This is a genomic window from Sediminibacterium goheungense, from assembly GCF_004361915.1.
Classification (GTDB): domain Bacteria; phylum Bacteroidota; class Bacteroidia; order Chitinophagales; family Chitinophagaceae; genus Sediminibacterium; species Sediminibacterium goheungense.
Genome location: NZ_SNWP01000010.1, coordinates 1,615,240 through 1,672,910 on the forward strand (window position 1 = coordinate 1,615,240; position 57,671 = coordinate 1,672,910).

The 57,671-nt window shown below is 41.4% G+C and carries 44 protein-coding genes (1 of these 44 running past the window's edge); 17 read left to right on the forward strand and 27 right to left on the reverse strand.

The window, feature by feature from the left end:
* Positions 1–1,301, reverse strand: the 5' portion of a protein-coding gene (locus tag BC659_RS06920; protein ID WP_133473941.1) for an ATP-binding protein. Its footprint begins 1,075 nt before the window's first position; only the first 1,301 of its 2,376 coding nucleotides appear in the window; its start codon is at positions 1,299–1,301; its stop codon lies beyond the left edge, outside the window.
* A 238-nt stretch (positions 1,302–1,539) separates the two neighbouring features.
* On the opposite strand from BC659_RS06920, the gene BC659_RS06925 reads away from it, so the two are divergent.
* Entirely contained in the window at positions 1,540–2,226 is a 687-nt protein-coding gene (locus BC659_RS06925) for a hemerythrin domain-containing protein (protein ID WP_162847371.1), read from the forward strand.
* Between the two features lie 90 nt (positions 2,227–2,316).
* On the opposite strand, the gene BC659_RS06930 is transcribed toward BC659_RS06925, so the two are convergent.
* The 4 genes from BC659_RS06930 to uvrB form a co-directional block, all read right to left on the reverse strand.
* Positions 2,317–3,228, reverse strand: coding sequence for an OmpA family protein (locus BC659_RS06930; protein WP_133473943.1), 912 nt, complete (start codon positions 3,226–3,228; stop codon positions 2,317–2,319).
* 98 nt (positions 3,229–3,326) lie between these two features.
* A complete protein-coding gene (locus tag BC659_RS06935) occupies positions 3,327–4,967 on the reverse strand; it encodes an AMP-binding protein (RefSeq protein ID WP_162847372.1) in 1,641 nt (546 codons plus the stop codon).
* A 10-nt stretch (positions 4,968–4,977) separates the two neighbouring features.
* A complete protein-coding gene (locus BC659_RS06940) occupies positions 4,978–5,547 on the reverse strand; it encodes a 1-acyl-sn-glycerol-3-phosphate acyltransferase (protein ID WP_133473945.1) in 570 nt (189 codons plus the stop codon).
* An 87-nt stretch (positions 5,548–5,634) separates the two neighbouring features.
* Positions 5,635–7,674: an excinuclease ABC subunit UvrB gene (uvrB, locus tag BC659_RS06945; protein ID WP_133473946.1), complete on the reverse strand. Its 2,040-nt coding sequence runs from the start codon at positions 7,672–7,674 to the stop codon at positions 5,635–5,637.
* A 128-nt stretch (positions 7,675–7,802) separates the two neighbouring features.
* Between uvrB and BC659_RS06950 the strand changes: the two genes are divergently transcribed.
* The 5 genes from BC659_RS06950 to BC659_RS06970 all read left to right on the forward strand — a co-directional run bounded on the left by BC659_RS06950 (position 7,803) and on the right by BC659_RS06970 (position 12,759).
* On the forward strand, positions 7,803–8,897 hold the full coding sequence (locus BC659_RS06950) for a sensor histidine kinase (protein ID WP_133473947.1): 1,095 nt from the start codon (positions 7,803–7,805) through the stop codon (positions 8,895–8,897).
* A complete protein-coding gene (locus tag BC659_RS06955) occupies positions 8,884–9,735 on the forward strand; it encodes an energy transducer TonB (RefSeq protein ID WP_133473948.1) in 852 nt (283 codons plus the stop codon). Before BC659_RS06950 ends, BC659_RS06955 begins: the two co-directional genes overlap by 14 nt.
* 92 nt (positions 9,736–9,827) lie before the next feature.
* On the forward strand, positions 9,828–11,030 hold the full coding sequence (locus BC659_RS06960) for a hypothetical protein (RefSeq protein ID WP_211340719.1): 1,203 nt from the start codon (positions 9,828–9,830) through the stop codon (positions 11,028–11,030).
* A 128-nt stretch (positions 11,031–11,158) separates the two neighbouring features.
* A complete protein-coding gene (locus tag BC659_RS06965) occupies positions 11,159–11,497 on the forward strand; it encodes a YciI family protein (RefSeq protein ID WP_133473949.1) in 339 nt (112 codons plus the stop codon).
* Complete coding sequence (locus BC659_RS06970) at positions 11,494–12,759, forward strand: RNA polymerase sigma factor (RefSeq protein WP_133473950.1); 1,266 nt, start codon at positions 11,494–11,496, stop codon at positions 12,757–12,759. Before BC659_RS06965 ends, BC659_RS06970 begins: the two co-directional genes overlap by 4 nt.
* 99 nt (positions 12,760–12,858) lie before the next feature.
* Here BC659_RS06970 and BC659_RS06975 read toward each other — a convergent pair whose 3' ends face one another.
* The 6 genes from BC659_RS06975 to BC659_RS07000 all read right to left on the reverse strand — a co-directional run bounded on the left by BC659_RS06975 (position 12,859) and on the right by BC659_RS07000 (position 21,265).
* Positions 12,859–13,440, reverse strand: coding sequence for a DUF4136 domain-containing protein (locus BC659_RS06975; RefSeq protein WP_133473951.1), 582 nt, complete (start codon positions 13,438–13,440; stop codon positions 12,859–12,861).
* Positions 13,441–13,855: 415 nt separating this feature from the next.
* Positions 13,856–14,812: a 3-keto-disaccharide hydrolase gene (locus BC659_RS06980; protein ID WP_133473952.1), complete on the reverse strand. Its 957-nt coding sequence runs from the start codon at positions 14,810–14,812 to the stop codon at positions 13,856–13,858.
* Between the two features lie 78 nt (positions 14,813–14,890).
* Entirely contained in the window at positions 14,891–15,745 is an 855-nt protein-coding gene (locus BC659_RS06985; protein WP_133473953.1) for a class I SAM-dependent methyltransferase, read from the reverse strand.
* Positions 15,746–15,846: 101 nt separating this feature from the next.
* The gene (locus BC659_RS06990; RefSeq protein ID WP_133473954.1) at positions 15,847–16,308 is read right to left on the reverse strand and encodes a LytR/AlgR family response regulator transcription factor; all 462 of its coding nucleotides are present in this window, start codon (positions 16,306–16,308) and stop codon (positions 15,847–15,849) included.
* A gap of 483 nt (positions 16,309–16,791) precedes the next feature.
* Positions 16,792–18,207, reverse strand: a complete 1,416-nt coding sequence (locus tag BC659_RS06995) for a RagB/SusD family nutrient uptake outer membrane protein (protein WP_133473955.1) — start codon at positions 18,205–18,207, stop codon at positions 16,792–16,794.
* A gap of 16 nt (positions 18,208–18,223) precedes the next feature.
* Positions 18,224–21,265, reverse strand: a complete 3,042-nt coding sequence (locus BC659_RS07000; RefSeq protein WP_133473956.1) for a SusC/RagA family TonB-linked outer membrane protein — start codon at positions 21,263–21,265, stop codon at positions 18,224–18,226.
* A gap of 396 nt (positions 21,266–21,661) precedes the next feature.
* Between BC659_RS07000 and BC659_RS07005 the strand changes: the two genes are divergently transcribed.
* Positions 21,662–22,474 carry an aminotransferase class IV gene (locus BC659_RS07005; protein WP_133473957.1) on the forward strand — a complete coding sequence of 271 codons (813 nt, stop codon included), beginning with the start codon at positions 21,662–21,664 and terminating at the stop codon, positions 22,472–22,474.
* Positions 22,475–22,703: 229 nt separating this feature from the next.
* Here BC659_RS07005 and BC659_RS07010 read toward each other — a convergent pair whose 3' ends face one another.
* Positions 22,704–23,225 (reverse strand): hypothetical protein, encoded by a 522-nt coding sequence (locus BC659_RS07010; RefSeq protein ID WP_133473958.1) that lies wholly within the window; start codon positions 23,223–23,225, stop codon positions 22,704–22,706.
* Positions 23,226–23,595: 370 nt separating this feature from the next.
* Here BC659_RS07010 and BC659_RS07015 point away from each other — a divergent pair, with 370 nt between their 5' ends.
* Together BC659_RS07015 and BC659_RS07020 are read left to right on the forward strand one after the other, a co-directional pair.
* Positions 23,596–26,622: a sensor histidine kinase gene (locus tag BC659_RS07015; protein WP_133473959.1), complete on the forward strand. Its 3,027-nt coding sequence runs from the start codon at positions 23,596–23,598 to the stop codon at positions 26,620–26,622.
* Between the two features lie 116 nt (positions 26,623–26,738).
* Positions 26,739–27,362 carry a class I SAM-dependent methyltransferase gene (locus BC659_RS07020; RefSeq protein ID WP_162847373.1) on the forward strand — a complete coding sequence of 208 codons (624 nt, stop codon included), beginning with the start codon at positions 26,739–26,741 and terminating at the stop codon, positions 27,360–27,362.
* A 219-nt stretch (positions 27,363–27,581) separates the two neighbouring features.
* Here BC659_RS07020 and BC659_RS07025 read toward each other — a convergent pair whose 3' ends face one another.
* On the reverse strand, positions 27,582–28,580 hold the full coding sequence (locus BC659_RS07025; RefSeq protein ID WP_133473961.1) for a PorP/SprF family type IX secretion system membrane protein: 999 nt from the start codon (positions 28,578–28,580) through the stop codon (positions 27,582–27,584).
* Between the two features lie 82 nt (positions 28,581–28,662).
* A complete protein-coding gene (locus BC659_RS07030) occupies positions 28,663–33,078 on the reverse strand; it encodes a PKD domain-containing protein (protein ID WP_162847374.1) in 4,416 nt (1,471 codons plus the stop codon).
* Positions 33,079–33,704: 626 nt separating this feature from the next.
* Here BC659_RS07030 and BC659_RS07035 point away from each other — a divergent pair.
* Positions 33,705–35,135 (forward strand): MATE family efflux transporter, encoded by a 1,431-nt coding sequence (locus BC659_RS07035; RefSeq protein WP_133473963.1) that lies wholly within the window; start codon positions 33,705–33,707, stop codon positions 35,133–35,135.
* Positions 35,136–35,355: 220 nt separating this feature from the next.
* Here BC659_RS07035 and BC659_RS07040 read toward each other — a convergent pair whose 3' ends face one another.
* The 13 genes from BC659_RS07040 to BC659_RS07105 form a co-directional block, all read right to left on the reverse strand.
* Entirely contained in the window at positions 35,356–37,767 is a 2,412-nt protein-coding gene (locus BC659_RS07040) for a TonB-dependent receptor (RefSeq protein WP_133473964.1), read from the reverse strand.
* 216 nt (positions 37,768–37,983) lie between these two features.
* Positions 37,984–39,081 carry a magnesium/cobalt transporter CorA gene (corA, locus tag BC659_RS07045; protein ID WP_133473965.1) on the reverse strand — a complete coding sequence of 366 codons (1,098 nt, stop codon included), beginning with the start codon at positions 39,079–39,081 and terminating at the stop codon, positions 37,984–37,986.
* A gap of 108 nt (positions 39,082–39,189) precedes the next feature.
* Positions 39,190–39,630, reverse strand: coding sequence for a hypothetical protein (locus tag BC659_RS07050; protein ID WP_133473966.1), 441 nt, complete (start codon positions 39,628–39,630; stop codon positions 39,190–39,192).
* A 47-nt stretch (positions 39,631–39,677) separates the two neighbouring features.
* On the reverse strand, positions 39,678–41,414 hold the full coding sequence (locus tag BC659_RS07055) for a HAMP domain-containing sensor histidine kinase (protein ID WP_133473967.1): 1,737 nt from the start codon (positions 41,412–41,414) through the stop codon (positions 39,678–39,680).
* Entirely contained in the window at positions 41,414–42,538 is a 1,125-nt protein-coding gene (locus BC659_RS07060) for a sensor protein KdpD (RefSeq protein WP_133473968.1), read from the reverse strand. Before BC659_RS07060 ends, BC659_RS07055 begins: the two co-directional genes overlap by 1 nt.
* A complete protein-coding gene (locus BC659_RS07065; protein WP_211340720.1) occupies positions 42,538–43,617 on the reverse strand; it encodes a porin in 1,080 nt (359 codons plus the stop codon). Before BC659_RS07065 ends, BC659_RS07060 begins: the two co-directional genes overlap by 1 nt.
* Before the next feature lie 7 nt (positions 43,618–43,624).
* Entirely contained in the window at positions 43,625–44,176 is a 552-nt protein-coding gene (locus tag BC659_RS07070; RefSeq protein WP_133473970.1) for a K(+)-transporting ATPase subunit C, read from the reverse strand.
* A 113-nt stretch (positions 44,177–44,289) separates the two neighbouring features.
* Entirely contained in the window at positions 44,290–46,332 is a 2,043-nt protein-coding gene (gene kdpB, locus BC659_RS07075; RefSeq protein WP_133473971.1) for a potassium-transporting ATPase subunit KdpB, read from the reverse strand.
* A 10-nt stretch (positions 46,333–46,342) separates the two neighbouring features.
* Positions 46,343–48,043 carry a potassium-transporting ATPase subunit KdpA gene (gene kdpA / locus BC659_RS07080; protein WP_133473972.1) on the reverse strand — a complete coding sequence of 567 codons (1,701 nt, stop codon included), beginning with the start codon at positions 48,041–48,043 and terminating at the stop codon, positions 46,343–46,345.
* Between the two features lie 481 nt (positions 48,044–48,524).
* On the reverse strand, positions 48,525–49,265 hold the full coding sequence (locus BC659_RS07090) for a hypothetical protein (RefSeq protein ID WP_133473973.1): 741 nt from the start codon (positions 49,263–49,265) through the stop codon (positions 48,525–48,527).
* The gene (locus BC659_RS07095; protein ID WP_133473974.1) at positions 49,246–50,586 is read right to left on the reverse strand and encodes a sigma-54-dependent transcriptional regulator; all 1,341 of its coding nucleotides are present in this window, start codon (positions 50,584–50,586) and stop codon (positions 49,246–49,248) included. Before BC659_RS07095 ends, BC659_RS07090 begins: the two co-directional genes overlap by 20 nt.
* 148 nt (positions 50,587–50,734) lie before the next feature.
* A complete protein-coding gene (locus BC659_RS07100; RefSeq protein ID WP_133473975.1) occupies positions 50,735–53,089 on the reverse strand; it encodes an ATP-dependent helicase in 2,355 nt (784 codons plus the stop codon).
* A 59-nt stretch (positions 53,090–53,148) separates the two neighbouring features.
* On the reverse strand, positions 53,149–53,385 hold the full coding sequence (locus BC659_RS07105; RefSeq protein ID WP_133473976.1) for a hypothetical protein: 237 nt from the start codon (positions 53,383–53,385) through the stop codon (positions 53,149–53,151).
* A 40-nt stretch (positions 53,386–53,425) separates the two neighbouring features.
* On the opposite strand from BC659_RS07105, the gene BC659_RS07110 reads away from it, so the two are divergent.
* From BC659_RS07110 to BC659_RS07140, 7 genes are all read left to right on the forward strand, one after another.
* On the forward strand, positions 53,426–53,656 hold the full coding sequence (locus BC659_RS07110; protein WP_133473977.1) for a helix-turn-helix domain-containing protein: 231 nt from the start codon (positions 53,426–53,428) through the stop codon (positions 53,654–53,656).
* Between the two features lie 117 nt (positions 53,657–53,773).
* A complete protein-coding gene (locus tag BC659_RS07115) occupies positions 53,774–54,430 on the forward strand; it encodes a response regulator (RefSeq protein ID WP_133473978.1) in 657 nt (218 codons plus the stop codon).
* Positions 54,431–54,642: 212 nt separating this feature from the next.
* On the forward strand, positions 54,643–55,122 hold the full coding sequence (locus BC659_RS07120; RefSeq protein ID WP_162847375.1) for an RNA polymerase sigma factor: 480 nt from the start codon (positions 54,643–54,645) through the stop codon (positions 55,120–55,122).
* Between the two features lie 3 nt (positions 55,123–55,125).
* Entirely contained in the window at positions 55,126–55,731 is a 606-nt protein-coding gene (locus tag BC659_RS07125) for a hypothetical protein (RefSeq protein ID WP_133473980.1), read from the forward strand.
* A gap of 139 nt (positions 55,732–55,870) precedes the next feature.
* The gene (locus BC659_RS07130; RefSeq protein WP_133473981.1) at positions 55,871–56,134 is read left to right on the forward strand and encodes a hypothetical protein; all 264 of its coding nucleotides are present in this window, start codon (positions 55,871–55,873) and stop codon (positions 56,132–56,134) included.
* 102 nt (positions 56,135–56,236) lie between these two features.
* Positions 56,237–56,527, forward strand: a complete 291-nt coding sequence (locus tag BC659_RS07135) for an isoamylase early set domain-containing protein (RefSeq protein WP_133473982.1) — start codon at positions 56,237–56,239, stop codon at positions 56,525–56,527.
* A 140-nt stretch (positions 56,528–56,667) separates the two neighbouring features.
* Complete coding sequence (locus BC659_RS07140) at positions 56,668–57,627, forward strand: L-threonylcarbamoyladenylate synthase (RefSeq protein ID WP_133473983.1); 960 nt, start codon at positions 56,668–56,670, stop codon at positions 57,625–57,627.
* Positions 57,628–57,671: the final 44 nt, after the last annotated feature.

Genomic DNA, 57,671 nt, shown 5'->3' on the forward strand with positions numbered 1-57,671 from the left:
ATTTCATGTGACATGTTTGACAGAAAATCACTTTTTGCGACCAATCCCTGTTCTGCTTCTTTCTTGGCTTTATTCAACAGAAAAGAATAACGGTAAGAAAGAATCAGTGATTGAAGGAAAAAGAAGGATATATAACCAATAAACAATAATTCCTTCTGCGGAGCCACAAAACCGAAGTATTGCAGGTTGATAATAATGAATACGAGCATTACAACACCTGTGCTCATTAAGGCATAACCAGCTCCCAGTCTTTTTTTACGATAAGCGATTACATAAATATAAAACGCATAGGCAATTACACTGAACATAACCAATAAAAAAGGATTGATCAGTTGCGTAAATACGGAAGGCGGGAAAATAATTGTTATCAGAGATAAAATAATACAGGCCCAGGTTTCAACTGCTGTAACATATTTATTAGAATCTTCCGGATACAGTTTTTGTGTGTATTGTGTAAAAAAGATTACACTTACAAAAAGGGTAAGGTATTCAAGGTGTACCAGTATGATCCACGGAACATCTCCAATAAAACTATGCAACGCATATTGTGAGGCGCCAACAATCCGATAGCTATAAGTAATACAGAATAATGCGAAATAAAGAATCGTTTTATCATAACGTCCGAAAAAATACAGACCGAAAAAGAAGAGTCCACACATCACTATACTCCCCATCAATATAAAATCAAGTCCATTGTTCTTCGCCCTTTCGGTAAATAGTGTTTCTTTATTACCAATTACAATAGACTTGTAGGGCCCGCCTTTTGAATGTTCAAAATTAGCTATCTGTAAAATCAGTTTCAGCGTATCGCCAACCGGAAAAAGTTCACGCGTAAACTGTTGCCATTGAGGTACGGTGGCTTTTTTTGTTTTACCCGGTACGCCCGATTGTACAAATAATTCATTGTTTACAAATAATTTGTAGCTGGTATAAGTATCTGGTACATCCAGTGCCAGGTTTCTGGCATTGTGCGGAAGCAGTACCGTAAGCATATAGGAGGCATAGCCCTTAGGTGTAATAACACTACCGCCTATCAACGTATCATCCCATCTTTTCGGAAAAGGAATCAGTCCTGTCATGCGGCTTTCCTTTTCGCCGGGTTCACACAATTGCTGCCAGTAAAACCCCCATTCACCATCGAGCCTGATCCTGGTGGTAGACAAATCTATCTGTCGTAAATCAATGATACCATTTTGTGCACGCGGAGGTTGCGGAGCAGCTAAAGAATGAAACAATAAACTGCTGAAAAATAATACTATTATCAGCCTGTTCCTGAATATAGACTTTGGATATAGATTCATCTGCTTGCTTGAAAATTTTACTCCGCTGGCGTCAGCAGTTCTGCTTTCAAATTACTCAAAACTTTCGCTAAGTACCGAATTAATCAACAGGTTTCCATATAAAAAAATTTTCTATTGCATTCCTGTAGTTATACAACCAGTCTCCTTCTTATTTAGCCACTGATCACCAACCACATTCTTATGTGATATGTTAGCTGTTTTATTTCCTGCAGCTTTGGCCCTGTTTAAAAAACAGTATATGCAAAACGAAACGCGTTATAACCCTTTTTATCAGATACATCAGGGACTCAGGGCAATGTTATACCATTGCTCACTACAGGTACAGCATACCAATTTTATGGATGACGCAGCTGCTGCCGAAACGATCGCTTCTTTAAAAGAATTGATCTGGCTTTTTGAAGGCCATGCACACACAGAAGACACCAAAGTATTCAGCCTCTTGCAATTAAAAGCTCCCGAAGTTATAGAGGACTTTGAAAAACAACATGACAAGGACCATATGCTGGCCGCACATTTACAAGGCTGTATTGAACAGTATGAAGTGGCTGCAAAACCCAGTGATAAAGTTTTTGCCGGTCGTCAGCTGCAGTTTTCATTAGCTGAGTTTACGGCTTTTAACCTCTGCCATATGAATATGGAAGAAGTGATCATAAGGGATCTGTTATGGAAATACTATAGCGATGAACAATTGCACGCTGTAACCATGGATATTGTTGGTAGCTTGCCGCCCGAAAAAAACGCCCGGTATAGCTACTGGATGTTGAAAGGTCTTGCCACACATGAGATTATTGAGTGGTACAAAGTAATCCAGGCAACAGCCCCTTCATTTATATTCGACCAGATGTTGGAGCTGGCTGCTCATGCTTTGTCGCCCATAGATTTTTCAGCCATACAGGAAGCTATTGCCACCCCTGAAATGGCATAAATAAATTTACACTTACTACAATCGGTATATATAACAGAAGCCCTCCATTACAGAGGGCTTCCTTGGTATATGGTTGGTTAGTAAGTAAGCTTATTGCGGCTTTTTTTCCAGCAGCTTGAAGAATTGATCAAGCATAGGTTGAATTACAATTCTTGTTCTACGGTTAGCAGCTCTTCCTTCAGCTGTTCCATTGTCTTTTAAAGGAATGTATTGACTTCTTCCAGCAGCGGTCATACGTTTGGGATCAATGCCATACGTATCCTGTAATATACGTACGATGGTAGTGGCCCTTCTTACACTCAGATCCCAGTTATCCTGAATCACAGAAGTTTTAATAGGCAGTGAGTCTGTATGACCTTCTACGATAAATTCAATTTCAGGTTGAGCATTCAATACTTTGGCTACCTTACCCAGTACTTCTCTGGCCCTGTCGGTTACTTCATAGCTGGCACTTTTGAAAAGCAGTTTATCAGAAATATCTACGTACACAACACCTTTATCAACTTTAATATTAATGTCTTCGTCATTCAGGTTACCGATGGCCCCTTTCAGGTTCATTACAAGGGCCATGTTTAAAGAATCCTTACGGGCAATGGAACCCTGGAGATCTTTGATATAAAGATCTTTAGCACCAATATTCTCCAGCGATTTCTTAATGCTTTCAGCCTGCGCACCGGTTACCACGGAAAGATCTTTTAATTGATTCAATACTGTTGTATTGTTTTGTTTTAAGAAATCGATCTGCTTATTCAGATCGGCCAACTGGTCCTCAAGTGCCTGTTTGCGGGTATTCAATTCACTGTTCTGGCTCTTTGATTTTGCCAATTGGTTTTCAAGATCTTTGATCTGATCCTGTAATTCACGGTATTTTCCCTGCATTTCCAGATACGCACCGCTTAACTGGGTATATTTTGCTTCTGACTCTTTAAATTTCTTGGTACTTACACAGGAAAACAGCAGTACTGAAGAGGCTGCTGCCACGATGAAACGATTGGTTCTCATAGTTCTACGTTTTTATCCAGCTATACAACGAAAAACCATACCAGAATATTGTGCCCTGCCCAAAAGCACCCTGATCCTTCATGAATCTCAGCAGAAATTTATTCGAATACAACCAGTTCAGCAGCCCGGTACCATTCCGGATAGCGGTCGCTGTACTGTATATCAATATTTTTTCTTTTGATTTTAAGTGTAGGGGTCAATAGACCATTTTGAATGGTCCATTCTTCTTTACATACAATCAGCCTTGCCAGCTGCTCATGGTGCTCGAGTGTCTGGTTAAGATCATCCAGTAGTTTAGATAATTCCTTTTTTAATACTTCCTGATCTTTGTCTATAACCTGTTCAGTAAGTGTACAAAGTACCATGGCAGCAGGTTGTCCTGATCCAATCACACAAACCTGACCCAGATAAGGATGTGTCAAAAGCTGGTTTTCGATGGGTGCCGGTGTAATATATTTTCCTTTACCTGTTTTAAACTGATCCTTGATACGACCTGTAATGGTAAGGTATCCTTCCGCATCTATAGAACCTTCATCACCTGTTTTGAGAAAACCATCTTCAAAACACTGCGCCGATAATTCGGGCTCTTTATAATAACCCAGCATGGATGCATCGCTTTTTACCTGCACCTCATTATCTTTTCCCAATCTTACCATTACACCGGCATAAGGTTGCCCCACTGTTCCAAATTTTGCCGACATTTTTTTATTTACATGTGAAAGTGCCACATTCTCTGTCATGCCGTAGGCTTCCTGAATAATAATACCCAGTTTTGCATACCAATATAATAATGCCGGATTGATAGGAGAGGCGCCGGTAAAAATATGCCGGGCTCTTCCGAGTCCTAATTTTTTTCGAATCGTCTTTTTGATAAGCGTGGAAACAAGGGGTATACTTAATAGCCGATCCAGTTTTTTCTGTGGCATTTTTTTCAGGATGCCTTCCTGCATTTTTTCCCAGATACGGGGCACAGCTAAAAATATCGTAGGCTGTGTATAAGCGAGATTGGTGGCAAAAGTATCCAGCGACTCCACGAAATAAACCGTACTTCCTGTAAAAATGGTTCCACATTCTACCAGCATACGTTCGGCTACATGACACAATGGTAAATAAGAAAATAATATTTCTGTTTGAATAGTGGGAAAATTTTTAAGAAAAGCATTCACTGCAAAAGCCATGGCATGATAGGTATGCATAACACCTTTCGCCTGACCCGTTGTTCCGGAAGTATAAACAATACAGGCCAAAGCCTCAGGATCAAGTTGGGGAATACCGTTAAGTGGTAAATGTGTTGCCACCAGCTCATCCCAATTCATACAACCGGCATTCGGGTAAAAAGGAAAACTGATCTGTTCAAGTGTATCCGGAACACCTTTTCTGATCTGTTCAGGTTGATCAAGTTTGCCAATAAAAATAGCTTTGCTTTCACTATGCAGAATAATTTCCTGTAAAGTTTCTGCACTGATATTCGGATAGAGGGGTACGGAAACACAGCCTGCCATAGCAATGGCCAGATCGGACATGATCCAGTGCGCACAATTCTTACTTAATATGGCTATTTTATCATCCTTTCCAAATCCCATTGCATTCAATGCAGCTGCCATACTCCGGATTTGTTCACCGGCCTGTTTCCACGTGAATGTCTGATAAACACCCTTTACCGGTTCTGCTAAAAAAAGCTGATCGGGTTTTGTCTGTTCATATTCACAGAATTTTTCAACAATATTAGGATAGTACATAGGAGGGTGTTTATATCGATGATTCATTTTGTAAATGCGCGAGTCCCTGATCTGCTTTTTTTCCCTGAACAGGGGCGTAAAAAGAAATGATACATTTGAAATCGGCAGCTTCATCTTCCGTAGGATAAAAAGGTGCCGCGAAATACACTTGTTTCTTTTTGAAATCAAATGCAGTCATGATAATGGGCACACCCGCCTTTTTCGCGATATGATAAAAACCGGTTTTCAGTCGCTCTACTTTTTTTCTTGTTCCCTCTGGTGATAAAGCCAATACAAATTGCTCATGCTGGTTAAAAAGATCCACTACCTGATCAACCATATTGTGTTTATTGGATCTGTCAACAGGATAGCCCCCCATACGGCGAAAGAAAAAACCGAAACGGCTCTCAAACAATTCTGCCTTGCCTAAATATTTAACGTGCTGTAAACTCAGTACACTGCGCACAGCCAGTCCGATAATAAAATCCCAGGCACTGGTATGGGGCGCTACAATAATGACAGCTTTGGGAATATGATGCGGAAAGTCTGACTGAACCTTCCATCCCGTCATCCACAGGTAAAGTTTCCAGAGTAGTCTCATGGGCAAGCAGTTGGAGACAAGATAATTTGAAAATGTGACAATTTATCCGCCTGAGGCGGATAAAAATGACCGGCTTGGTATGAATTATCACATTTTCAAATTATCACATTTCTTCTGCAGCGCAAACATTTCATCTCTCAGCCTCGCTGCTTCTATAAAATCAAGGTCGCGTGCGGCTTTTTCCATTTGCTTTTTGGTAGCAGCAATCGCTTTTTCTATTTGTGGGATCGTTTTGTACTCTACCTGCTCTTCTGCTGCTGTAGATACAAGTTGTTCCTCTTTTTGTAAAGCATACGGATTTGACGGATCATATCCTTTGATATCGAGTACCGATGTTTGTGCAAAAACCTGCTCCTTACTTTTGATCACCGTTTTAGGCGTGATATTATGTGCAATATTATAAGCAATCTGTTTTTCTCTCCTTCTGCTGGTCTCATCAATGGTACGCTGCATACTCTCCGTCATCTTATCTGCATAAAAAATAACCAGTCCATCAACATTTCTGGCGGCACGACCAGCCGTCTGCGTTAGAGATCTTTCATTTCTTAAAAACCCTTCTTTGTCAGCATCCAGAATAGCCACCAGTGAAACCTCTGGTAAATCAAGTCCTTCACGTAAAAGATTTACGCCTACCAATACATCTATCACACCCAGACGCAGGTCGCGTAAAATTTCTACCCGCTCCAGCGTATCAACATCACTGTGAATGTATTTTGATTTGATATTGATTCTGCCCAGGTATTTGTCCATTTCCTCTGCCATTCTTTTGGTAAGGGTGGTTACCAGCACACGGTCTCCTTTTTTAACACGTTTATCAATTTCATCTAACAGATCATCAATCTGGTTCACACTGGGTCTTATTTCAATAGGCGGATCTAATAAACCTGTGGGGCGCACAACCTGCTCTACCACCACACCACCGGTTTTTTCCAGCTCATAATCACCCGGTGTGGCGCTTACAAAAACAGTTTGTCCAATCAGCGATTCAAATTCATGAAAATTCAAAGGCCGGTTATCCATGGCACTGGGCAGGCGGAAACCATAATCTACAAGCACCATTTTCCTGCTCCGGTCACCCCCGTACATACCTGCTACCTGAGGTACCGTTTGATGGCTTTCATCAATCACGCAAAGAAAATCTTTGGGAAAATAATCCAGCAAACAGAAAGGTCTTGTTCCCGGCTGCCGGCGATCGAAAAAGCGGGAGTAGTTTTCAATACCATTACAATAACCGAGTTCACGAATCATTTCCAGGTCATATTCCACTCGTTCTTTTAAACGCTGCGCTTCTATAAATTTTCCGATATTTTTAAAATATTCCACCTGAGCCATCATCTCATCCTGTATCTCATGCATCACCTGCTGAATCATGTCTTTGGGTGCCAGGTAGAGGTTGGCAGGAAAGATGGCCGCAGTATCCATCAAACCGATTCTTTTATTGGTGGCCGTTTCGATGCTTTCTATTTCTTCTATTTCATCTCCGAAAAAACTAATCCGGTAACCAAAATCAACATAGGGCAGGTTAATATCAACAGTATCGCCTTTTACACGGAAAGTACCTCTTTTAAATTCTTCCTGACTCCTGTTGTATAGGGCATTTACCAACTGATGCAGAAAGCCCTGCCTCGAAATAACCTGTCCTTTATGAATACGGATAATACCATTTTCGTATTCGGTAGGGTTACCCATACCATAAATACAGCTCACACTGGCCACTACAATAATATCTCTCCTTCCACTCAATAATTGTGAAGTAGCCTGTAAGCGAAGTTTATCGAGTTCTTCATTAATACTGAGGTCCTTTTCAATATAGGTATCACTCACCGGCATATAGGCTTCCGGCTGGTAATAATCATAGTAGCTAACAAAATATCCAACAGCATTATCCGGGAAAAACTGTTTGAATTCGCCGTATAGTTGTGCTACGAGTGTTTTATTATGTGTTAGTACCAATGTGGGTCTTTGTACATTATTGATCACATTGGCCATGGTAAAAGTTTTACCACTACCCGTTACACCCAGCAGCGTCTGGTATTGCTCGCCATTCTGAATACCTTCGGTAAGCTGTGCAATAGCCGAAGGCTGATCACCTGCGGGTTGATATGGTGAATGAAGTTTGAATGGCATATAGAGTACTTAAACGAAAAATAAAGTTACAGTGTAAATATTTTTAAAAACTGAAAACTTGTTGCTGCATAAAAGAAACCCGTTGTGTATATTTATGTTAGATTTATTTCTAACAACATTCCTCTCATATGCGTGTTGATGCTGATGATATAGTTCAAAAATCTACTTTCAACCTTGAACATTTTTTCGAACTCTCAGCAGATTTGTTTTGTATAGCCGGTTATGATGGGTATTTCAGAAAAATAAACAGTGCTGTTTGTAAAACACTGGGGTATAGTGAGCAGGAATTGTTAGCTGTTCCTATTTCCAGTTTTATTCATCCCGACGACCGACATATTACCGCCCGTTACCGGAATGAACTGATTCAGGGGGAACCACTCCTGCATTTCGAAAACCGTTATATCACCAAAACCGGTGACATAGTATGGCTTTCCTGGACCTCCATGCCTGCTGCTGATGAAGAACTTGTTTATGCCATCGCTAAAAATATCAGTCATAAAAAATCAGAAGAAGCCGATCGTAATAAACTGATTACTGAATTAGGCCAATTGAATAATAATCTTAAACAACTCTCTTACACAACATCGCACGATCTCCGTTCGCCGGTTAATAACCTGCTGAGCATTTTCAACCTTTTGAATAAACGTACCATTGAGGATGAAGAAGTACAAAGATTTCTGGTTATTCTGAAATCGGGTACCGAAAGATTAAAAGAAACGCTCAATGAATACATTGATCTGTTAAATAAAAACCAGCACCTGAAAATTGAAAAAGAAGAAATTTTTTTTCAGGATGTGTACCAAAGTGTTACCAGTTCTATACAAACATTGATTATTGACTCCAAAGTTGCTATCAAAACAGATTTTGAAGCATTGCCCTCCGTTTATTTCAACCGCTATTACCTGGAAAGTGTTTTTCTCAATTTAATTACCAACGCTATTAAATATGCATTTCCGGGAAGGCCCCCCGTAATTGAATTTCATAGCTGGATTGAAAACGATGAGTTGTTACTGAGTGTTACTGATAACGGAAGAGGATTTGATATGGAAAAAGTAAAAGATCGCATTTTCGGTATGCAACAACGTTTTCATGAACACAATGATAGTAAGGGAATTGGCTTATACCTTGTACACCATCACATAAATTCTATGGATGGTAACATTACTGTAAACAGCCAGCCAGATAAAGGAACTTCTTTTATCATCCGTTTTGCAAAACAATAACTACAATACACCTAACTATTTTATGCCGAGTAATAAACCTATTTTCCTGATTGCATTTTTATGTTCCGGATTAACAGCAATGAGTCAAAATGGGAACGAAGCTTTTTTTGCTTTCAGGGAAGATGGATCACCAGCCGGTAGTCTTAACAGGGCTGCCTATTTTATGCATCGTGTAAAAGAAAACGATACTACCTACGTTTGTCGCTTTTACCAGACAACCGGACCCATGATAAAATGTGAAACCTATAAAGATGAAAATCTATCCATACCACATGGTCGTTTTGCATGGTATAACAAAACAGGCAGTTTAGATAGTACTGGTTTGGTAAAAAATGCAAAAAAAGATGGTTACTGGGAATTTAGAAAGCCTGATGGCTCGATGAACATGAGCATTTTTTTTGAAAACGGCAAACATGTCTGGACCAGAAACTTCACAACCAATATCACAACTTATGCCGATGGAAGGATACTTGATCTGAATTCAAAATCCTATAAAGATTCTATTGCTGCCATCGTTGATGCAATCGCTGACAAAAAACCCGCTGAATTCAAAGGGGGGTTAAAGGGTTGGAGCAACTATATTGAAAAAACACTGCAAACACCAGGTCGCTTCAGTGGTATTGCCGGAAGAGGGGCAAGAGGTCGTGTTGTTGTAAGCTTTACGATCGACACAGAGGGTAGGGCAACAGATATGTACATCGATCATTCTGTGGAATGGTCGGTAGATATGGAAACGATCAGGATTTTAAAAGAGAGCCCCAGATGGAGTCCTGCCATGCAAAACGGCAAACCGGTAATTTATCGCCATAAACAAAGTGTTACATTCGTAGTAAGTTAATTGAAAATCAAACAGTTATACATTTTTTGCAAAACTTAATATTAATTAATTGTTACCAATTCGTAAATTCATAGAGCTATCAAGCCCTGAATTTGCGCAAAAAACTGTACATATTATTCATTTCCACGGTATTATACATTTCCACCGGCTATGCACAAAATACTGTGTCGGAGAAAGAACTGGTATTGGACTTTTATGGCGATTCTATTGCCTTACCGCAGGATTCCTCTATTCTTGTTGATTTCAGTGAGCCGCTTTCTAAAAAAGGGATTGGTGATTTTTACAGCAAGCTTACATCTGGTACATATCAACTGTTGATTCAACAATTACTGCAATACAGGGATAGCCGCAAACTCGACGATTGGTTTTATTATCAGCTGATCAGGACCACAGCAGAAAAGTTAAGTCCCAAAGCTGCTAACTATCATCGCTATACCCTGTACAAATGGTTTTTACTGAATGAATCGGGTTATAGTTCCACCTTACGTTTCCGGAACGACACTTTGTTATTGTATGTAAGAAGCGAGGAAAATATTTATGATATTCCTTATTACATGACAGGTGACAAACAATATGTTTGCCTCAATTACCACGACTACAATAATAAGGTTGCGGTAGATGCCGTCTCTTTCACTACAGTTGCCCTGTATGATGGGGGTACCAACAGGTTTTCGTACAAAGTAACCAGGCTGCCACAGATCAGAAACAACAATTTTACTGTTAAACAGCTATACTTCGATTATAAAAACAAGGAATATAAATTCAATGTATTGCTGGATCAGCAGGTTCAGAAAATTTTTACCAACTATCCGGTAGTTGACTATGCATCACAATTTGGTATTCCACTTAGCCAGACCACTTATAATTCACTGGTGCCCTTATTAAAGGAAGCAGTAAGTAAAATGAATCAGCAACAGGGTGTTGATTATCTGATGCATTTTACCCGCTCAGCTTTTCTGTTTGAAACAGATACCAAAGCTTACGGAAAAGAAAAACGTTTATCAGCAGAACAAACTTTGTTTTATGAATACAGTGATTGCGAGGATCGCTCTGCGTTTTTCTTCTTTCTGGTAAAAGAAATCTATCAACTACCTATGATTGTCTTATCCTACCCAACCCATATTACCGTTGCGGTTCAGTTCGATAAGGCTTCAGGTACACCCATTCTGTATAATGGAGAGCCTTACTGGGTTTGTGAACCCACTCCACAGAAAAAGAATCTCAAAATCGGTGAGTTGCTTCCTTCCCTTAAAAATCAGGCTTTTGAAGTTGTGTATGCTTATAAGCCGCATTGATATGATTCCCCATTCATCCTTTCCCTTTTTTAGCTGCTAAAAAAATATTTATCTTTTTTGTCTGATCGGGTTCCGGTTATTCGTCATATTCCTGTAAACCGTTCACATAAACCTTAAAACAATTTTTTATGAGCAATTTTATGTTCTTATTCAGAGGGGGTCTCGATCCATTTACCGCATCACCCGAAGCCATGCAGCAAAACATGGAACAATGGTTTGCCTGGGTAGGCCAGTTACAGGCATCAGGTGTATATGTAGCCGGTGAAGCACTGATGCCAACTGGTAAAACCCTGCGCAAAGACCATGTAGTTACCGATGGTCCTTACATGGAAAGCAAGGAAATGGTAGGAGGCTTTTTTGTAGTAAAAGCCGATAGCCTGGATGCAGCCCTCGAAATTGCCAAAGGCTGTCCGGATCTGGCACTTGGCGGATCTGTGGAAGTTCGTGATGTGGTTGTTTTTGAATGAGTGCAGCTACACAACATACCGAACAACTGATCGACCATCTTTTCCGGCACCAATCGGGAAAGATGGTTGCTGTATTAAGTCATGTCGCTGGTCTGGAACAGATTAATCTGGTAGAAGATCTGGTACAGGATACTTTTATCAATGCCCTCCAGCACTGGAAAATAAAAGGCATCCCCGATAACCCGGCAGCCTGGTTAATGCAGGTGGCCAAAAACAAAGCCACCGATCTGCTTCGCAGACAGCATTACCATAGCCGTTATATACAATCGCAGGCTGGTTTTAATCCTGTTGAAGAAACCGCTTCTTTTTTTCATGAACAGGAAATGAACGACAGCGAATTACGGATGATGTTCGCTTGCTGTCACCCTTCTTTTTCAAAAGAAGACCAGGTTGCACTCACTTTAAAGCTGGTGTTCTCTTTTTCTGTTACCGAAATAGCAAGAGCACTGGTTGTTTCAGATGCTGCCATGCAAAAAAGACTGGTTCGTGCAAAAGAACTCCTGAAACAAGGAAATATTCAACTTGAAATACCAGCCGGTAAACAGTTGCAGGACAGACTATCAATCGTAAGAACCGTTTTATACCTGTTATTCAATGAAGGATACCTTTCACACAAAAAAGATGAAATTATCCGACAGGATCTTTGCATGGAAGCCATCCGCTGTGCAAAAATTATTACAGAACACCCGGCTACACAGGATCCCGTAAACGATGCTTTGCTGGCATTACTCTGTTTACATGCTGCCCGTTTCGATAGCCGGATATCTGATTCGAATGAATTGATTTTACTGGAACAACAGGATCGGAATCTTTGGGATAAGGAATTGTTACAGGTAGGTTACCATTACCTTAATCGAGCTTCTGCCGCCCCTGTAATCAGCCAGTACCATATTGAAGCAGCCATTGCTGCCGAACATAGTATAGCCCTTGATTTTGCTTCTACCAACTGGACAAGGATTCTTTCTTTATATGATTTATTGACCACGATCAGTCCGGCACCGGCTATTTACCTCAATCGTGCCATTGTATTGTCTCAGTCAGGAGAAACAGAAAAAGCAATCGCTCAGGTGTTGTCAATTGGGGGTATTGAGCAACTTATCCGCACCGATCACCAGTACGCTTCTGTATTAGGCTATCTGTACATGAAACTGAGCGATCACATCAAAGCGCTATCTTACCTGCAACAAGCCAAGGCTATCACAAGTTCTCCGGCAGAACAAAAAATATTACAGGCGAGAATAGATCTTATTACTGCTAATTAAATGCTTCCCTTCTTCCTTTCTCCCTGCAAAAATAACTTTAGTGATTCATGGTTTACTAATTACTGAACTTTTTGCGGGAGAAAGGAAGAACAGGAGACTTTATTTAGTGAGCTTGGCTACAATAGCTTTCACTTTACTTTCGATTTGTTTGTCTGTAAGTTTTCTTCCAGACATTTCAGATGTTGTCCATCCCTGCCAGATGGTTTTATCGGTATCGGCATCCATGAGTGTAAGGGTCAGCGTTCCTTCTTTCACTTTCTCCATATCTTCATCATAACCCATAAACTGTGAGGGATAAAATACAGGTACCCATCTGCGGTTTCTTGGATTAAAAAACCACCTGGTAAACGATTGTGAATACACCGGTGTTGTTACCTTCTTGTTTTCTTCCTCAATCATAATATCATAGACCAGGTACACATCAGGATTTTTCTTTACTTCCTTCCAACCTTTTTCTGCCAGATTTTTATCGATGGCCTGACGAATTTTTCGGTTGGTCAGGTCATCATTCTTTATTTGTACCGATGCTTTTTCTTTATTAGCCTGAGTAGTTACCCAGCTATAGGTTTTGATCGTGCTGAAATCTACATCAGCATCTTTTTGTACATAGGCTGTTCTGCCACAGCTTATCATTACCCATACCATTAGTACGGTAATAGTCATCCATTGAATCTTTTTCATACGATGCTTTTTATGTAATCAGGATTGTTTGCAGGAATATATATCCAAGCATCGTGCCTGTAATTGCAAAAAACAACCTAAAGATTTGTAAAACCAGCGTTAAATAAGCCCTGCTTATTTGTTTGACAAAAGTTTACAAGATGGTCTTTAAAACAGGTATGTAGCTAAAATTGGCTATCATAAAAAGACCCGCTTCATAAAAGCGGGCCTTATATTACTCAGGGGGTACAAGTGCAAATAGATAATAATCCCCCCGGACTTTCTTTATCGCTCCCTGCTTACCTGAGTATTTGTTGCATCGGTATTACCGATGAGTAGTAAAAGTAACAACTAACTTACAGGTCTTGAAACAGGTTTGATGAACAACCCATTTCAGTAGACCAAAACAGGTTCTCAGTAGAACAGAAAACTAATTTTATTTTGCAGGCGTAATAATAATGTTTCTGTATTCTACCGGCCCGTGATCACCCTGTAAAAGAATGGGACCCGGTTCTCCTTCTTTACTGTCGATGGCGCCTCCGGTAATGCCCGGTATAATCTGGTCAACAATAATTGCTTTACCATTCGCTACAACAGTTACTCTTCGTCCAATCAATGTAATATCAAAGCTCTGCCATTCACCTGCTGGTTTTGCGGCCATTTCATTTGGTGTCAGAAAACCATAGATGCCTCCAAAATAAGTTGATGAAGGCTCTTTACCTGCATTGTCTTCTACCTGTACTTCATAACGGCCACGCAGGTAAACACCACTATTACTTCCTGCAGGATACCTGAATTCGATATGCAGTTTGAAATCGGTAAATTTTTCTGACGTCATCAGGTTGGTTCCCGATTTCGGGCTGGTGAGTATACCATTGATATTTTGCCACTGGTTATTTTTCCCCTGTGGTACCCAGCCATCTAAATTGGTTTTATTGAGAAGTTCAATGGGTTTACCCCAGTTTACCGCTGTGGTTCTTTTCAATAAAGGGGCACGTTCACCGGTAAATGTATAAGTTCTGCCATTGCTCGCATAAATGGTTCCTTTCAGCTGATCGTTTTCAAGTGTTGCTTCCAATACCATTTCTTTATCGGTGCGCTCCCATTGTGCCGGAATAGAAAAAGAGATTTTCCCTTCTTTAGATTTTACCTGTGCGATGGGTCTGGCACTACCTCCATCGGCTACAAATTGCCCTACAAGGGTTTGTATCCCTGATAATTTTACTTCGAGCCAGGATGGCGCAATACGGTCGCCCATATTTACGGTTAAATCCCATCGACCAATGATATCATTATCGCCTGCTACTGTTTTTTTGTGGGTGAATGCGGTTATGGTAATTAATGCCATACCAAGTAATAAGAATAATAAAGAACGGATGATGCTTTGTTTCATATGTGCAATTTGAATACTGAAGATAAAGAAACTATAATACTTTATCTATATCGTAAACTTCCATTCGCACAGTACAAATCAGTTTACGGATTCACTGGCCGGTTTTTTGGCCACTATCAATAAGCCATTTCCGGATTTGACAGGTAGCAGAAAATCCATGATCATACAAAACAGAATCAGCGGATAAAAAAACAACAGTGAAATACATAATAACATTTTAAAAAGAAAAGAATACGCATTAAAAAGAATAAGATGACTATTCAGGAGTTCATTACTGAGTTTACCAAAAAAACCATAGGTGTCTTTCATCTCAGTAATAATAAACCCGTTATCCGTCAAAAGCTTTATTAATGTCTGTTTTGTATAGATCCGTTGATTCTGCTGAATAGTTTCATAATTTTCATAATTCAATAGCAGTTCTTTATAAAAGTGAAGTATGATGGTTTGGTTAACCGGTACATATAAGAGCAATTCGGCTCCGGGTTTCATGGTCTGATGTAAACATTGTAATGCTGCCCGGTCGTCTACCGTATAGGGTAATACTGAAATGCATAGAACCATATCATACACTTCTTTTTCGCTTAGCGCCTCTATCTCTATTTCTTCAAAACGAACATGTGTAAACCCGCGGTTTTCAGCATAACTGTTACCAAAAGCGATATTGCTTTTTGCCCGATCAATTCCTTTAAAATAAGATTGCCGGTATTTAGACGCATAAGGCAGCAGAAACTGACCCTCACCAGATCCTGCATCCAGTAAATGAAAAGGTTGGCTCTTTGAACGCAAGTGTTTACCCAGTGTTTTCGTAATATACCATTTCCTGAGTTGTAGCAGGTAGTTGCCTGTATAGATCAGGTGAATCCAACGGGGATGTTTGCGTAACCAGGAAGGGTACTGATGCGTAAAAAAATCCTGCTGTTTCTTTTTTCTCAAAAGCCGGCTTTAGGGTTCTAAGATAGAAGACTCATTCGGATAGAAAAAAGAAATCTCTGCTATTGCTTTCTATTTTTACAATCACCTGTTCTTTGTAATCTTCATATCTGCCCTACCCATTTTCTGAATTCAGATGCGTTTTCCTGGCTTACCTGTATGGGTTGGAAAATATCCAACTGCATATTGATCTGTATGCGACCACTTCCGATAGGTTTGAACGATTGTATAAACTGTATATTAATGATGACCTGCCTGTTGGCACGGAAAAACAATTGTGTTGGCAATTCCTCCATCAGCAGATTAAGATGCGTACCTTCTACAATGTATTTTTTACCGGTATTGGTAATACAAAAAACAATTTTGTTTACAGTATAAAACATCATCACCTGTACAACAGGTAAAACAAAATATTCTGTTCCGAGACGAACGATCACACGTGTTCTTCTGGGTTCTGGCTGTGCAGCTGTCATTTGCACATAAGGGAGTGCATAAGCGGTAAACATATCCTTCTCTGTAGACCCGTTCATTTCAGTGGGCACCAATGATAAATGAGCTCCTTTCATCTTGTCCGATTTTTACTTATATTTTAATACATTGCTTGTATTCTTCATTTGCCTGAATAGGGCCAATACTTTTCTGGCAGAAAGCATCATGCTTGGAAGAATGGGTGCAGATTGTGTTGCCGGGTTGTAACTGGTATTCTGTTATGAATAGAATATCCGGTTATTAAGGCTGTTGTAGAAAGCAGTAGCAAAGTTTCAAAAGCTGTTAACACATTTCATTTCGATAGCACGCTAACTTTCTGCTGTACTGTTTTCTTCATTACACCATGCGCATATCCCATTTCTCTTCCTCACGCACCACTATCGAAATTCCCTGTTGTTATCTTTCATAAAATTCCTACTATTTCCGTAGAGAATGATTCCATTCGTTTAGGTATAGTACCGTTTATAAATTGTACCATTTTTACATATATGACAGTTCGGTTACAAACAAAAAAAATGCTGCCCGAAAGCAGCATTTTTGTTACCATAAAATGTATCGTATTAGTAACCGGGGTTCTGTTTAAAGTTGGTATTGAAATTGATTTCTGCACTTGGATAGGGCAATTGAAAACGAAAATCTGTATTGGCCATATTCAAAAACAGATAAGTGGTTCCTGTTCCATCGGCACGGTCACCTTTACTTCCATCCCGGTTAATGGGGAGGTTCAATCGCTTCAGTTCAAAGAAACGATCGCCTTCAAATGCCAGTTCCAATCTGCGCTGTCTTAAGATTTCAGCCAGTAACTGATCGTTTGTTAATCCTGTTAACGGCAGGTAATCTGTGTAACGCTGTGAACGCAACAGGTTCAGATCAGCCAATGCTGCTACTGCATTACCGCTATGCAGATAAGCTTCTGCTCTGTTCAGTAATACCTCGGCTGTTCGTAATAATTTAATATCCAGCACGCCCAGAATACCTCCGGTACGTCCGGCATATTTAATTACGTGGTTTTGTTGAACACCGTTATATGGACTCGTAGTGATATAAGCGGCTGTACGCACATCTGTTGCAGAGAAAGCCTGTCTGAGATTATACTCAACCACATATTCAGAACGGATATTACCGGATGTGATCTGGTAATAATTCACACCGGGTGTATTAATATTATCCAGTGTTGTATTCAATACTTTAAATAAAACACCATTATTGGTTTCATCTCTCCAAACCCTGGCTACATCTGCCATGGCTGGTAGAACGGGCGTGGTACCTAATGCTGCATTGGCTGATATAATAGTTTTGGCATAATCACCCATATAGAGATACAAACGTGAGAGCAAGCCCTGTACTGCAGCTTTATTTATCCTGCCTGCACCATTGCTGGTGGCAATCAGCGGTTCTGCAGCAACCAGATCAGCTGCTATTTTATCATAGAACTGTTTTACAGGCTCTTTGCTCGGCATAATATCAGATGCCGTACTGGTTACATAGGGTGCTACCGAATCGGTATTGGTTGCATTTACATATGTTTTTGCATGGTAACGGGCAATATCGAAATATAACCAGGCCCTTACCGCCAATGCTTCTGCTCTTGCATTGTCTTTGAATGTTCCTGCCGGAAACTTATCAATGTTTTCGAGTATGGCATTGGCCCTTCTGATTACACCATATGCATTGGTAAGAAAAGTCAGTGTAGTATTACCATTGTAGCGCCACTCACTGAAATTGGTGAGTGTTTGTCTGCCTGTTGTACTTAGTATCAGGTTATCAGCCAGCGCATCACCCATAATATTCCAGGTAGAGTTGGCATAAGCGCCTCTTAAACCCGAGTACATACCATTAATGGCCAGGGTTACATCGGTTTGTGAAGTAAATGCCCTTGAAGTTTCGATCTGATCAAAGGGAGCCAGATCCAGCTCGCTTTTTTTACAACCGGTCAGTGCTGCAATGGTTGCTATCGTGAAAATGAATTTTTTCATGTCTCTTTTTTTAGAATTAGAATTTGATATCCAGACCCACAGTAATGGTTCTTGCTGGCGGATAACCGTAAAGTGATAATTGTCCTGGCTGAGAGAAAGTAGCTGCGCCTGTTTCACGGTTAGGGAAGCCTACTTCAGGTGTACCTCTGAATTTGGTACCTGTCCATAAATTGGTACCCTGCACATAGAAACGAAAACTGCTGATACGCAACTTGCTGGCAATAGCAGACGGCAATGTATAGCCTACCACCACATCGCGCAGGGTAATATAATCGCCTTTCTCCAGAAACTTGTCACTTGCCAGGTTTACTTTTTGTGATGCATCGGTTAATGATGGATTGGCTGCAACATCACCCGGCTTGGTCCAGTAATTCAAAGCATCCGTAAACTGATTGATAGCAAGACTTGATGCATTACCACCATCACCTACAGCATTTCTGTACATCTGATTGTAGATATAGTTACCACCATTATAATAGAACTGCAGACTCAGATCAAGGTTTTTATAACGCAGGTTTGAATTCACACTTCCGAAAAATTTAGCCAGTGGCGATTTTCCTTCCAGTAAAACCTGATCATTCAATGAATAGGTTTCTGTAATAGAACCATCGGCTTTGTAATACCTGTTCTTACCATTTGCGGGATTAATACCTGCCCATCTTACGAGGAAATAAGTATTCAATTCCTGGCCAACTGTTAGTCGGGTATTCGTGGTAGATGGTAAATCCGGAGATACCAGCTCTGTTATTTTGTTATCGTTCTGGGAATAATTGAATGAGATATTCCAGTTAAGGTCTTTTTTGCGGATCACATCTCCACTCAGACTAATTTCAAACCCTTTATTTACTACTGCGCCCACATTGCTCAGTACACTGGTGAAACCGGTAGTCTGGCTTACGTTTTTAGGGAACAACAGGTCTTTTGTTTTTCTGTTATAATAATCGAATGTTCCTGTGATTCGGTTATTGAATAAACCAAACTCCAATCCGATATCGTAGTTGAAATTTTTCTCCCAGGTAAGATCAGGGTTTGCCAGCTGGCTCGGTATAGCAGCCGGTAACTGATTATAGCTGGCGCTTAATGCATAGGTACCCAATGAACCATAGAACTGTGTTGGCACATTACCTGAAGTACCTACAGAACTCCTCAGTCTGAGGTCGCTGATAAACGACAGCTTATCCATAAAAGCTTCCTTCTTAATGTTCCACCATGCGCTGGCAGCCCAGAAATTAGAGAATCGGTTATTGTTACCAAATCTTGAAGAACCATCTGTTCTTGCACTCAGTTTGGCACCATATTTTTTCTTCCAGTCGTATCCGATAGAACTGAAATAAGAAATGATTGAAAACTGTGAGCGTGATGTAGTAGCTGTTTGCACCTGTGCAGCATTTTCAATCGTTGTTACCGTTGCTGTAGGCATACTGTTACCAGCCAGCAGGTACGAATAAAAATTACGCTTGGTAAATTCCTGTCCAACCAGCACATCAATATTGTGTTCACCATTAATGCTTTTGTTCCAGTTAGCTGTATTGGTAGCTACATATTGAAAATCCTGGTTACCTCCATCCGACTTCTGGCTATAACCCAGAATGGCAGCAAGGTTAGAACCGGGTTGCAGGTAGCTCTCAGTCTTGGCAGTATTATAGTTCATCGCCAACTGTGTTTTCAGTGTAAGCGATTTCAACGGTTTTGCTTCAGCAAAAAGCGTTGCAAATGTTCCGATACGATCCAGAAAGAATGTATTTTTTTCCTGACCCTCTAATGCTGAGAAACCCTGGAAAGTAAGGTTGTACGTACCATTTGGCATATACAGTGGCTCATAAGGATTTGTGGTGAAGTAGGCTCTCCAAGGACTCTGCACATTATTCAGTTCTCTGTTCTGGTATTCGTTTGAATGCGTAACACCAAGGTTTACACCAGTTTTTAGCCAGTCGTATGCCTGGTACTCAATATTAAAACGCCCACCGGTACGATCCCTTCTCGACATATACAATAAACCCTTTTCATTGAATTTATTCAGCGATAAATAGTAACGGATCTTATCAGAAGAACCGGATAATGCTACTTCATGCTGATCGGTATAAGCATCCTGTAAATAATATTTACCCCAGTCGCCGGCTCCTCTTGCTTCCATCAGTTTCCAGATATCTTCACGCTGCTGTGCGGTAATGTTGAACAGGGTAGCACCTGCGGGAAGAGCGCCTGAAGTAATTCTGTTTCTGATCATAGAATCAGCAATGGCATTTACAACGCCTGCATCAAATTCATACTGCAGTTTCTGTCTGGCATTCATCAGCTTTACATTGTTCAGCGGCTGAAGTCCGACAAAACCATGCTGATAAGAATAACGCAGTTCCGGTTTTCCCGACTTGCCTCTTTTTGTGGTAACCACTACCACGCCATTACCTGCACGTGCACCATAGATAGCCGATGCAGATGCGTCTTTTAATACAGATACATTCTCAATATCATTCGGATTAATCAATGCAAATGCCGTTGCGGTAACCGCAATACCATCTACCATAATCAATGGTTCAGAAGAGGCATTGATAGAACCCGTACCACGTACACGCAGGTAACCACTTTGTCCGGGCTGACCACTCTGTCCTACTACCTGTAAACCCGCAGATTTACCCTGTAACAACTGTGTAAAGTTGGAAATGGGTTTTTGCGCAATCTCTTTATTGTCGATCAAAGAGATACTACCGTTCAGGTCACGCTTTTTAATACTTTGGTAACCCACTACCACTACCTCATCCAGGCTTTTATCTGCCGCATCAATCTGAATGGTATAATTACTGTTGGCAGTGAGCGTAAGTTCGCGGTCGGTATAACCCACGGCTGATATAACCAGTGTTTTTACCGAAGCATTTACGGTTAAAGAAAACTGACCCTCAGCATTGGCAGCCGTGCCAATATTGGTACCTTTTACTACCACACTTGCATTGGGTATCTTATTATTGTCTCGGTCAACCACCCTTCCGGTAATGGTTCTGTTTTGAGCGATGGCTGTCAACCCTATTAAAAAGGTACAGCACAGTAGTGCAAATTTTCGCATGATATTTCTGTTTATTGTTTCGCGTAGACAGCAAAACTTCAGCAAATACTGTATCAGGATTCCTGTTAAAAACCGAAGTCGAATTTTTAACACCTGAAACGGGGAAAAGAGGGGATGAATGGTGAATGGTCAATGGTGAATTATGACTGTCAGGGGCATATAGTCTGTGCGCTATGAGCCATGAGCAGCGGGCTTTCATTGGCGGTCAATCTCGCTTTTCTGCTATTCATGTAACTAACGATAGAGGTTGAGCATTCATTTTTGTATTACTCGTTAAAAGAATTGCTTTATAGATCCAAATGGGCTTTTCGATCTTTCAAATGCAGCTTTATAAAAGCTCGCAGCTCATGGCTCATAACTCGTAGCTTTTTATGTTTCCGGCTTACCTTTATAACCATGATCAGTTTTATAAACGGAGATTTTGCTACCCTGCAGGATGCAGTTATACCTGTAAGCGATCTGGGTTTGCAGAGGGGTTATGGTGTGTTTGATTTTTTACGGGTAAAAGAACAGCAGCCTCTTTTTCTGGATGCACATATCAACCGGCTCTACCGTTCACTTGAGCACATGCGTTTACGGCTATCCTATTCAAAAGAGCAATTAACAGCTATTATTACAAGCCTGATTAATAAAAATCAATTGGAGCATTCCGGTATCCGTATAACCGTAACAGGTGGGGCTTCACCGGATGGATATACACCTGTTGAGCCTCATATCATCATTGTTCAACAACCCATTGCTGCCCCACCCGATCATATGCAGACCGGCCCATATAAATTGGTAACACATGCCTACCGTCGCCAGCTGCCTGAAGTAAAAACAACCGATTACCTGATGGCCATCTGGTTACAGCCCTGGATCAAAGAACAGGGTGCCCATGATGTGTTGTACCATTGGGGGGGAGCTGTAACAGAATGTCCGCGTTCAAATTTTTTTATCATCAGCCAAAATAATACCCTTGTTACACCTGCAGTGGGTATGTTACAAGGTATTACAAGGGCCAATATTCTCTCCGTCGCAAGAGACAGTATGGCTGTGCAAGAGAGAACCCTTACACTGGAAGATATCCGTACCGCCAAAGAAGCTTTTATCTCCAGTTCTACCAAACGCATTATTCCGGTAACAGCTGTGGATGATATTGAATTGCCTGTTTATACGGAGAAAAGCATATCTGCATGGTTGTTTGAACAGTTGCGCAGGAAGGAGTAGAAAGTCCGTAAGTCCGCGAGTCGGATAGTCCGGAAGTATATGTATTATTGATGAGCCCTCCGTGTAACTCCGAGCCTTACTTTGTGTGACACTGTGGTAAGAAACCACGGAGGAAAAGGAGTACGGCACGGAGTTACACGGAGGTTTACGTAATAAACAATCCTCTTCCGGACTATCCGACTCGCGGACTTCCGGACCACCCTGGCGAAGGAAGGGCCCAATGTGTACATTATATACTATTTAATAGTTTATGAACTTGTTGTTGGTTGAGCATTTTTCGTTCAATTATTACCAATGTTTTTTGAGTAGTAATAAACCACACAGCAATAATGCTTTTATTTCTTTCAGGTTGAAGTGCTCCATAAATTCCTTTTTTTATATCCTGCTTAGTATATATTTTTTCCCTCAGATCAATAATAACAACTGCCACTTTTTGCTGAGAAACTGCATAAATACATCTCTTGATAGCAGCAGCACTCACATATCCTTTTTGACCCGGGGATTTTATATCACCAATCAGAAGACCATTAATCCTAACATCCGGGTTTTTACTGGCATATACATCAGGTAACCAATACGATCTTAATTGTTTTTCATTTTCAGGAATGCAAGGCAATAACTGAACTTTAAAGCCATAATCAGCCAGTACCATACAAGCTGATTTGTTCATTATCAGCTCCTCTTTACCGTGTAAAGGATGTAAATGAACAAAACCTACCGACGCTGCCTTATATATTTCCTGATACGCCATAGCACACTATTTAGATAAGCTAATTTATTGTAGATCACTGCGTAGCAGACGGAGTTCTGCCTCAGACGTAGTAGACATCAAAATTTTTGGTAAATACAATAAAAAGGAAGAAATTTGTAATGCATTGGGTCGCGGCCCAAAGCCTCCGCAGCCCCGGTTTTCCGGGGCCTGTTTTTTTTAGATGTCTCTTTGATTCTAAAGAAAAGTATGCTCTCTTTCCATTTATTGCAACGCTCTTTCTGACGTTCCCGTCAACCTGACGAAGGAAGGGCCCTCACATAAATATGCTGTTTTTTATCCCCTTCGCTATCAGTAAATTTGTAGGGTGCCTCTTCGTTTATACAGCTTAGTTTTTGTTTTTTTCTTCTGTGTGGTTTTTGCATCTGCACAGGAAAACTTTACGTTTACCCACCTCAATACCGATGACGGGCTGGCCAGTAACGATGTTCGCGCATTGTACCAGGATCATAAAGGGTTTATATGGATAGGCAGTGCCAATGGCTTACAACGTTTCGATGGTACCAAGTTCATCAGTTTTTCTATGGGTAATAAAAAGGGCAGTGATCCTTTACCCATTTCATTGATTGAATTTATTGTTCCCGGAAAAAATGGAACACTATGGTTATACTTCCCTGAACTACGGGAAGTAGGTCTTTTCGATCCGGCTAAATTTATTTATAAGAAAGTAGCCATCAAACCACCCACGCCTTTACCCGGGCGTATTATGCCGAGATTGTGGAACGACAGTAAGGGAAATATTTACCTTACCATTCAACCGATTGGCATTTTAAAATTTGATGAAAAAGAAAATGCCTTCACTGCCTCCGCTCCTTTCCGTATACCCAAGGGCTGGTTTTTTGGTATCGCATCAGCAGAAGATAAAAAAAACGGACTGCTCTGGCTTTCCTGCTCAGATAATGGGCTCGCTGCCTATGATGAAAAAACCGGAGAAACCTATACACGTTTATACAATCCCAAAAAAATACCCCTGCTCAATAACTGGCGCGTTCAGGAAGCCTTAAGCAATATTTATATCGATAGCAAACAGCGCTATTGGTTATACAACTGGCCCGTGTATGGCGGGGGTTCTGAGATCGTACATTGCCTTGACTCAACAGGCAACCGATACCTCAAAGACACAACAGGACTCTCTTTACCAGACAATGAATACTTTGAATACCGTCACATGATCGATTTGCCCAGATCGGGTCTCTGGGTTTTTGGTCTGAATACCTTATTCAGCTACAGCAAAAAAAACAATCGGTTTAATTATTATAAAAACGATCCGCTCAGCAGTATTGCCATTCACTACGAAATTGCCCATCAGGTAATTGAAGACCGGGAAGGTGGTGTGTGGGTGGCTACCGATGAGGGCATTTATTTTACTTCTCCCGGTAAAGACGGCAATGGCGTTCAGAACATGATTTTTTCGGAGGCGAAAAAAAGCCGCGACTTTACCGATATCATTGAATTACGCAATGGCGATTACTGGCTCACCAACTGGGGACAGGGTGTACTTACCATGGATAAGTTTTTTAAACCCAAACCTTATCAGATTTTTAAAAACTTTCCGGCCAACTGGAACTCAGCACAACGTGGTGGTGTTAACCTTACCTGGTGCATGCACGAAGAAAAGGCAACCGGTGATGTATGGATAGGATCCAATGGTGGTCTCATTACACGGTTTAACCCCGCTACCAACAAAACACAGTTTTATAATCCGCCCGAATTTCAGAACGCCACGGTTCGTTATATCACAGAAGATAAAAAAGGACGTATCTGGTTCAGTACACAAAGAGGTCGTGTCATTCGTTTCGAAAACAATCAGTTTACCGTCATCAAAGATTTCGGTACGGCCGTTATTCCAAAAATTTTCTTTGATAAAGATGGTTGGATATGGGCCGGTGTTCAGGGTACCGGACTTTTTGCCATGGAAGCCGAAGGTGGACGCATACTCCAGCAATATGTAAAAGGCAGTTCCGACAATAGCCTCTTTGCATTGAGTGGAACAGATATTGATCAGCTGAACGATAGCATTATTGCGTATGGCGCAGGTGCACTGAATCTGGTAAACAAAAAGACAGGTAAAGTACGCATCATTGATTATATGCAGGGTCTTCCCTCCAATTCGGTTCAGCGGCTGCGGATTGACCGTGCCGGCTATTTGTGGATCGTTACCAATAACGGATTGTGCAGGTACAACCCTTTTAATGATAATATCACACCCTACCATAAAAGAGACGGTGTGGTGTTGGGTGAAAAAACCGTAGCGGCCGATTATTTGTGCAGCGAAGGTTTTGTAATGTTTGCAGGTGGTAATGCACTGGTATTTTTTCAGCCGGAAATTTTCAGTAGTAACCAGCAACCACCGGATGTAAGCATTACCGATTTTAAACTCAACAACGAGTTTCTGCCCATTGATTCCCTTACCGCTCAATCAGAATTAACGGTTAATTATGATCAGAACTCTTTCAGCATCTATTTCTCTTCTTTAAGTTATGTGAACCGTGATAAGCTCATCTATTATTATAAAATGAGCGGCATTGATGATCAGTGGATACGTGCCGATCGTCAGAAACTGGTGAATTTCTCACTGCTACCTCCAGGTCATTATACTTTTCAGGTGTATTGTGAAAATATTGATGGGGTACGTTCCAAAAATATTACCAGCTTCTCCATTTTTATCAGACCTCCATTCTGGAGAAGGTGGTGGTTTATTTCTTTGATGGTGCTGGCACTGGGTGGTTTGTTGTATTTTATTCACCGTCTGCGTATCAACAGAATCCTGGCCGTTGAAAATTTAAGGAACCGCGTGGCACGCGACCTGCATGATGATATGGGCTCTACCCTCAGTACCATCAATATCCTGAGTACCATGGCTAAGAGCAAACTCAATACAGATAATGTAAGGGCCAGTGAATACCTGGGTAAAATCAGTGATAACAGTCAGCGCATGATGGAAGCCATGGATGATATTGTATGGAGCATCAAACCCATGAACGATTCTATGCAGAAAATCACGGCACGTATGCGTGAAATTGCCACAAGTGTACTGGAAGCAAAAGATATCGACCTTCGGTTCCGCACCGATGATTCTATTGAAGATGTAAAAATGAATATGGAAGCGCGTCGCGATTTCTTTTTACTCTTCAAGGAAGCCATTAACAATATTGCCAAATATTCCAAAGCCAGTGAAGCTTCTGTACACCTCACGGTTCATCATAAAAGAATGATGATGATCATCAAAGACAATGGTGTTGGATTCGATATTGATGCGGCTGATGGAAACGGGCTCGGTAATATGTATAAACGTGCCGCTTCTTTAAAAGGAAGAATACAGATACAATCTAAACCGGGTGAGGGCACGCAGATTACTTTGAATATACCTGTTCAGTAAATAACCTTTAAGATTTTTGAGGAGGATTTTCACCGCGGAGAACAAGAGGGCGCGGGGGTTACGCAGGGTTGTTGTTTAAATAACTATATGTTTGTAGCTCTTTAACTTTGCTTATTTTGAAAGGAGATTTTATTAACTATTCTTTTGGTGACCTCCCGATCCGGTTATATACACCTGATACAAACGAATTAAAGAATGCATGGAACAGTGGTAGTCTTACCCATTTCCCTTATTGGGGTAAATGCTGGCCGGCGGCATTGGGGTTGGCTGAATTTATAACCCAATATCCCTCATTGATACGGGATAAAGAAGTTGTAGAACTGGCGGCCGGTCTGGGTTTACCATCAATGGTAGCCGCCCTGTATGCAAAAAAAGTAATCAGCTCCGATTACCTGCCCGATCCGCTGGCATACATCAACAAATCGGCTAAAGAAAACAGCATACTGAATATTGAAACCTGCATTATTAACTGGCAGCATATACCAACAGATTTCAAAGCTGATGTTGTTCTGTTAAGCGATGTAAATTATGATCCGGATGCTTTTGATGCGTTGGATCAGTTACTCTCCTTTTTTCTGAAGCAAGGCACTTTAATTATACTGAGCACACCGCAACGCATCATGGCAAAATCTTTTGTAGAAAAATGGCAATCCTTTCAGCTATTTCAGGAGGAGTTTGTGTATGATGAGGTGAGGGTGAGTGTATGGGTATTGAAGTCCACCCATCCTTCGTCGGGATGACCGAAATACCGAAAGTCTGTTAGTCCGGAAGATGAGTCTATACTTATGGGCCCTCCGTGTAACTCCGTGCCACACTCTGTGTAACACTGTGGTAAAAACCACAGAGGTTGTAAAATTATTTCTGTGTGGTTCTGTGTTTTCAGTGGCAATAATAAATGTCTCAGAAAACACAGAATAGTATACTGTCTTCAGACTTCCGGACTTTCCGACTCCCGGACTTTAAAAGAAACAAGGAATACTCCTGCGTTTATCTTTCTGACTAAAAAAGTAGATAAATGAAATTTCACTGCTACCCGTAAAACCATTGGCTTTTTTCAGATCGGAATGTGTGATATCGTAACTGATACCTACCTGATAATTCGTGGTTCTTAATCCGATGTATGGGTAGGTAGCATCTTTTGCCCTTAGCCAGGCTCCTGCATACAGGTGTGCATCTGTATCACCGATTCCCCATCCATATGCCAGCCCAAGAACAGTCTGGTTATTATTGGCCTGCTGCATAAAATTACTGCTGAAAAAAAACTGGTCCCTTTCATTCACCGGTAACGACGCACTGGCATGAATGGTAAAGCGCCGGGCAAGCCTGCTATTCTGTGCGCTGAAAAAACTAAGTGATGGGTTTAGCAGGTGATACACCGATGCACCAATATTGAAGTTCTTTCCACTTTCATCTCCATAATTATATAACATACCAATATTCAAATCGGCATAGCCAATGGATCGGTTGTTGATGGTTTCGCCACTGGGTACCGATAAATCGAATCCACTACTGGTGAACTGATTGGCAAAACTCACTTTGCTGAAATCTACCACATGCCTTGCATAGGCTGCCTGTACGCCGATACCTACAGACTGATATCCATCTGCGTCCAGTCCTTTGTTAAACCCTGTGGATACAGCGATATAACTGTTTTTATACACGCCTGCACCTGCCTGATCGTACATGGCTTGTATACCCAGGCCCCATTTATCGTTAGCGGCCAGACTGTTTTGCAGGATACGTGTATCAAAAGAAACAGCGCCTGTCTGATACGGCGAACTGATATTGCCCCACTGGTTACGATAATTAATGGCCAGCCTGTGTGCACTATTAAAATAACCCGTTAATGCCGGATTGAATGTGAGTGGTGAACTATAGTATTGAGAAAAATAAGGATCCTGCGCCAGGGCCCTGGCGCCTGTGAGAAGGAAGAAGAGGATGAAGATATATTTTCTCATAGTTTTTTTTGGTGAATGGTGAGTGGTCAATGGTCAATGATTGATAATGTATTCACCATTGACCACTCACCATTCACCTCTTTTACTGCAACAACAACACGGTTCCTGTCTTACGCACCACATTGCCCTGCAGGTCCACAGCTTCGGCCATCCATGTGTAGGTGCCCATGGGTTGTTTTACGCCTAAGTAAAGACCGTTCCAGCCAGACTGTGCGCTGCTTTCTTTAGTGGTAAAAATCATAGTGCCCCAACGATTGAACACACGGAAATAATTCAGCTGCCGCATACCCACCAGTATCGGATACAAGCGATCGTTTTGTCCGTCGTTATTGGGCGTGAAGCCCTGTGGCACATAAATATCTACCCCGGGAATCACTTTCAGCAATATGGTATCTACTGTGGTGCAACCAATATCATTGGTTATGGCCACAGTATATTCTGTAGTGGTGTTTACGCGAATACTCGGTGTTGCTATTCTATTATTATTTACACCGGTTGCGGGCAACCACAGATAGCTGGTACCAATGGCCCTGGCGGTTACCGTTACCGGAATATCTTTTAATACATCCACATCCTTATAACGCACAGCTGGTAATGCCGACTGTACACGATAGGTAACCACACTTGTTTCATTAAAGCCGGTACATACCGGACTGGTAGCCGTTAAACGAACAGTGTAGGTACCTGAGCTGGTATAAATATGTGTGGGAGCAAACTGATTGGAGCTGCTGCCATCACCAAAATCCCATAACCAGTTAATGCCGCCGCTGGCACCGGTAACAGATGTATTGTTAAAACTGGTAGATACACCTGCACATGCATTGGTAAGCGTAAATTGTACCGTAGGTTTATTCAGCAGTTCGAGGTTAATGCTATTGGATGAAGTGGTTGAACAGCCCTGTGCCGAAATAAAACGAACGGCATAAGTACCGGCAGCTGTAGCATTGTAGGTTGCACTATTGGCACCGGTAATCGGTTGCTGATTCAATAACCACTGGTAACTGTTGCCACCTGTTGCATTGAGCGTGAGAGAACCGTTTTCACAGATGATGTTGGTAGCAGGTGTTTGCAATACACCCTGCGGTGCTGCATTCACCTGAACTGTTACAGCACCCGAACGGAAGCAACCCGTAATAGCATCTGTGGCCCTGATATAAAACATACCCGACCCATTCAGTGCCTGCGCATTGGCAATGGGTGCTGTTAATGCGGCATTGGAGAAATAAGCAAAACTCAATCCAGCACTGCTGCCTGCGGTAATATTGGCATCGGCTAGGTTGATGGTCTGCGGTGAACAAACAGCGGCAGGGTTATTAATCACCAAAGTAGGTAATGGGTTGATGGTTACTGAGACAGGAACAATGGCACTACAACCAGATACCGGTGTTCCTTTAATATAATATACGCCTGATGTATTTACCGCATTGGCATTGGCCAGTGTTGTGGTGGCCGCAGCATCTCTAAAATAAGTATAGCTGAGTCCGGCCGCACTACCATTGGTGATGGCAGCAGCCGTTATATCCACCGTACCCGGTGCGCATACCGCCGCAGGTGTGTTGATCAGTATCGAAGCTTGCGGATTGATGGTTACTAGCACTGGCTGTATGGCAGCACAGTTGGTAACCGTGTTGGTACCTCGTATATAATAAGTACCGGCAATACCGATGGCAAATGGTGTGCTGAGTGTTTGTGTACCTGCCGGATTTGACCAGTAGGAATAAGTAAGTCCGGCCGTACTTCCGTTTGTAATGGCAGCAGCAGTAAGGTCAACCGTACCGGGTGCACATACAGCGGCAGGATTGGTGATGCTTACCGTTGGTAAAGCATTCACCGTAATGGTAACCGGTGCCGATGTTGCAGCGCAGTTATTGACATCGGTAACGGTTACAGTGTAAGTACCCGAGGAAATGATATTGCTGATGTTTGCATTGGTGCTACCATTGCTCCACAAATAATTACCACCACCTGTTGCAGAGAGGTTGACAGAGTTGCCTGTGCAGAAAGTGAGTGGGCCGGAGGGATTAATATTAGCAACAGGCAAAGATTGTATTGTTTTCATAGCTGTTACAGTAGCTGTACAATTATTGGCATCTGTAACTGAATAAGAAACAGTTGCTGCTCCTGCAGACTGACCTGTTAAAACTCCTGTTCCATTAATAGTGGCATTGGCATTATTTACAGACCAAATACCGCCCCCGGTTGCATTCGAAAGATTAATCGTTGAACCAATACAAACAGCATTCGAGCCGCTGATTGCTGCAACTACAGGAAGAGCGTTTATTGTCTTAACTGATGTTACGGTTGTCGTACAATTATTGGCATCTGTAACTGAATAAGAAACAGTTGCTGCTCCTGCAGACTGACCTGTTAAAACTCCTGTTCCATTAATAGTGGCATTGGCATTATTTACAGACCAAATACCGCCCCCGGTTGCATTCGAAAGATTAATCGTTGAACCAATACAAACAGCATTCGAGCCGCTGATTGCTGCAACTACAGGAAGAGCGTTTATTGTCTTAACTGATGTTACGGTTGTCGTACAATTATTGGCATCTGTAACTGAATAAGAAACAGTTGCTGCTCCTGCAGACTGACCTGTTAAAACTCCTGTTCCATTAATAGTGGCATTGGCATTATTTACAGACCAAATACCGCCTCCGGTTGCATTCGAAAGATTAATCGTTGAGCCCACGCAGACTGTTGTTGCTCCTGTTATTGTATTAATTATTGGCAAAGCATTTACTAGTACTGTTGTACTCGTAAAGTTGGTACAGCCATTCCCATCTGTGACAGTATAACTAACATTGACCGTTCCGGCTGATTGACCAGTCAGTGTTCCGCTTACGTTAATACCTGCATTTGCATTATTGACCGACCATACACCCGACGCTGTTGTACTTGTTAGGTTAAGCGTTGAACCAACACAAACAGGGCTCACTCCTGTAATTGCATTCACCGTTGGTAATGCATTCACTGTTACTGTTGTCGTTGTCAAATTTGTACAGCTATTCCCATCCGTGACAGTATAACTAACATTGACCGTTCCGGCTGATTGACCAGTCAGTGTTCCGCTTACATTAATACCCGCATTTGCATTATTGACCGACCATACACCCGACGCTGTTGTACTTGTTAGGTTAAGCGTTGAACCAACACAAACAGGGCTCACTCCTGTAATTGCATTCACCGTTGGTAATGCATTCACTGTTACTGTTGTCGTTGTCAAATTTGTACAGCTATTCCCATCCGTGACAGTATAACTAACATTGACCGTTCCGGCTGATTGACCAGTCAGTGTTCCGCTTACATTAATACCCGCATTTGCATTATTGACCGACCATACACCCGACGCTGTTGTACTTGTTAGGTTAAGCGTTGAACCAACACAAACAGGGCTCACTCCTGTAATTGCATTCACCGTTGGCAATGCATTCACTGTTACTGTTGTCGTTGTTAAACTAGAGCAACCGCTTCCATTTGTAACTGAATAGGTAACTATTGATGTTCCAGCGGCCGAGCCAGTTAAGACTCCGGAAGAGATTCCGATTGTTGAGTTTGCATTATTAACTGTCCATGAGCCACCGGTTAATGAGTTTGATAAGTTTATGGTTGATCCTACACAAACCGTAGATAGTCCCGTTATTGTTCCTAGAATTGGTAATGAGTTTATCTTAAAAGGTGCTGCACCAGGATCACTTTCACAACCAGCAGATGTTCTTACCGTTAAAGTTCCTGTATACGTTGCTCCAGAAGTTGCAGAAGTAGGTACAACAACTGTAATACCCCCCCCGGCCGGAAAGTTATTGGTAGTAAATGAAACATTTGAAAAGCCATCTGCTATCGCTGGGGGATCCCACACAATCTGATATTCTGTGGGACTATTTGTATATGTAAGTGTTACATTAAAAAACGATGCCCCATAACATATTGCAGGAGAAGATGGCTGTATAAACGGAAACGTTAGTACAGGTTTAGGATTAACCGTAATCGTTGCACTACTACTTATGCTTGTATTGGTACAGGTTTCCGATAAAGAATTAGCATCTACAACAGAGGTGAGGCTGTAAGTAAAAGTACCAGCAGCATTTGTTGGTGCAGCAATAGTAACTGTTCCTGTCATAGTACCTGCACCAGTTGTAGTAGCTATAGCAGTTTGCGGAACACCATTTAAATTGTAGGTAATAGTATAAGGTGCAATACCTCCTAAGGCCGTAATTGTTAATGTTGGGTTACTTGAATTTTCACAAACAGTTAATGTACCAGTAATAGAAACGCTTGGCATCATAACAATTGTAACAATATTACTATAAGCAGTATTGCCATTGTTATCAACCCTTCTTCTGTAGTACCAGGTTCCTGTTAAATCGGTTGGGTCGCTTAATTGAAACGTATTTCCGCCAACAACGCTGAATGTAGTAAAACTATTATCTTGAGACCTTTCCCATGTATAAGTAATTGAAAAAAAACCGTCCTCTCCAGTAATCGAAGCTGTCTGCAAGATCACATGGTTTGCATCCCAAACTTGACATTTCGTAGTTGATATCGTTCCGCCTGTTAACTGGGCTAGAGAAACAACAGGAATAAAAGCAAAGAGAAGAAATACTAATGATAAACGCTTACCCCCCCGCACTCCACGCACAGGCACACAGATATTGGATGCAATTTTTCCTAGACAGTTCATCTGGGGGGATATTGAACTTTGTTTTAAAGATATAGAATTATGATATTCAACGATTTAGCTGTTTATAGATTTTATGATTCCATAACAGACTTATATACGTAAAAGACAACCAAAAGGTTATAAAATACAAAGTCCCGGCTTGGGGCCGGGAACTTTGCTCAGGGTTTGGTTTCGTAAACCAAATATCAGGGTCAATTATTAAGCATAATGAATATAGCCATTTTAAGCAAATCTGAGATCTAAGATCTGAGATTTACTCCCGCTCATCCAATTTTTTTAGCAGATTATCAGACCAAAGTATTTATTTTGTCCCGCCTGAGGCGAGATCATGGCCTTCAGGATATTTCAACGAATACTCGTTTTATGAACAACTAAGCAGGGTTAGCTAACCTTTTTCTGCTACCCGATTTTCCGCACAACCCTTATCACCGTATGCCGGCGGCATGCGTATTATTCTATTTAATTTATCATCTGTAATGACGAATATTCAACCAACACATACGCCCAAAAAGGGCTTTTTCAGCTATTTCCGTGAAGCACTCAACAGCGAGCACCAGGACTTTACCCAGGGCAGCATACGCAAAGCCGTATTCATGCTGGCCATTCCCATGATATTGGAAATGTGCATGGAATCGGTATTTGCCGTAGTCGATATTTTCTTTGTGAGCAAGCTCGGTGCCGGTGCAGCCGCTACCGTAGGGCTTACAGAATCATTTCTTACCCTTATCTATTCCATTGCCATCGGCTTAAGTATGGCCGCAACCGCCATGGTAGCCAGAAGGGTGGGTGAAAAAAATCCGGAAGAAGCCGCACATGCCGGCGCACAGGCTTTATTGCTTTGCGCAGGTGTTTCTATACTGGTAAGTATCATCGGTTTATTTTTTGCTGCCGATGTACTCGCACTCATGGGCGCCGATGAGCAGGTAATAAAAATGGGTACCAACTATACCCGCATCATGCTCACCGGTAATATTGTAATCATGCTGCTCTTCCTCATCAACGGTATCTTCCGTGGTGCAGGTGATGCCGCCATGGCCATGAAAAGTTTATGGCTCGCCAATATCTGTAATATCATTCTCTGTCCCATTCTCATCAACCAGTTTGGGTTAACAGGGGCCGCCATGGCAACCACCACCGGCCGTGGTATTGGTGTATTGTACCAGCTTTATCACCTGTTGAAAGGCAAGAGTATGGTGCGCATCCTCAAAAAACATTTTGTACCCGATGCCGCTATTCTTAAGTCAATCGCCAATATTGCTTCCACCGGTACCCTGCAGTTTATTATTGCATCGGCCAGCTGGATCGTGATGGCTCGTATCATCACCGGTTTTGGCAGCGATGCCGTTGCGGGTTATACCATCGCCATCCGTTTGCTCATCTTTTTCCTCATGCCTGCATGGGGACTAAGCAATGCGGCCGCTACATTGGTAGGACAAAACCTCGGTGCCAATCAGCCCGATCGTGCAGAACAGTCGGTCTGGAAAACGGCGCGGTACAATGGTGTATTTATGGCATTTGTTTCTGTGCTCTTTGTAGTGGGTGCCGAATTTTTTGTGAGTCTTATCACCAAGGACCCCAATGTAAGTGGTACTGCCGCTTCGGCACTACGCATCGTGAGTCTGGGTTATATTTTCTATGGTGTGGGTATGGTGATGATCAATGCTTTTAATGGTGCCGGTGATAGCCGTACACCTACCTGGATACATTTATTCTGGTTCTGGATCTTCCAGATACCCTTTGCCATCCTGCTTTCCAAAACCCTCAACTTCGGCCCCACCGGCGTATTCATCGCCATTGTAGTCACCGAAACCTGTATCAGTATTACCAGTGTAATATTGTTTAAAAGAGGAAAGTGGAAGCTGGTGAAAGTGTAGGAAATATGAAATAAGGAATAAGGAACAGAGAAATGAGAAAGTGAGTATTAACAGTATACCAGCGTAAATATTGTTTAAAAGTGGAAACTGGTGAAAGTGTAGGAAATAAGGAATAAGGAACAGAGAAATAAGAAAGTGAGTATTAGCAGTACCTCTACTTTTTTATTTCCCTTCGACAAGCTCAGGGCAGGCTTTATTTCATATTTCTTATTTCTCTGTTCTAAAACTTCCTGTTATACCCGATCCTGAATACCTGTGTTTCGTAGTAATCGGTACTATTGAGTACAAAGCCATTTCCCTGTATCGTTTTCTGGATATTGAGGGTATTGAAGAGATCGGTTGCGTTAAAAAACCATTCTCCTTTACCATCTTTGGCTTGTTTTTTTATGCCCATATCAATCGAAAATCTCGATCCGGTTTTTCCTTGCGGAACAATATCGGGAGCCTGATAAATAAGTGTAACCTGCAGTTCTGTTTGCCGCGGTAGCTTACACAGGTTATTCAGTTTCAGGTTACCGGATGTCTGTGTTTGTTTCTCGGCACTGAATACAGTAGGAACCGGGTATTTACTCAATACAGTAAACGCATCTACCTCTGTTCTGTAAATATTGGCATTGGCGTTCAAAGTAAAAACGGGAGAGATGGTTTGTTGATATACAAGTTCTAAACCTGTATGGGTACTATTACCGGCATTCTGAAATACATTATAGATTAGGGTAGCGGGCGGTACACGAATTGCTATGCGGGTAATATAACTATTTGTTCGCCGGTGATACAGTGCTGAATAAAAATAGCCTTTGGCAAAACCCGTTTTATAACCCAGTTCATAACTATGTGTAAACTGGGGGCGCAAAGCCGGATTGCCTACTTTAATTATTTCCGCGTCATCGTATTTGGGAAAAATGCGGATATCTACTTCATTGGGTCTGTCAACTCTTTTGTTATAGAAAAGCGATAGCTTATTTTGTTCATTGATTTTATAGGCCAGCCGAAAATTCGGAAAGAGCTGTGTGTATTGATATCCATCACTTTTATAGGTATTGTGGTTAGGGTTCACTTCATATTTCAGGTCAACATATTCCATACGTACACCCAATTCTGCTTCTATTGACTGGCTCTCAAAAACATAATTGCCGTATGCAGCAGGTATGGTTTCTGTATAAGTTGCCTCTCCACCTGCATTTACATCCAGTGGGGAATTGACGCCTGGCTTAAACTGCATATTGGTTGGAATATTCCGGTAACGGAACTTTATACCCCCTTCTATTCTTCCATTTGTAAGCGGTCGTGTATAATCAAGCGTAAAATCTGCTACATATTCATCAGAGAGTAATTTAAATGAGTCGAGTCCGGTATAATTGGGTAATATGTTTTCGAAATTATATTTCTCATCTTCCCGGTGAAAAGTATAATTGAAACCCATATTTAATAAATGTCCCGGCTGTTGAAATCGATGCTGGTAAATGGCTGATGCTACTACCGTTGTTTTTAACTCGTCTTCCAAAAAACGCCAGAGTCTTTTTCTTTCGGTTAGTTCTTTATTGAAAAAAGGTTCATCGCCCCGGTCAATGATTTTTTCAATTCCATATAAACCCGATATAGTCAACACATCCCGATCGGTTATGTTCCAGTCTACACCTGTTTTTGAGGTCCAGAAATGTGTATTTCTGTTCCGCTTTGTTTGTTGCTCGGTTACCGTACCATCGGTATATACCCTGCTTACAAATTCATTCTTATTCAATGTTTCGGTATAGAGCCAATCTGATTGCAAGAATATATTCAGTTTGTTTTTCCGATAATTCAGCGAAAGCGAGGGATTGATTTTCGGCGTTGCCTGATACTGTGGACGAATGGTTGGCAGGTTTTCTTTTTTTACCCAAAGAGCTCCCAGCCCTGTAGTGAGCCCGAGCTTGCCATTAAAGCCCTGTTGCCTGTTTTTCTTGTAAATAATATTGATAATACCTGCATTGCCATTGGCATCGTATTTAGCAGATGGGTTATTGATGATCTCAATTTTTTCAATAGCAGATGCGGGTAAATTATCCAATCCGCTCTGGCTGCCGAAACCGGTAAGGGCCGTTTGTTTTCCATCGATCAGCACTGCTACTTTATCACTGCCACGCAATTCTACCTTTCCATCCTGACTGGTAGTTATACCGGGCAGGTTTTTTAATACCTGCAATACAGAGCCGCCCGACTGTGCAATATTGGCTGCAACGGAATAGGTTTTTTTATCCAGCGAGGAAGACATTTCTGCTTGCCTGCCTGCGGTTACCACCACATCTTTCAGCAAACCGGTACTTATCTGTAATTCTATACTACCCAGATCTAAAAAAGGACTGAGGCTTCCGATAAGTACAGGTTTTTTAAAAATTTCATACCCAGTATAGGCATATTCGATCAGGTAATTACCCGGTTTGATATTCGTCATCGTGAACCGGCCTTCTTCATTACTTACTGTACCGGTTATAAAACTACTATCTCTCTCTCGCCTTAATAGAATATTTACAAAGGCTAACGGCCTCTTATCTGCAGCTGATTTAGTAATGCCCGAAACCGTTACCGATTGTCCGAAAAAAAACAGCGGGCATAAAAAGAAAACAAAAAGAACAATCCCTCTCTTATCATGCATACAACAGCGTATTATATATTAAAACGCCTGTAAGTTAGACGTTTAAAACAGAAGAATAAGGAATAAAGAACAGAGAAATGAGAAAGTGGGTATTAGCAGTATACCAGCGTAAATATTGTTTAAGAGTGAAAACTAGTGAAAGTGTAGCAGAAATAGCTGTGAGCTATGAGCAAAAATTATTGCTCGTGGCTCGCAGCTCATCGCTCACGGCTTTCCTCAAAACCACCCTCTCCTTTTAAACACCACCAGCATCCATACCGGAACAATAAGCATAAGGCCTACGGCGATGAAGAAGCCGTATTGGTGGTGGAGATAGGGAATGCGATCGAAGTTCATACCGAAGATGCCGCCGATTACGGTGGCAGGCGCCAGTAAACAGGTTACAATCGCCATCACTTTCATTACTTCGTTGGTCTTCAGGTTTACATTGCTGAGGTAGAGATCCTGTAAGTTCATCATCATATCACGGTAGTTCTCTGCCAGGTCATTTGCCTGAAGAATATGATCGTACACATCTTTGAAATATTTGGTGGTTCTTTCTTCCAGTAATTCATTTTCACTGCGTATAAAACCATTGATCAGTTCACGTACTGGACTCACGTTTCGTTTCAGTACAATCAGTTCTTTGCGGAGGCTGTTGATCACTGCGAGTGAGCGGGTATTGCTGCCGCGTATAATTCTTTCTTCCAGCTGCTCAATGCGGTCGCCAAGTTTTTCCATTACGATGTAATAGTTGTCTACGATCATATCGAGCATGGCATAACAGAGGTAATCGGCACCGCTTACCCTGAGCTTGCTGCCATTTAGTTTCAGCTTATCACGAATGGGATTGAATACATCTCTGCCGGCATCTTCCTGAAAAGACAGTACAAAACCTTTACCCAATACAATGCTGATCTGTTCTGTTTCTACGGCACCTGTTTGTTCATTGAAGTACAACATATTGAGCAAACAGAAAAGTACATTATCCATTTCATCCATCTTGGGTCGCTGGCTCACACTCATAATATCTTCTACAATGAGGTAGTGAATACCGAAATGGTTACATACCGCTTCCACATCCGCTTTTCGTATACCGTCTACATTGATCCAGGAAATGCGGTTGGTATCGCGATACATAAAACATTCCTTCACATCGCTCAGCTGGGTCTCCAAAAATTCGGTGGCACTATAATCGTACACTTTTATTTTTATCTCACTCGCTTCTACCCGTTCCGGAATTACGGTTGGGTTCACATGAAAGATATCACGTGTACGCTTGGTATCGAACAGCGTAAGCGGATTCAGGTATCTGAGGTATTTGCTGCCGGTCATGAAGTGAAGCTAAGAAAATATGAAATATGAAATAAGGAATATGAAATGAGAAAGTGGAATACCGTCTTATTTTCTCATTTCATATTTCTTATTTCTCTGTTTCTTGTTTCATTCTTCTACGCCTGTAGAAGAAAGGGTAGCCGTGTATTTTTTGGGCTGGCCTTTATCTTTATAGACAAATGTGAGTTTAATTTTTTGATCGGGCTGGGGGCTGAGTGTTATGTTTTTGGGAGCGTACACATTTTTAATCACAAACAGCATTTGTTTGGGTTGCTCATCAAATTCAGAAATGGCCACATAAAAATTATCCGTAACCTCATCTGTCTCGGGCTGCTTTGCACTGCCACTTTTATTGGATACCTGATAGAGTTTTACAGAGATGGTTTTTGTTTCTGAAGTGAATGAGGTCCGTATATTATTCAATATATAATTGAGGTTGTTATTATTTGCCTTGATGATCTGTGGGTTTTGTGCCTGAAGGGAGCCATTGTAAAAAAAAGAAGACAGCGCCAATAACAGCAGTACCCAATATTTATTCTGGTCTTTCATATGTGTTTTTTACCTAATAAATATAAGAAAAGAAAGTATACGTAAAATCAGACCCCTGTTTTTTCCAGCAGGAATGCAAATTCACTTCCTTTACCGTACTCAGACTGAAGTTCCATACGGCCACCTTGTGCTTCAATAAATTCTTTACTGATGCTGAGTCCGAGACCGGTACCTTCTTTCTGGGTTCCGGGAATCCGAAAATAACGATCAAATACGCGGTTCATGTAGCGTGGTTCGATACCCTGGCCCGTATCCGTAACACTAAAACGAATCAGGTCTTTTTCTTCCTTTACACTAATGTATACGGTAGCGTTTTCATAACTATACCTGATAGCATTCGATACCAAGTTGTTCAGTACCCATGCCGTTTTATCTTTATCGGCCAGTACCGGTGGAATATCTTCTGGTATCTGTGTTTTGAGTTGGATTCTCTTTTCTTCAGCAGACAGTCGATTGGTAGCTATAGCATAATCAACAATTTCCTGTACTGAAGCCGGCTTTACAGACATTTGAATGGAACCTGTTTCTACCTGTGTCATATTCAATAGTTCGCCGGTTATTTTTAACAGCCTTGTGGTATCTTCTTTAATACTGGCCACCATATTCTTTTGTTCATCATTCAGTTCACCGAGCTGTTTGTTTTCCAGCAGATCAAGGCTCATACGTATAGATGATATAGGTGTCTTGAGCTCATGTGATACGGTAGCAATGAAATTGGTTTTTGCAAAATCCAGTTCTTTATACGGTGTTATATTCTGTAGAAGTATCACGGTGCCTATCAGCTTTTCTATCTGCTCACCTGTTGGAATAATTTTAATCGGGATGATTTCTTTTTCAAAATAGCTCTCTTTATGATCGGCATAAATTTTTACGGGTAGTTTTGATGGCTGTTGCTGTAAGCCCTCATCATACAATTCCTGTATCAGTGAGCGTATCAGATCGTTATGTAATGCCAGTTCTTCGGCGCTTTTACCTGCTACCTGTTCTGCTTTCAGTCCAGCTATTTTCAGTGCCATATGATTCATGAACAATACCCGTTTGTTCTCATCCAGTCCAATTACCGGATCATTCATATTGTTGATCAGGGTTTCAATCCTTTTCTTTTCAATCAGTAGTTTCTGTACACTGCTCGCCTGGTACTCTTCCAGTTTTTCGGCCATGGTATTAAAAGAGGCTGCCAGATCACCAAATTCATCTTTTTTATTGAAATGAAGCCTTCTTGCATAGTTTCGTTCAGCAATTTCTTTGATGCTTCTGGTAAGCTCTTTTACCGGATTGGCAATATTACCCGGCAGGTTAAACAATAAGGTGAATGAGATAATGAAACAGATGGTACCCAGTATACTGATCCAGAATATAGAATTGTCCGAAGTCTGACCTGCAATCTTATTTTTTCTTTGTATGGCCTGCATATTCAAAAGCATAATATTGGAAAGATCTTTTCTCATGCTTGCAATCTGTTGTGTATCACTTAGGTTTTGCTGAAGCAATCCAAAATGTGTGGCTAGGCTGGCGGTAAGTTCCGCTTCTCCGGGTTCTGTAATATTTTTTTGTTGTAAAGCAAGGTTTTCACTAAAAATTTCCCGGTTTTGAAGTTGCAGAATATTATTATCCATTGCCATCTGCATTTTCCGTGAATAGTCGAGTGTATTGTAATTATCTACCAATATGTTTTTAGTATCACTACTTAGTTTATGTACATAATATATACTCATTGTTGCCAATAGTAATATCATGGCAAAAAGCAGACCTATACCCAATTGCAGTTTTTGTTTAATCTTCATCAGCTTAAAATTACAAGGTCAATCTCACTGCTTGATAATTTTTTTAGTAATTCATTAAATACATTGGTAGCGAGTATGAGTCTGAACAAACTTAAATGTGGCTTTCCGATACAAATGGTTGTGATCTGCCTTTCATCGCACTGTTCTATAATAGCTTTTGCAATATTGGGGTTTTCTACTTTGATAATTTCTGCCCCCAGTTCTGTGGCCAGTTTAAAATTATTGATCAGGTGTCTTTGCTTATCCAATGGGATTTTATCAGTGGCTTCTGCCGGTATCTGTACATACAACACATACCATTTACTATTGTAATAATTGGCTAGTCTTGCCGTTTTACGAATCACTGTTTTAGCCGTTTTGTCATTAGAGCTGATACAGGCCAGAAATCGCTCATGTTTAATGGCATTCACTTTTGTGATTTCGGTTTCCACTTTTCGTTCTACCTGCGATGCCACTTCTTTCAATGCCAGTTCACGCAGTTGAAGAATATGCTCACTTCTGAAGAAATTGTTGAGGGCTGTTTCAATTTTCGCCGGTTCATAGATTTTCCCTTCTTTGAGTCGGGTTATCAGCTCATCGGCAGTAAGATCGATATTCACCACTTCATCGGCCTGAGTAAGTACGCTATCGGGAATTCTTTCTTTTACTTCTATACCCGTAATCCTTCTGATTTCTTCATTGAGACTTTCAATGTGCTGAATATTTACCGCGCTGATCACATTAATTCCTGCATCAATAATCTCAAGTACATCCTGCCATCTTTTTCCATTTTTACTTCCTTCAATATTGGTATGCGCCAGCTCATCTACAATAACCACCTCAGGCCGTACATTAATTACAGCCAGAACATCTAATTCTTCCAGTTCCTTCCCTTTGTAAAAAAGTTTACGACGGGGTATAACAGGTAAGCCATGCAATAGTTCATGCGTTTCTTTCCTGTTATGGGTTTCAATATATCCTATCTTAACATCGATACCATTTCTTAACAGTGCATGTGCCTCCTGTAACATGCGATAGGTTTTACCTACACCGGCACTCATACCGATATAGATTTTAAACTTTCCCCTTTTCGATTTTTTAATCAGGTTCAGGAAATGCTGTACTGTCTGGTCTTTGTCTGGCATCAGAATGATATGGCTAGTGCGGTGGATATAAAGAAATTACTACTCACAATTTTGCCGTTCTTTTCAAAAATTCTGTCTTTCGAAGAAAAGCCTCTTGCTTCTATACGCCATAAAGCCTGGTTGCTGATGGTATGATCATAATTGAATGAATAACCCCATGTTTTAAAACCGTTGGGTGTGGCCGTTGAAATAATTACACCATTTGCATCATGATAATATTCCATTCTTGCAGTAAAACTGTTTCTGGCATCTGCATTTATTTTTGCCATTAGGATAGGCGTGTACCAGGTATTATAATTGCTGCTTCCTTTTTGTTTTTGTTCAAAACCAATATCAAATCCGGTGGTGATGGCGAATGCATCTGATAATTGAAATATGCCATAAAAATTATGGAAATAGCGCATCTGCTTAACACTGTCTGGTTTATCATTACCAATAAATGAACTACTGTTTAAAGTGATTTTCGAATTCGGTTTATAGGTTAGTTGGTGGCCAATACCAATAGTGCCATTACCCGGCACACGCTGAATACGCTGCCAGCCATTTAACAATAAACCGCTCATGATCCATTTTTCATTGGGCGATGTATAAGTAAGTTTCACACCTGATTCGTAATAAGGAGAATTATCGGCCAGTATGCCCCTGGTAAGTGCCCAGCAATCTTTACCAATGGCACTTTCAAAACCAATATGTGAGGCAAAAATGCCCGCATCGATCCAGAGATTAGATCTCGTCGAAATTTTCACTCCGGCATTGGCTTCAAATATATTTTTCAATACACCGGGTTCTGCAGCCAGATTGGCATTCATGTAGGTGCCTGCGGCAATGGCAAGGTTGGCCCTTAGATTGTTTTGCTGATAGGCGGCTTTTACCATACCAAGGTTCAGGTTAAACTCATTGTGCCGGTTATGCGAATACACAAAAGAGGGTCTGTTTTGTAATGATGGCTTACCAAAATCATATGTATAATAAGTTTCTAAATACCCACTGATGGTTAATGGATTGGTTTGCTTGTTTTCCTGTGCACCTGCTGTAAGCAAGGCCCAAAAACCACTGATCGTCAAAATTGCTTTTTTCATCTTGTTGTTAATTTAATTTATCTAACGCAATATTCAATTGTAAAACATTAATTGTTTGGGGTCCTACAGCTGGCTGCTCTGTATAAGTGCGTACTAATTCCCGCAAATTGGCTTCTGGTATATTGCGTATTTTTGAAATACGCTTTACCTGTACTTCTGCTGCTGCCACTGAAATATGCGGATCGAGTCCACTGCCACTGGCGGTTACCAGATCAACCGGAATATCTTTTTTTTCAATTCCGGGGTTGTGTGTCAGAAAACTATCGATCCTCTCCTGAATAATAGCAAGGTAATCAGCATTGGATGGTCCTTTATTACTGCCAGCAGAACCTGCTGCATTGTAGTTCACTGCCGATGGACGGCTATAGAAATATTTATCTTCAGTAAATGACTGCCCGATATTGCTGTAATATTTTTTACCGTTGGCTTCTATCAATTCTCCTTTCCCTTTCTGTGGTGTGAGTTTGGCAAAGCCCCATATAACAAGTGGATAGATACCTGATAAAACAATCAGTAATACAAGGGTTAATTTGATAGCTGGAAAAAACTGTTTTTTCATACATAATTTTTTCCTCTGCGTAACCTCTGTTTTCTCTTGTTCTCTGCATTGGTCACCCTGACGAAGGAAGGGACCGCAGAGAAAGAAGGGCGCAGAGATTACGCAGAGAGTGGTTAATAGAATAAGGATATTACAATGTCGATTAGTTTAATGCCTATAAAGGGTACGATGATACCACCAAGCCCATAGATAAACAGGTTACGTCTGAGTAAGGCACTGGCACCAATGGGTTTATAAGCGACTCCTTTTAATGCCAGCGGAATGAGTAAGGGAATGATGATTGCATTAAAAATAACCGCAGAGAGTATGGCTGTTTCAGGGCTGGTAAGTTTCATAATATTTGTCGCCTGCAATGCCGGAATAGAACTCACAAATAATGCGGGAACTATTGCAAAATATTTCGCCACATCATTTGCAATGCTGAAAGTGGTGAGTGTTCCTCTTGTCATGAGTAACTGTTTACCGATCTCTACTATTTCAATCAGTTTGGTAGGATCATTGTCGAGGTCAACCATATTACCCGCTTCTTTGGCAGCTTGTGTTCCGCTGTTCATGGCCACTCCCACATCGGCCTGCGCCAGTGCGGGTGCATCATTGGTACCGTCGCCCATCATGGCTACCAGCCTGCCTTCCGATTGTTCTTTGCGGATATAGTTCATTTTATCTTCCGGTTTGGCTTCGGCAATAAAATCGTCTACCCCTGCTTTCTCTGCAATGTATTTTGCGGTTAAAGGATTATCGCCTGTTACCATAACTGTTTTAATCCCCATTTTACGCAAACGCGCAAAACGTTCCTGTATGCCGGGTTTAATGATATCCTGTAATTCAATCACACCTATTACCTGTTCATTTTCTGCTACCACTAGCGGTGTTCCACCATTACTGGAAATCTGTCTTATGCGCTGGTCAATGATATCCGGAAAAATATTTCCCTTTTGTTCACAGAGTGTGCGAATGGCATCTGCAGCTCCTTTGCGGATACGTGTATCTTCAAAATCGATACCCGAACTCCTGGTTTCTGCTGTGAATTTAATAAAGCGTGGTTTTGTGATAGTATAGGACGATGGTTGTACGCCTGCCAGTTCAATAATGGATTTTCCTTCGGGTGTATCATCGGCCATGGAACTTAGTACTACTGCTTTTATAAATCTTTTTTCATCTACCCTTTCTGACAGATAAAAATGAGTGGCTTTTCGGTTTCCGATGGTAATGGTACCTGTTTTATCGAGCAGTAATACATCTATATCGCCGGCTGTTTCCACTGCTTTGCCACTCTTGGTAATTACGTTGGCTCTTAATGCCCTATCCATACCCGCAATACCAATAGCAGAAAGCAATCCGCCAATCGTTGTTGGTATCAGGCAAACAAACAAAGAGATAAATGCCGCAATGGTAATCGGTGCCTGTGCATAGTCTGCGAAAGGTTTCAGTGTTACGGTTACAATAATAAATACCAGTGTAAATCCTGCCAGTAAAATAGTGAGCGCAATTTCATTCGGTGTTTTCTGCCTGGATGCACCTTCTACGAGTGCAATCATTTTATCCAGAAAACTTTCACCTTGTTCAGTAGTTACTTTTACCACGATACGATCGCTTAATACTTTTGTTCCACCGGTTACACTGCTTTTATCACCACCTGCTTCCCTTATTACTGGTGCGCTTTCGCCGGTAATGGCGCTTTCATCTATGGTAGCTAATCCTTCTATTATTTCTCCATCAGAGGGAATAATATCTCCTGATTCACACAGAAATAAGTTTCCTTTTTGTAATTGTGATGATGGAATGAGTTTTATTTCACCCACAAACATTTCACCAACGGACTGTATCAGTTTCGCCGGTGTTTCTTCTCTTGTTTTACGTAAGCTGTTAGCCTGTGCCTTACCCCTTGCTTCTGCAATGGCTTCTGCAAAATTAGCGAAGAGAAGGGTGAGAAAAAGAATCGCTGTTACGATGAGGTTGTACACAAGGCTTCCCTGGCTTTGTTCTCCGGCAGCCACCCATATACTAACAGCCGCCATTACCAATGTACCCACCCATACCATAAACATAACCGGGTTGCGAAACATTTTTGCAGGACTCAGTTTTACAAAAGACGCTTTTAGGGCTTCGGCTACCAGTTGCTTTTGAAATAATCTATTGGAATTTACTTTTTGCATTTTGCTTGTTTTAAATCATGGAAAAAAATTCAGCAATCGGGCCGAGTGCCAGTGATGGGAAGAAGGAAAGTGCCGTAACAATCAGTATTACTGCAAAAATCATGATACCGAATGTGGGTGTATCTGTCTTCAGTGTACCTGCACTTTCAGGAATATATTTTTTGGATGCCAGTAATCCGGCAATAGCAACAGGACCAATAATGGGTAAGAACCGGCCCAGTATGAGTACAAAACCGGTACTGATGTTCCACCACATATTGTTATCACCCAATCCTTCAAAACCACTGCCATTATTGGCCGCTGATGAAGTGTACTCATACAACATTTCACTGAAACCATGATAGCCGGGATTGTTCAGCCAGCCGCCATATAGTTCAGGATGGTTTACAATGAGGTAGCTTGACAGTGCCGTACCCGTTAATATCAGTAATGGGTGCAGCAGCGCAATAATCATCGCTATTTTTATTTCTCTTGCTTCAATTTTCTTTCCCATGAATTCGGGTGTGCGACCCACCATCAGTCCACTGATAAATACAGCCAGGATAATAAAGATGAAAAAGTTGAGTAGTCCCACCCCACAGCCTCCATAAAAACTGTTTACCATCATGGCCAGCATTTCGTTCATACCACTGATCGGCATAGTACTGTCGTGCATGGCGTTTACCGAGCCGGTTGAAATTACCGTTGTAACAATGCTCCAGAAACCGGAAGCGGCGGCACCAAAACGCACTTCTTTTCCTTCCATAGCACCCAAACGATTATCAATACCCATTTTACTGATAGCAGGGTTACCGTTTATTTCCTGGATGATATTGGGTACGGCGAGCAAAAGAAAACCTACCGTCATCACACTAAAAATCATCCATGCTAATTTTTTTCTTTTGATAAAATAACCAAAGGCAAAAATCATGGCGAAGGGAATGATCAGTTGTGCGATCATTTGAATGATGTTGGTGAAATAAGATGGATTCTCTAATGGATGTGCACTGTTGGCTCCGAAAAATCCGCCACCATTGGTACCCAAATGTTTTATCGGAACAAATGCAGCTACCGGACCCCTTGACACTTGAACCGTGTCGCCTTGTAAACTTATGTAGCTGTCTTTTCCTTCAAAACCCATGGGCATTCCATTCAATAAAAACAGTATGGCAACTATTATGGAAAGTGGTAATAAAACGCGGGTAATAGATTTTATAAAATACAGGTAGAAATTACCCAACTGGTTGGTGGCTTTTTCTTTTAACGCTTTGAACAATACCACCGTGGCTGCTATACCTGTTGCAGCACTTACAAACTGTAAAAACATCAGGTACAACTGACCCAGATAACTCAATCCAGTTTCACCAGAATAGTGTTGGAGGTTACAGTTTACTACAAATGAGATGCTGGTATTAAAAGCAAGATCGGCGCTCATATCGGGGTTGCCATCGGGGTTCAGTGGTAACCAGCTCTGGTTCATTAATACAAACATGCCCAGTAAAAACCAGACAAGGTTTATGAACAGCATGGCTGTCATGTGTTGTTTCCAGTTCATTTCGCGGGTAGGGTCTATTCCGCTAAAGCGAAAAAGAAATTTTTCAACCGGGTTCATCACCTTGTCCAGAAAACTGCGGTTACCGGCAAACACATTGGCCATGTATTTGCCCAATGGAATGGCGAATAATAAACTTGCACCGAACATGATGACGATGCCTGTAATTTCAGCATACATAAATGAGAATTGAATGTTTTGAAATGAAAAATGCCTGTTATACAGTTCCTGTCAGAATTTCTCCGGTTTCACGAGTACATAACACATGTAACAGAATACTGCAATAGCAATGATGAAGAGGTATAACATGGTTTTAAAATTTTTCGAAGTAGTTAATAGATCTGAAGAAGAGCAGAAAACAGAAGAGGCCTGCCAGGGTAAGCATGAGTGTCAGCATATATTAATGTTTAAGTATCCTGTAAATAATTCCCGCAATGATGATCACGGAATAAAACCCTGCCACTAAATGCCAGGATCGTAACCTGTTTTTTAGTTTCATATGATTTTGTATTGTTGATGCCAGAAACAGGCAATTCAAATGCCTGAATGCATGAAATTGAGTAAAACGTAATAGCAGTAGGTATTACAGATTTTATGTAACAAAGCGGGCAATAAAAAACCCTTTCAAAATGAAAGGGTTGACACTATCGTTTTGAAAGGGTTAATTAAGATTCAATCCTATAAAAATGCCTATCCAGGGCTTATGCTGGTACACCCATTGTTTTTTATTTCTGTCTGTAAGAAAATCGAACCCAACAGAAATACCGGTATTAAAGTTTCTCAAGCCAAGCAAAACGGCCAATCCGTAGTCAATGGCCACAGCATCGTATTCATAATCGATGGCGTTACGCATTGAGATTGGATTAACAAAAGCGGTACCTACTCCTACAAAAGCACCGATACCAATTCCTGCTTTTGTAAAATAATCTCTGGATATATCATTGGTAAGTTGCGTTCGCTTGATACTGAATCGATCGCCACGATAACCAAAATAGAATGACCCGTTAAAATTAGTATTGAGTTGCTGGGGAATTGTAGTGGTAGCAGGTCTGAATTTGAATGGTGTTGTAAAAACATCAAAATCAAAACTCGATTTATACAGCACTATAGTCTGGCTTTTTCCTGGTAAGAGACGAACCGTTCCTTTTACCGGAGTGCCGGGTATCAGGAAATACAAAGAATCTTCCTGGTAGAGCTGTATTTTTTTCACAGAACCTTTTTGAAAAGAATCCGGAGAGGCTAAAAAAGAACGATCTGATTTTGCAGAGACGGTGTACTTTCCCTCTGGTAAATCTTCCAGCGCATTCTTTTTTATGGTTGTACAGCCTGTTTGTATAATAGTTAATACAATACAGCAACTTGCTATAATGCCGTGTATTATTTTATGATATCTGGTATTCATCAATCTTTCGGTATAAAGTAGTAAGTGCAATATTCAGCAGTTTGGCAGCTTCTGTTTTATTGCCCTTTGTATGTTGTAACACTTTTTGAATATGCAATTTCTCTGCGCTTGCAAGATCAAAGTTTGATGCCCGTGTATCATTATCCGGCATGTGTGGTTGAAAATCGGATGGGAGTGTATCGATTGTTAACAGTTGTCCGTTCATTAAAATCATGCTCCTTTCAATCACATTTTTCAGTTCCCTGATATTTCCTTTCCAGGGATGTGCTTCTAATGCCAACAGGTATTCTTTTGATAACTGAACCTGTTTTTTATTGAGTTTATCGGCAAAGCGCGACACAAAATAAACAGCCAGTTCTTCTATATCAGCAACACGTTCTCTCAATGGTGGTAAATAGATCTGGAAAACTGATATCCGGTAATAAAGATCTTCTCGAAAATGTCCCTGCTTAATTTCATCCTGTAAGTTGCGGTTGGTGGCGGCAATGATCCGCAGGTTTACTGTAGTGGCTTTACTGTCGCCCACTTTTAAAAACTGACCTGTTTCAAGCACCCGTAATAATTTGGCCTGAAGATCAATCAGCATTTCACCGATCTCATCAAGAAATACTGTTCCGCCATTGGCTTCTTCCAAAATGCCTTTGGTGTCTTTTATGGCGCCGGTAAAAGCACCTGCTTTATGTCCGAACAATTCATTTTCCAGCAACTCTTTACTGAAAGCGGCACAGTTTACAGCTATGAATGGTTGTTTATTTCTATTACTGTTATTATGAATGGCCTGTGCAAAAACTTCTTTCCCCGTTCCTGTTTCTCCATTCAATAAAACGGTTGCTTCAGTTGCAGATACTCTTTCAGCAGCTTCAATGGCCTGGCGTATCACTTTGGACTGACCCAATATGCTATTGAATGAATATTTATTACCCAGCCTTTTTTCCAGTTGTTCGAGTCGCTTTGATAAAGCTACTTTTTCCATGGCCTTATACAACAAGGGTATGATACGGTCATTGTCGTCACCTTTCGTGATATAGTCAAATGCACCGTTTTTGATGGCCTGTACACTATCTGGAATATTTCCAAATGCTGTCAAGAGAATGACTTCTATATGCGGATATTTTTCCCTGATCTGTGCAGACAGCTCAACACCATTGGTATCCGGCAGCTTTACATCGCATAATACCACATCAACTTCCTGTTGTTCCAGTTTTTTCAGTGCCAGTTTTGCATTACCTGCCTGTATTACTTCAAACCCTTCCAATGAAATAATCCTGGAAAGCAGTGTCCGTAATTTTTCTTCGTCGTCAATAATGAGAATGGTGTTCAATAAGAATATTTGTGTAAGGGCAAAGATAGCCAGAAGAGGAGCAGAAGAACAAGAAACAGAGGAATAAGAAATAAGGAACAGAGAAATCGGAAAATGAATGCCAAATTACTTTCAGATTTCTTATTTCATGTTCGTTATTTCTCTGTTCTCACACAATCCGCAACTTGGCATAATTGAGCATGATTTTTTTCTCGCCGTTCTTTTCAAACTGAATGGTGGCTACCGGGTTATGAGCCGAGCCTTCAACACTCGATACCGTTCCGAAGCCAAATTTCTGGTGCTCTACTTTTTGTCCGGCCTGTAACTGTGAAGTATCACTGGCCACAAAATCGGCCGAAGGAACATGTGCCACCACTTTTGCCGCAGGTGGTTGCACGGGTAAGTATTCCGGTTTGGAAGAGGGTTTGCGGCTTGGCGGCGGGCCGTATTTTCTTTCAGCGGCAGCAGCATTACTGCTTCCACCAAAACCAAAGCCCCGCTGCATTCTTTCAAAAGCGCTGCCCATATCACTGCCTGCATTGTTGCGGGCACCACCACCGGCATAGGTTTTATCAATATACTGTTCGGGCATTTCTTCGATAAATCGGCTGGGGTCGTTCTGCACCAGCTGACCGAAACGGTAACGGGCATTGGCGTATGTGAGCCAGAGCTTTTGCTTGGCGCGGGTTACGGCCACATAAAATAAACGGCGCTCTTCTTCCAGCTCTTCACGGGTATTGATCGACATACCACTCGGAAACAAGGTTTCTTCCACACCACCCACAAACACACACTCAAATTCCAGGCCTTTGGCGGCATGTATGGTCATCATTTTAACCGCATCCTGTTCGCCTTTATCATCATCCGCATCGGTTAACAATGTAATCTGTTGTAAATAAGAGCCCAGTGATTTATCGCCCAGTTCTCCATCTTCATTACTGGGGCTTTCTGTCCACTCTTTAATAGAGTTGAGTAATTCCTGAATATTTTCATAGCGGGCCAGTCCTTCCGTGGTTTTATCATTGAAGAGTTCTTTTACCAGATTGGTATGTTTACCCACCTGTATGGCCACATCATAGGCATTGGTATTGGTAAGCATGCTCTGGAAATAGCGGATCATAGTATGAAAGTTCTGAAGGGCTTCCAGTGTGCCGGCTTTAAAACCAAATTCTCCTGCACGCGATACCACTTCATACATGGAAATATTCTGTTCGTTGGCGGCAATCACACATTTTTCAATGGTGGTTTTACCGATACCCCGAACAGGGTAGTTAATGATTCGTTTGAGTGCTTCTTCATCTCTGGTATTGGCAATTACACGCAGATAGGCCAGAAAATCTTTTACTTCTTTGCGCTGGTAGAAGCTTACACCTCCATAAATGCGATAGGCAATGCCCATTCTGCGCAGGCTCTCTTCAAAAGAACGGCTCTGTGCATTGGTACGGTAAAGAATGGCGAAATCTTTATTGTAAAAATGATAGCGCAGTTTCTGTTCCTGAATACAATCAGCCACAAAACGACCCTCATCATTATCAGTCATGGTACGAACCAGTACAATTTTATCGCCCTGCTTGTTTTCTGTCCAGAGGTTTTTAGGTATTTGTCCCTTGTTGTTTTTGATCACCTCATTGGCTACATGAATAATGTTCTGGCTGCTGCGGTAGTTCTGTTCCAGCTTTACCACTTTTACATCGTCGTAGTCTTTCTGAAACTGTAGTATATTTTCAATCGTAGCACCGCGGAAGCTATAGATACTCTGTGCATCATCGCCCACCACACAAATATTTTCGTGTACTGCTGCCAGCAGTTTGGTAATCTGGTACTGAACGGGATTGGTATCCTGGTACTCATCAATCAGGATGTATTTAAATTTATGCTGGTACTTATGTAATACTTCGGGGAAGTTTTTCAGCAGTTCGTACATTTTGAGCAGCAGGTCATCAAAATCCATGGCACCGTTTTTAAAACAACGGTTGGCATAAGCGGCATAGATCTGTGCAATGGCCGGTCGGTTGGCGCGCATATCTTCCTGCTGTATATAATAATCGGTGGCATATTCTGCCGGACCCACCAATGCGTTTTTGGCCGAGGAAATGCGGCTGCCTACGACATTGGGTTTATAATGTTTATCGTCTAGGTTGAGTTCGTTTACCACGGTTTTGATAACAGAGCGGCTGTCGTCGGTATCGTAAATGGTAAAACTGTTGGGATAACCGATCCGGTGTGCTTCAGCCCTCAGTATGCGGGCAAATACACTGTGGAAAGTGCCGATGTATAAGTTACGTGCTTCTGCATTACCTAAAATCCGCTCAATACGCTCTTTCATTTCGGCGGCGGCTTTATTGGTAAATGTGAGGGCGAGAATATTAAAAGCATCCACACCATTGTTCATAAGATGGGCGATGCGTGTGGTTAATACTTTTGTTTTGCCACTACCGGCGCCAGCCACAATCATCAAAGGGCCTTTGATATGTGTAACAGCTTCGCGCTGGGGTTCATTCAATCCATTCAGGTACTCTTGCATGGGCGCAAGTTAATCAGTTGGGTGGGTTCGGGGAGCAGGCGTGAATAAGTTAGGTGGGTTTATGCCTTGCCTTTGTTAAGGTTCGTTTTTTTCGATTTCTGCAGGGCCTTAGGGTTCTTTTTTCGTTCTGCCAGCTGCTCAATGGCTATATTTCTACCGATGGCATACAATAACTGATCGTGTACGCGCTTCGAAACAATCGCAGGTTTCCTGTCGGGTAAAAAGGAGAAGAGTGGTAGCATTGTTTTTATTCTGTCTGTAAAGTTAAGAAGAAAAAACAATTGGCATATGATCATACGCCAATCATTTTATGGTTTCAAGTGACCTTGTTGCCGAATGAACAAGGATGCTGTACTAGAAGCATTTGGCAAACACCTGACTCAGATCAGGAAAGAGCGTAAGTTGAGCATACATCAGCTTGCGATTGCCTGCGATATGGAATACAGTCATCTCCAGCGCATTGAAAAAGGAAAAGTAAACATTGTCCTCATTACTTTATTAACCATTGCACAGGGTCTTGAAATGTCACCTGAAGAGTTATTACATGGGTTCAAAACACCCAAATAGTACGGAAAACCCTCTTTTTTCCTGAAAAAAGAGTAATTACCACCAGAAATAGAGTATTTACCACCTATGTAGAGCAGTTTTCGTTTATTTATTTCACACAGGTAAAAATAAACCTGTATGAATCATAAAATCATCAAATTATTGATTGCTGATGACCACCTCATTTTCAGAAAGGGTTTTAAAAAAATCCTGGAAGATGTGAATTCTCTCAACATCATCGGTGAAGCTTCCAATGGTTCAGAATTGCTCACACTGGCACAGCAGCTAAAACCCGATGTAATATTGGTAGATGTGTCGATGCCGGTGATGGATGGTGTAATGGCTGTTAAAGAACTCTGTAAACGGCAGGTTACCAAACGCATCATTGCCCTCTCCGTATTCAGTCAGGAAACCCATATCATGGAAATGCTGGAGGCCGGGGCCCTGGGTTATCTTACCAAGGGTGTAGGCAAAAAAGAAATTCTCGAAGCCATTGAAGCAGTATATGAAAACCGTCCTTATTTCTGCAAGGAAAGCGGTAAACAGGTGTTGGACCTGATTGAAAAATACCAGAGTGGCTATCGTAACCATCTCATTGTTTTTTCAGAAAGGGAGAAAGATATTATCCGTTTAATCTGCGATGGCTTTTCCAGCAAAGAAGTGGCACACATGTTATATATCAGTCAGCGCACGGTAGAAGGTCACCGTACCCGCATCATGAAAAAAATGCGGGTAAAAAGTATTGCCGGTCTCGTTACCTATGCCTGTGAAAAAGGACTGTATATAGCCAAGTAGAGAATAAGGCCTGCCCTGAGCGTATTCGAAGGGAATAAGAAATAAGGAATAAGAAACATGAAATAAGAAAGTGTAAGCATATCTCACTTTCTCTGTTCCCCTTCGACTACGCTCAGGGCAGGCTTTATTTCATGTTTCTTATTTCTTATTTTCTGCTTCTGCTGTAATTTTCGTTGGTGGTCTGCAACTAATGAACAGGAAACTTTATCAATTTGAGCGAAACAGAATTTCTGGAGGCGGTGAAAAACAATCAGGGCATTATTTATAAGCTCGTGGGTTTGTATGCTACGGATGGAGAGGAGCGGAAAGACCTTTACCAGGAAGTGTTGTTACAGGCCTGGCGTTCCTGGTCTTCCTTCCGGGGTGATGCCAAATTCAGTACCTGGCTGTACCGTATCTGTCTGAATACCATTCTTACACAGAAAAGAAAAGTAAACCGGATCGATTACCTCGACTCATTAGAGCCGGTAGCTCATTTGGCTACTGATACCACACAACATAAAAAAGAAGAAATAGACAGGCTCAGAAATGCTATCCGCACGCTCCCGGAAACGGATCGTGCATTGATTTCGATGCACCTCGACGGATATGAAAATGCGGAGATTGCTGATGTACTCGGTATTACCGTTAACCATGTAGCAGTAAAACTGCATCGCTGTAAACAACAATTGGCCAACCTTTTAAAGCAATAGCAGATGAGTATCGAAAAAACCTGGAAAGATATAGACGAACAGCCCGATGAGGTTTTGGCTTCCCTGCTAAAACCCCGCGTACTGCATCATCTCCAGACGAAAAGTCCGCTGGCTACCATTAAAAAAAATATGTTGATCAACAGTATCTGGGCCCTTCTCATTGCGCTCGGGTACCTGCTGATCATTATCTATTTCCCGTTCTGGCAAACAAGGCTTTGCATCGGTATTCTTTTTCTCTTCACTGTCTGGGCCGCTTATTCCACCTTACTGGAATACCGGAACATCAGACTAAGTGTTCCCGATAACTCTCTGCTGGAAGAACTGGAAAGAAACTATCAGAATATCAACCGCTGGATACAGCAACAAAAAAGGGCCGGTATTTTTATTTATCCCATCAGCGCCGCCGGTGGCTTCATGCTCGGAGGCACGGTAGGTGCGGGTAAATCTGTAGATGAAATCATGAGCAAGCCGGTTATGTGGATCGCCCTGGTGATTGTTACTGCCATCCTTGTTCCCTGTGGCTTCTACCTCGCCAAATGGCTTACCCATCGCGCTTTCGGCCGACACCTGGAAGTGCTGAAGCAAAACATTGAAGATCTGAAGAAATAAGAAATATGAAATAAGGAATAAGAAATATGAAATGAGAAAGTGGAGCAGTAATAGGTTATTTTCTCCTTTCTTATTTATTTCCTGCTGCTGTCTGTAATTTTTTGTTTCCGTATACGACTTATATTATAAAGTATCTTTTATGGAGGCTTCTGTAAAAACAAAGTCTGTAAATGGTAAGTGGGAAAAAGTCGCTTATGCTGTTTTCCTGGTTGCGGGTATTTATTTTCTCCTGAAGCCTGATTACGGAACGGCAGTTGTTTTCTGGGGCCTGGCGCCTGTATTCGATCCCTTTGATGCCAAAATACCGTTTGGAAAAAGACCACTCTACCAGAGAATCTGGCTAGTGGTTCATGTAGCGATTACCATGAGCATCTTTGTTCTGCTCTTAACAAACAATCGTTAACCTATCCCGTAACCCTGTATCCTGAACCTTGTTTCTTGATTCTTTTACTCGTTGGGTTACCATTGGCTCTTTTTTGTATTAAGGGCAAGCAAACAACCAACCATGATTCAGAAAACCATCTACAAAACCAAGGATTACTGTAAAGTAAAATTTAACCTTGAAATACAGGATACAGAAACCGCATCGATATTAGGATTGAATGATGACTGGAGCAATCCGGTACCCATGAAAAAGAAAAAAGATGGCAGCTTTACTGCTGAAATACAACTGCCTAAAGCTACGAAACACGAATTCCGCTACCTCCTCAACGAAACAGAATGGATCAATGAACCCGAAGCAGACGGAGAAGTGGAAAATGTATTCGGTTCCAGCAATAGCGTGCTAACGCTGTAGAAAATAAGAAACAGAGAAAATAAAATAAGGGATTTATTTGAGATAGCGGCTGCCCTCACGAGTCAGGGATAGCCTTTATTTGTTAATTTTCTCCACCAAAAGCTTGTAGCTTGCAGCCTGAAGCTTGAAGCTTTTAATACATGCCTATTATCACCGAACATATTACCGAAGTGGCGGCCAGTCTTTCTATGGAAGAAGTGGCCGCTATTCCTACAGAAACAGTGTATGGATTGGCAGGCAATATTTACAGTGAGAAAGCGATACGTAGTATTTTCCGTATCAAGCAAAGACCCTTATTTAATCCGCTGATTGTTCATCTGGCAGATGTATCGGCAATGGATGATGTGGCTACTGACATTCCACCGATCGCCCGAATGCTGGCCAGCCAATTCTGGCCCGGACCGCTTACTTTATTGCTGCCAAAAAAAGAAATCATCCCTGATCTGATTACGGCAGGTAAAGCTACGGTAGCTTTGCGCGTACCCAATCATCCGGTTACACTGGCGTTGCTGAAACAACTTCCTTTTCCCCTTGCTGCCCCCAGTGCCAATCCGTTCGGAAGCATCAGTCCTACCACAGCGCAGCATGTGGCCAGTTATTTTAAGGATGAATTTCCGTTTATCCTGGATGGTGGTCCTTGTATCAGTGGTATTGAATCTACCATTATTGGATTTAATACAGATGGTGCCGTAGTATATCGTTATGGTTCTTTGGCTGTAGAAGAAATTGAAAAAATTACAGGACCCTTACAGGAATATATACGCGATGAGGAAAATCCGGAGGCACCCGGTATGTTGCTCAGGCATTATGCACCCTCTACCAAAACCATACTCAGTTCAGATATAGCCCGTAGTATTCGGGAATATACAGGTAAGAAAATAGGGCTGATGGTTTTCAGTGAATCCTATCTTACCGGTGATATAGTGGTACAGGAACGTTTAACAGAAAAAAATTCAATGGAAGAAGCCGCATCCAATCTATATGCAGCCATGCACAGACTTGATCAGCAGCAGCTTGATATCATCATTGCAGAACGCTTTCCCGATAAAGGACTCGGCAGATCCATCAACGACCGCCTGCAGAGAGCGACACATAGCTAATATCCAACAGAGAAATAAGGAATAAAAAATAAGAAATGAGAAAG

Excerpts from the sequence above, each read along its gene's own strand:
- BC659_RS06995 (WP_133473955.1), bottom strand. The coding sequence starts at position 18,207 with ATGAAAAAATTCATTTTCACGATAGCAACCATTGCAGCACTGACCGGT.
- BC659_RS07140 (WP_133473983.1), top strand. The coding sequence starts at position 56,668 with ATGCCTATTATCACCGAACATATTACCGAAGTGGCGGCCAGTCTTTCT.
- BC659_RS06980 (WP_133473952.1), bottom strand. The coding sequence starts at position 14,812 with ATGAAACAAAGCATCATCCGTTCTTTATTATTCTTATTACTTGGTATG.
- BC659_RS06925 (WP_162847371.1), top strand. The coding sequence starts at position 1,540 with ATGCAAAACGAAACGCGTTATAACCCTTTTTATCAGATACATCAGGGA.
- BC659_RS07115 (WP_133473978.1), top strand. The coding sequence starts at position 53,774 with ATGAATCATAAAATCATCAAATTATTGATTGCTGATGACCACCTCATT.
- BC659_RS07135 (WP_133473982.1), top strand. The coding sequence starts at position 56,237 with ATGATTCAGAAAACCATCTACAAAACCAAGGATTACTGTAAAGTAAAA.
- BC659_RS06970 (WP_133473950.1), top strand. The coding sequence starts at position 11,494 with ATGAGTGCAGCTACACAACATACCGAACAACTGATCGACCATCTTTTC.
- BC659_RS06940 (WP_133473945.1), bottom strand. The coding sequence starts at position 5,547 with ATGAGACTACTCTGGAAACTTTACCTGTGGATGACGGGATGGAAGGTT.
- BC659_RS07040 (WP_133473964.1), bottom strand. The coding sequence starts at position 37,767 with ATGCATGATAAGAGAGGGATTGTTCTTTTTGTTTTCTTTTTATGCCCG.
- BC659_RS07000 (WP_133473956.1), bottom strand. The coding sequence starts at position 21,265 with ATGCGAAAATTTGCACTACTGTGCTGTACCTTTTTAATAGGGTTGACA.
- BC659_RS06975 (WP_133473951.1), bottom strand. The coding sequence starts at position 13,440 with ATGAAAAAGATTCAATGGATGACTATTACCGTACTAATGGTATGGGTA.
- BC659_RS06930 (WP_133473943.1), bottom strand. The coding sequence starts at position 3,228 with ATGAGAACCAATCGTTTCATCGTGGCAGCAGCCTCTTCAGTACTGCTG.
- corA (WP_133473965.1), bottom strand. The coding sequence starts at position 39,081 with ATGACCGGCAGCAAATACCTCAGATACCTGAATCCGCTTACGCTGTTC.
- BC659_RS07130 (WP_133473981.1), top strand. The coding sequence starts at position 55,871 with ATGGAGGCTTCTGTAAAAACAAAGTCTGTAAATGGTAAGTGGGAAAAA.
- BC659_RS07060 (WP_133473968.1), bottom strand. The coding sequence starts at position 42,538 with ATGCCAGACAAAGACCAGACAGTACAGCATTTCCTGAACCTGATTAAA.
- BC659_RS07010 (WP_133473958.1), bottom strand. The coding sequence starts at position 23,225 with ATGGCGTATCAGGAAATATATAAGGCAGCGTCGGTAGGTTTTGTTCAT.
- kdpB (WP_133473971.1), bottom strand. The coding sequence starts at position 46,332 with ATGCAAAAAGTAAATTCCAATAGATTATTTCAAAAGCAACTGGTAGCC.
- BC659_RS06990 (WP_133473954.1), bottom strand. The coding sequence starts at position 16,308 with ATGAAAGGAGCTCATTTATCATTGGTGCCCACTGAAATGAACGGGTCT.
- uvrB (WP_133473946.1), bottom strand. The coding sequence starts at position 7,674 with ATGCCATTCAAACTTCATTCACCATATCAACCCGCAGGTGATCAGCCT.
- BC659_RS07050 (WP_133473966.1), bottom strand. The coding sequence starts at position 39,630 with ATGAAAGACCAGAATAAATATTGGGTACTGCTGTTATTGGCGCTGTCT.
- BC659_RS07070 (WP_133473970.1), bottom strand. The coding sequence starts at position 44,176 with ATGAAAAAACAGTTTTTTCCAGCTATCAAATTAACCCTTGTATTACTG.
- BC659_RS07110 (WP_133473977.1), top strand. The coding sequence starts at position 53,426 with ATGAACAAGGATGCTGTACTAGAAGCATTTGGCAAACACCTGACTCAG.
- BC659_RS07025 (WP_133473961.1), bottom strand. The coding sequence starts at position 28,580 with ATGAGAAAATATATCTTCATCCTCTTCTTCCTTCTCACAGGCGCCAGG.
- BC659_RS07055 (WP_133473967.1), bottom strand. The coding sequence starts at position 41,414 with ATGAAGATTAAACAAAAACTGCAATTGGGTATAGGTCTGCTTTTTGCC.
- BC659_RS07035 (WP_133473963.1), top strand. The coding sequence starts at position 33,705 with ATGCGTATTATTCTATTTAATTTATCATCTGTAATGACGAATATTCAA.
- BC659_RS07100 (WP_133473975.1), bottom strand. The coding sequence starts at position 53,089 with ATGCAAGAGTACCTGAATGGATTGAATGAACCCCAGCGCGAAGCTGTT.
- BC659_RS06965 (WP_133473949.1), top strand. The coding sequence starts at position 11,159 with ATGAGCAATTTTATGTTCTTATTCAGAGGGGGTCTCGATCCATTTACC.
- BC659_RS07005 (WP_133473957.1), top strand. The coding sequence starts at position 21,662 with ATGATCAGTTTTATAAACGGAGATTTTGCTACCCTGCAGGATGCAGTT.
- BC659_RS07125 (WP_133473980.1), top strand. The coding sequence starts at position 55,126 with ATGAGTATCGAAAAAACCTGGAAAGATATAGACGAACAGCCCGATGAG.
- BC659_RS07065 (WP_211340720.1), bottom strand. The coding sequence starts at position 43,617 with ATGAAAAAAGCAATTTTGACGATCAGTGGTTTTTGGGCCTTGCTTACA.
- BC659_RS06950 (WP_133473947.1), top strand. The coding sequence starts at position 7,803 with ATGCGTGTTGATGCTGATGATATAGTTCAAAAATCTACTTTCAACCTT.
- BC659_RS07105 (WP_133473976.1), bottom strand. The coding sequence starts at position 53,385 with ATGATCATATGCCAATTGTTTTTTCTTCTTAACTTTACAGACAGAATA.
- BC659_RS06935 (WP_162847372.1), bottom strand. The coding sequence starts at position 4,967 with ATGTACTATCCTAATATTGTTGAAAAATTCTGTGAATATGAACAGACA.
- BC659_RS07090 (WP_133473973.1), bottom strand. The coding sequence starts at position 49,265 with ATGAATACCAGATATCATAAAATAATACACGGCATTATAGCAAGTTGC.
- kdpA (WP_133473972.1), bottom strand. The coding sequence starts at position 48,043 with ATGTATGCTGAAATTACAGGCATCGTCATCATGTTCGGTGCAAGTTTA.